This window comes from Sporosarcina sp. ACRSM (assembly GCF_022346545.1).
Lineage (GTDB): Bacteria > Bacillota > Bacilli > Bacillales_A > Planococcaceae > Sporosarcina.
This window is the reverse complement of the sequence record NZ_JAKRNU010000007.1, coordinates 1-57,671: the sequence shown is the minus strand read 5'-3', so window position 1 is coordinate 57,671 and position 57,671 is coordinate 1. Positions and strand designations below refer to the sequence as shown.

Genomic DNA, 57,671 nt, shown 5'->3' with positions numbered 1-57,671 from the left:
GCCAAAACCAGATAAAACAAAAATCGATAAATGGAATTTCACAGAATTCCCGAACCATGCGGTAGAGTCCACAACTTTCGCTTCATTGGATGAACTTCCGGAAGCAGCGCGTGCGCTAGTGGATGTCGACCAACAGAAAAATATTTACGTACAACATAATAATACACCGGCATATCTTTCACTATCCGAGGGCTTGAAAGAGCAAGGTGTCATTTTCACAGATATCTTCACCGCTTCACGTGAGCATAGTGAACTTGTGAAAAAATACTTCATGACAGATGGCGTCAAAGTCGATGAGCATAAATTGACAGCACTCCATGCAGCGCTTATGAACGGCGGCGTATTCGTATACGTTCCGAAAAACGTTGTAGTGGAAGAGCCGCTTCAAGTTCTTTTCTTACATGACGATGCACAGGCTTCTCTATTTAATCATGTGATTGTCGTTGCGGAGAAAAACAGCTCAGTGACTTATGTCGAAAACTATTTGTCTACAGTCGAAGAAGCGAAGGGACTTGTCAATATCGTTTCCGAAGTATTCACAGGCGATAATGCAAAAATCGTATACGGTGCAGTGGATGTGCTTGCGGAAGGTTTCACAACGTATGTGAACCGCCGTGGCATCACGGGTCGCGATAGCCGTATCGAGTGGGCACTCGGCCTGATGAACGACAGCGATACGATTTCTGAAAATATCACGCATCTTGTAGGGGATAATTCTTCTTGTGATATGAAAACAGTTGTCGTCGGACGTGGTAGCCAACGCCAGAACTTTACATCTGAAATTGTCCATTGGGGACTGGATACGGATGGCTTCATCTTGAAGCATGGCGTTATGAAAGAAGCCGCATCTTCCATTTTCAATGGAATTGGTCGAATTGCCAAAGGGGCGACAAGATCGAATGCTGTTCAAGAGTCACGTGTTCTCATGTTAAGTGAAAAGGCTCGCGGAGATGCGAACCCGATCCTACTCATCGACGAGGATGATGTAACTGCTGGACACGCAGCATCTGTGGGCCGTGTTGACCCATTGCAATTGTATTATTTGATGAGCCGAGGAATTTCCCAACAAGAAGCAGAACGTCTCGTCATCCATGGTTTCCTTGCGCCAGTCGTCAGCAAGCTGCCGATTGAAGGCGTAAAGAAACAATTGACGGAGGTTATTGAAAGGAAAGTGCGCTAATGCTCAATAAAGAGATCCGCAAACATTTCCCGATCCTGGACCAGGAAATAAACGGGCATCCGCTCGTTTATCTAGATAGTGCCGCGACATCCCAAAAACCGCGGCAAGTCATTGAAGCAATCAGCAATTATTACAATTTAGATAACTCGAACGTCCACCGTGGCGTACACACGTTGGGGAACCGCGCGACGGAAGGGTATGAAGGTGCACGTGAAAAAGTGCGTAATTTCATCAACGCAAAATCGACAGAAGAAGTCATTTTCATGCGTGGTACGACAACTGCACTGAACACTGTTGCGCAAAGTTATGGGCGTGCAAATGTAGGTGAAGGCGATGAAATCGTCATCACCTACATGGAACACCATTCGAACATTATTCCATGGCAACAACTTGCGAAAGAAAAAGGTGCCGTGTTAAAATACATCGATCTTGAAGAAGATGGTACATTGTCGCTCGATAAAGTTCGTGAAGTGATTACGGACCGAACGAAAATCGTCTCCATCATGTACGTATCAAATGTTCTCGGTACGATGAATCCGATTAAAGAAATAGCAGAAATTGCACACGCACATGGTGCTGTAATGGTTGTGGATGGTGCACAAGCTGCACCGCATTTGAAAATCGATGTACAACAGCTTAACTGTGATTTCTTCGCTTTCTCGGGACATAAGATGTGTGGGCCGACTGGTATCGGTGTACTTTACGGTAAAAAAGAGTTGCTCGATAAAATGGAACCTGTCGAGTTCGGTGGCGAAATGATCGATTTTGTCGGTTTATACGAATCTACATGGAAAGAGTTGCCTTGGAAGTTTGAAGGCGGGACACCTATCATTGCAGGAGCGATCGGCCTTGGGGTTGCAATCGATTTTCTTGAGGAAATCGGGCTTGAGCAGATTGAAAAGCATGAGCATGAGTTAGCCGGATACGCAATGGAACGAATGTCAGAAGTCGAGGGACTTACAATCTATGGTCCGCTCGATCCTGAAAAACGGGCAGGACTTGTCACTTTCAATTTAGACGAAGTTCACCCACATGACGTTGCAACGGTGCTCGATATGAATGGCATTGCCGTCAGAGCGGGCCACCATTGCGCGCAGCCGCTGATGAAATGGCTCGATGTTTCAGCTACGGCACGCGCCAGCTTCTATCTTTACAATACGACAGAGGACGTAGATCGCCTCGTGGATGGACTCCGTATGGCAAAGGAGTATTTCGCAGATGTCTATTAATAATTTAGATCAGTTATATCGTTCAGTCATCATGGATCATTATAAAAATCCGAGAAATAAAGGCGTCCTTGATGAAAGTGATATCACCGTCGATATGAACAATCCGACATGCGGTGATGTTATCCACTTGACGTTGAAAATGGAAGACGGGATTGTCCAAGAGGCGAAATTCGAAGGCGAAGGCTGTTCGATTTCCATGGCATCCGCATCCATGATGACGCAAATGGTCAAAGGCAAAACCGCGGAAGAAGCGGTGAAAGTCGCTCATATTTTTTCGGATATGATGTTAGGAAAAGAAGTGGATGAATCAGTCGACCTTGGAGATATTGAGGCACTTTCGGGTGTGGCAAAATTCCCTGCACGCATCAAGTGTGCGACACTTGCGTGGAAGGCGATGGAAAAAGGAGTCGGAAATGACTCCGACCAATAAAGGAACGGAGGAATCGTAATGGCTAAAAAGATGCCGGAGATCGGCGATTACAAATATGGTTTTGCAGATAAAGACGTATCTGTTTTCCGTTCGGAACGTGGATTGACGCGTGAAATCGTGGAAGAAATTTCGAAAATGAAAGAAGAGCCGGAGTGGATGTTGAACTACCGCTTGAAATCACTTGAAATCTTCTACAGCAAGCCAATGCCACAATGGGGCGGCGACTTGAATTCGTTGAATTTTGACGAAATCACTTATTATGTCAAACCTTCCGAAGGGACAGAACGTTCGTGGGATGAAGTACCGGAAGAAATCAAGCGTACGTTTGATAAACTTGGGATTCCTGAAGCGGAGCAGAAATACCTTGCAGGTGTTTCCGCACAATATGAATCGGAAGTTGTTTATCACAACATGAAAGAAGATCTTGAAGAACTAGGAATAGTCTTTAAGGACACGGATTCCGCATTGAAGGAAAATGAAGAACTCTTCAAAAAATATTGGGGTACGGTCATTCCGAATTCCGACAACAAGTTCTCTGCTTTGAACTCTGCTGTCTGGTCAGGTGGGTCATTCATCTATGTGCCACCAGGTGTGAAAGTGGATACGCCACTACAAGCCTATTTCCGTATCAACTCGGAAAACATGGGTCAGTTCGAGCGTACACTGATCATCGTTGATGAAGGGGCAAGCGTACACTATGTTGAAGGTTGTACAGCACCTGTCTATACAACAAACTCCCTGCACAGTGCGGTTGTAGAGATCATCATCAAAAAAGACGCATACTGCCGCTATACAACGATTCAGAACTGGGCGAACAACGTTTACAACCTTGTAACGAAGCGTGCAGTTTGTGAAGCAAACGCAACGATGGAATGGGTTGACGGTAACATCGGTTCGAAATTGACGATGAAATACCCGGCAATCATCCTAAAAGGCGAAGGCGCACGTGGAATGACGTTGTCGATTGCACTTGCAGGTAAAGGGCAACACCAAGATGCTGGTGCGAAAATGATGCACTTGGCTCCAAACACGTCATCGACAATCGTTTCCAAATCGATTTCCCAACACGGCGGAAAAGTGACGTACCGCGGAATCGTCCACTTCGGACGCAAAGCGGACGGCGCACGTGCCAACATCGAATGTGACACGCTCATCATGGATAAGCTATCCACATCCGATACAATTCCATACAACGAAATCCTGAACGACAACATTTCACTTGAGCACGAAGCGAAAGTTTCCAAAGTATCAGAAGAGCAGCTCTTCTATCTCATGAGCCGCGGTATCCCTGAACTGGAAGCAACAGAAATGATCGTTATGGGCTTCATCGAGCCATTCACAAAAGAATTGCCGATGGAATACGCCGTAGAGATGAACCGTCTCATCAAGTTCGAGATGGAAGGATCTATTGGTTAATAACGATAAAGAAAAAACCGGCCATTCGTGCCGGTTTTTTTCATGCAATTTATTAATAGCGCTTCCCTGCGCTCGAAGAGATTGGTCCCGCGCTCAAAAAGCAGCTCCCGCGCTCAAAGAGCAGCCCTCCGCGCTCAAAGAGCAGCCCTCCGCGCTCAAAGAGCAGCCCCCCGCGCTCGAAGAGATTGGTCCCGCGCTCAAAAAGCAGCTCCCGCGCTCAAAGAGCAGCCCTCCGCGCTCAAAGAGCAGCCCTCCGCGCTCAAAGAGCAGCCCTCCGCGCTCAAAGAGCAGCCCCCCGCGCTCAAAGAGCAGCTCCCCGCGCTCAAAGAGCAGCTCCCCGCGCTCAAAGAGCAGCTCCCCGCGCTCAAAGAGCAGCTCCCCGCGCTCAAAGAGCAGCTCCCCGCGCTCAAAGAGTCGCTCCCCGCGCTCAAAGAGTCGCTCCCCGCGCTCAAAGAGTCGCTCCCCGCGCTCAAAGAGTCGCTCCCCGCGCTCAAAGAGCAGCTCCCCGCGCTCAAAAAACTGCTCCCGCGCTCAAAGAGATTGGCCCGGCGCTCAAAGAGCAGCTCCCCGCGCTCAAAGAGCAGCTCCCCGCGCTCAAAGAGCAGCCCCGCGCGCTCAAAAAGCAGCCCCCCGCGCTCAAAGAGCAGCCCCCGCGCTCAAAGAGCTGCATCCCACGCCCAAAGGAACACCCCAAAAGCTCAAAAGCCTCCCAAAACGCTCAATCACCAAGCAAACACAATTGTTACAAAGGACTTTCTGAGATATGATACTATGATAGTATTGTTTCATGAGAAAGGAAGGGCTAAACATTGATTGAAATCGGATTGACGGGTTGGGGAGATCATCCTGATGTATACGCCCCTTCTTCTTCAGCGAAGGATAAGCTGGTCGATTATAGCGCGCATTTTCCAGTCGTCGAATTGGACTCGACATTTTACGCGATTCAGCCGGAGCGAAATATACGTAAATGGATTGCGGAAACGCCTGACAATTTCCGTTTTATTGTCAAAGCTTATCAAGGGATGACAGGGCATCATCGTGGGGAACTTCCATATGCATCAGTCGAAGAGATGTACGAACAGTTTAGATTGTCCATTCAGCCTCTGCAGGATGCGGGGAAATTAGCGATGATTCTTGTGCAATTTCCGCCGTGGTTTGATTGTACCAAGGAAAATGTTCAGGAAATCCTTTTCATACGTAACAGGTTAGAAGGATTCGATATTGCGATCGAATTTAGGCATCAATCGTGGTATTCATCCGATTACCAAGAAGGGACTTTGGGTTTTTTACGTAAATGGAATCTCATTCATTCCGTTTGCGATGAGCCGCAAGCGGGGGATGGAAGCATTCCGCTCGTTCCGGAGACGACACGGGCAGATAAAGTGCTGTTCCGACTTCATGGTCGCAATGTGCAAGGGTGGCGTAACTTGTCAGGAGATGATCAGGCATGGCGGAAGGTCCGGTATTTATATAATTACGTGGATAGTGAACTGCAGGAAATCCAAACGGCGGTTCAAAAGTTGAAGGCGGAGACGGAAGAAGTGTTTGTCGTCTTTAATAACAACTCGGGTGGCCACGCGGCACAAAACGCGAAGCGTTTTCAAAAAATGCTCAATATCAATTACGAGCGTTTGGCGCCGAAACAGCTCGACTTTTTCGAAGGGGAATGGTAATGGAATTTGTTATTTTAGCGGTCATTGGCCTTGCGGCGGGCATCGTCGGGGCACTAGTAGGATTAGGTGGCGGGATCATATTGGTACCCGCAACACTCTTCTTCGGTATTAATTTAGGGATGATCGGCGGAATTACACCGCAAAGTGTTGTCGGTCTATCCGTCGTCATGATGATTTTTACAGGGCTTTCTTCAACATTAGCGTATATGAAAACAAAAACGATCGACTATCGAAGTGGATTTATCTTCTTCGCGGGAAGTGTTCCTGGGACGATATTAGGAGCTTATGTCAATAAAGGATTGGATTTACCCTCATTTAATTTATACTTCGGCATATTATTAATCATACTATCCACACTTTTACTTGTTCGAAAATATTTGAAACCGGTCAGTTGGTTTGTGAATCATGGAAAACAACGAAGTTTCACGGATCGTACGGGGGAGAATTTCGTATATGGCTACCCGGTTTGGTTTGCATTGCTATTGACCTTTGTCGTCGGGTTTTCTTCTGGTCTGTTCGGAATCGGTGGAGGCTCCATCATCGTTCCTGCCATGATTTTACTTTTTCTATTTCCCCCGCATGTCGCAGTCGGGACATCGATGTTCATGGTACTTCTATCGGCTCTCGTCAATTCAGCAACACATATCACACTTGGAAACGTGCCTTGGCTTTATACGATTCCAGTCGTTCCGGCAGCCTACATCGGGGCGAAAGTCGGCGCGTATCTGAATCAGAAAATGAAATCGGAAACGCTTGTGTTTGCATTGCGTATCACGCTTCTATTGCTTGGAATCAGGTCCATTATTGACGGGATTTTGGGGTGACCTTATGGAACAGATGAATGAAATAATCCACATCTATCATACGAATGATGTCCACAGTCACTTTGAGAGCTGGCCACAAATCAGCCGGTTTCTTCGCGAGCGGAAACGGCATCATCTTAATCTTGGGGATGCTTGCTTCGTCTTCGATATCGGTGACTTTGTTGATCGCTCGCATCCATTCACGGAAGGGACAGCAGGAAAAGGCAACACCCATTTGTTGAATCAAGCGGGGTATGATGCGGTGACCATCGGCAATAATGAAGGGATTACGATGTCCAAAACGGCACTGAACATGCTCTATGAGGATGCCAACTTCGATATCGTGCTGGGCAATTTGTGGGATGACGGACAATACCCGGATTGGGCGATTCCCTCCGTCATATACACGACTGGGAAAGGCACCCGGATCGGACTCATCGGAGCTACGGCGGAGTACCAAGCTTTCTATTCAAAACTCGGTTGGCAAATCACGCCTCCCCGGGAAACATTAAAACAACTAGCTGAACAGATGAGGGACGAGGTAGATGTGATCGTCTGTCTATCGCATATGGGCATTCATGAAGACAAACGCCTTGCAGCGGAGTGTCCGATCATTGACGTCATTTTAGGCGCGCATACCCATCATGTACTCCCAGAAGGCGAGTTTATTGGACCTGTCTTATTAGCAGCAACGGGAAAATATGGGGAATACGTTGGGCATGTGACGCTAAAAATCAGCTTGGATGCAAAGGAGATCACCGATCGAAAAGCGCTTCTCTACCGGACCGATCAGTTGACGCATGGGGAAGAAGATGTGCGGGAAATGAATCGGTTGATCGATGCAGGGAATCAAGCGATGAGCGAAAAGGTATTTTTCAATCCGATCCCATTGCGTCAAAATCTTTTTGGAGAAAGTGAACTATCCTCTTTTTTTGCAAGAGCACTCATCGCGTACACGGAAGCGGATTGTGCCCTGTTCAATGCGGGGATTTTTCTAGGAAGCCTCGAAAAAGGATGGGTGTCAAGAGGCGATCTTCATGCGCTCTTGCCTCATCCGATTAATCCATGTGTCGTCACGTTAGACGGTCAGTTGCTGATGGAAGTCTATGAACAATCCTTAAACAAGGAATGGCCTGAAATTGAAATCAAAGGGCTTGGCTTTCGGGGGACTTTAATGGGCGCGATGATCCATGAAAGGCTTTACCAAAATCGCTATGGGCAGTTATTTGCTGGGAATCGGGAAGTGCTAGCAGGGAGGACCTATACGCTAGCAACGTTGGATATGTTCACATTCGGTTTTTTCTTTCCAGCGTTGAAAGAGGCTGAAAAAGATTATTACATGCCCGAGTTGATAAGAGATATTTTTGGATGGTATGGAAAAGAACAAAATATAGATTGATACCTTCAGTTCTAGCAATAAACCAACGTATGAACTCCTCCTATACTGCATAATGTGGGATAGGAGGAGTTGTTTTGAAATTTCATGGGCAAGTGACAAGGAAAACACGAAAAAGGAAAACGAAAAGAAAGCTATTCCCGCTCCTTATTCCCGTATTTTTAATCTCAATCGGACTTTTCCTTTATGCGGTCAACGCTGGACTCGCGCCTATCTACATACAATATGCAGAAGTGCAAACAGAGCAGATTGCAGCTCATGTAATTAACAAAGCACTTACTTCAAAAAAGTTCTCAATGCCAAGTAATGAAGAACTTTTTCAAACGATCCCCAATGATCCTAACGGCGCTATCGCCATCAATGGAGAAGCTACAAGTAGGGTATTGGCGGATGTACATGAGCTTGTTACTACCTATCTAAAAGAGGCGGAAGCAGGGAATCTGGACGTATTGCCTTTGGATGAGAATATTCAATACAATCAAGATGCAATGGAGAAACAAGGGGGAGTGGTATTTTACGTACCGGTTGGGCAAGCAGCGAACATTCCATTGCTTGGGAACTTAGGACCTAAAATTCCTATACGTCTTCACGTCATCGGCGCTGTCCATGCGGATATTGAAACGACCAATAGCGCATTTGGTATTAACAATGGAATACTTGAAGTAAATGTAGTCGTAACGGTAAATGTCCAAATCATCGTGCCGCTTGCCACACAAAAAAGCGTCGTGACGCAGAAAGTTCTTGTAGGATCGATCTTAGTTCCAGGCAAGGTTCCACCCGTCTACAGTAGTGGAGGAGATAATTCACCAAGTGTTGAGATACCTTTTCCAATTGAAATACCTGGAGATGGACAATAAGAAAATAAAGAGGGAAGTGATGAGATCTCGTCACTTCTCTCTTTATTTTTCCAATAATTTCATAAAGAAAAAAGGTTTTGACAATAGTAAGATAGGCGTATATACTAGGCAATAAGATTATATAATAATCTGAAAATGGTAAACTTTTAAACTCAAATGATAACTGGGGGGATCACATTTGAAATTGAAAAAGTGGCTAAGTGTTTTTGCTGTTTCAACACTTATCGTTGGATTGTTGGCAGCATGTGGAGCGGACAATGACACAAGCAGTGGAGAATCAGGTGAATCCAATGATAGCGAGACGATTAAAATCGGCGTGAACTTGGAATTATCCGGAGCGGTTGCCTCTTATGGAACGTCTGAAGCGGCGGGGATTGATCTTGCTGTCGAAGAGATCAATGCAGCAGGCGGGATTGAAGGCAAGCAAATTGAAATCGTTAAAATCGATAACAAATCAGATAATGCGGAAGCGACAAGTGCGGCAATCCGCCTAGCAGAGCAGGACAAGGTGGTAGCCATCATCGGGGCGGCAACGAGTGGTGCGACCGTGGCACAAGCGCAAATTGCAAACGACAAACAAGTACCGCTTATCAGCCCTTCTGGGACAAGCCCTTCTGTAACAGTTAGAGAAGATGGTGGAGTGAATGAGTACGTATTCCGTACATCCTTTATTGATCCTTTCCAAGGAACGGTGGCAGCGAACTTTGCAGCCAATGAACTAAAAGTGAAAAATGTAGCAATCTACTCCGATAATGCAAGCGATTACTCAAAAGGTCTTGCAGCTTCCTTCAAGAAAGATTTCGAAGCGGCCGGTGGTAAAATTGTATCAAATGAGTCATATGTAGCGAAAGACTCAGATTTCCGATCTACACTGACTCGCATCAAGTCAGAAAATCCGGAATTCATTTTCATCCCGGGATACTATGAAGAAGTCGGTTTGATCGTCAAACAAGCTCGTGAGATGGGTATCGATGTCCCATTGATGGGAGCAGATGGCTGGGATTCACCAATTCTTTTGGATTTGGCAGGAGCGGATGCGTTGAATAATACATTCACGACCAACCATTATTCTTCTGAAGATCCAGATGGGAAAATCCAAGAATTCAGTAAGAAATTTGAGGAGAAGTACGGAAAAGCGCCAGACGCTTTCAACGCACTCGGTTATGACACTGTTTACTTACTAGCAGATGCCATTCAGCGTGCAGGTGGACCAGATTCCACAAAAATCAAAGATGCATTGGCTGAAACAAAAGACCTTGAGTTGATTACAGGCCTTTACTCAGTGGACGAAAATCATCACCCGATCAAATCCGCTACGATTTTGGAATATAAAGACGGGGAAACCGTATTTAAAACGAAAGTCAATCCATGATTTCACTTGTTTGACAGGCTTGGTACGAGAGAACGAAGTAAGTTCAATGTAAAAAATGAACGCAACTTCAAAGAAGTGTAATGAAGTGGGAGGAACGGGAGGGGGATGATCCTCCTCCCGTTCTTTTTCTTTTTTTAGAAGGGAGTGGAAAGGATGGAATGGCTACAACAGCTGATAAACGGTATATCGCTCGGAAGCATCTATGCATTGATCGCACTCGGTTATACGATGGTTTACGGAATTATAAAGCTTATTAACTTTGCCCATGGTGAAATTTTCATGATTGGTGCTTTTATCGGTTATTTTACAATTGCCGGTTGGGGACTTGGTTTCTTTCCCGCACTACTTATCTCGATGGTCTCTTGTGCGATTATCGGCGTGATCATCGAGCGCGTAGCGTATAAAAGATTGCGGAATGCGACGAGAATCGCCGCCTTGATTACAGCAATCGGAGTTTCCTTATTAATTCAGAATGGTGTCATCTATATGCGAGGGGCACAACCAGTGGCATATCCTTCCGATTTTGCCAACAAAACGTTCAACTTGTTCGGTGCTCAAATTAGCAGTCAATCGATTCTGATTCTAACAGTTTCCGTGACATTGATGATCATCCTTCAATTTATTGTACATAAAACGAAAATCGGAAAAGCGATGCGCGCTGTATCCTACGACGCCGATGCAGCGAGGCTGATGGGCATCAATGTGGACAATACCATTTCTGCCACATTTGCGATCGGCTCTGCTTTGGCTGGCGCGGCAGGTGTCATCTTCGGTATTTACTATACAAAGATCGACCCGCTCATGGGGGTCATTCCCGGTTTGAAAGCATTCGTAGCGGCCGTCCTTGGTGGAATCGGCATTATCCCCGGAGCGATGGTCGGAGGGCTTGTACTTGGGGTTGTCGAAACGATTGTCAGTGCGCTCGGCTTTTCACTGTGGAGAGATGCAGCGGCATTCGTCATTTTGATCTTGATCCTCATTTTAAAACCGTCTGGCATCTTTGGTAAAAATACACGAGAGAAAGTGTAGGTGACATCAGTTTATGAAAAAATCAAAACAATTTTGGGTATTCATTGGTGTAGCCATCGTGGTGTATGCGGTTGTTCAAATGCTGATCAATGGAGGCAATTTAAATAGTTTCTATACGAACACGTTAATATTTATGTCCATTAATATTATGTTGGCTGTCAGTCTCCATCTAGTGATCGGCATTACAGGCCAGTTTTCACTCGGGCATGCCGGATTTTTAGCAGTTGGAGCGTATATTTCGGCCATTGTCACGATGAAGTTCCATCTGCCGTTTATCGTAGCCATTTTGGCGGCGGGCATCGTTGCGACAATCGCAGGGCTGATCATCGGCATTCCGAGCTTGCGGCTTAGAGGGGATTATTTGGCGATTGCTACACTTGGTTTTGCGGAAATCATCCGGATTGTCTTTTTGAATATCGAATATGTCGGTGGGGCGGCGGGGATGCAAGTCACTCACTTAACGACTTGGACGTATACGTTCGTCTGCCTGATGATCACAGTTCTTGTTATCGTCAATTTTACCAATTCCAGACATGGGCGTGCTTGCATATCGGTGCGGGAGAACGAAATCGCTTCAGATGCGATGGGGATTAACACCACCTATTATAAAGTGTTGGCATTCGCAATCGGGGCTTTTTTTGCGGGCATTGCGGGAGCATTGTATGCGCATAATTTCTATATTATCCAACCAGCGAACTTCGGGTTTTTAAAATCCATTGATATTTTGATTTACGTGGTTCTTGGAGGGCTTGGGAGTTTGTCAGGCGCGGTTGTCGCGACGATCTTGCTGACCGTCGTCTCCACATTCCTACAAGGGTATCCTGAAACGCGTATGATTATCTACAGTTTAGTCCTTATCATCGTCATGCTTTATCGTCCGAAAGGGTTGATGGGTACGATGGAAATTACGGATTACTTCAAGTTGTGGAGATTTTCGAAAGGAGGCAGCCACCATGGGCAGTGAGCCGTTATTACAAGTGAAAGACGTCGGCATCCAATTCGGTGGCTTAAAAGCCGTTTCGAATTTCAATATGGAAATTCATCAAGGGGAATTGGTCGGGCTGATCGGTCCGAACGGAGCGGGAAAGACGACGAGTTTCAACTTATTGACAGGCGTCTATACACCGACAGAAGGCGATATTGTTTTAAATGGTCGGCGCATTAACGGATTGGCTCCTTTCCAAGTGACAAGGCTCGGCATCAGCCGGACTTTCCAGAATATCCGGCTATTTAACGAACTTTCCGTTTTGGATAATGTCAAAGTTGCGTATCATTCATTGGCGAAGCATTCGGTGTTAAGTTCCATGTTCCGTTTCCCCTCTCATTTTTCCGGTGAGAAAGAAATGGAAAAGAAAGCGATGGAGTTTCTGGAAATTTTCAACCTTGCCCAATATAAAGATGAAGATGCCAAAAATTTGGCTTATGGAAAACAGCGAAGGCTGGAAATTGCGAGAGCTTTGGCTGCGGGTCCTCAGTTATTATTGCTCGATGAACCTGCCGCAGGGATGAACCCGCAGGAGACGAAGGATCTTATGGAGCTCATTGCTTTTGTCCGTGAAAAGTTCAACTTGACCATTTTATTGATTGAACATGATATGAATTTGGTCATGGGGATTTGTGAGCGCATTTACGTGTTGGATCATGGTGTGCTTCTTGCTGAGGGAACTCCTGAAGAAATCCGGAATAATCCAAAAGTTATCGAGGCTTATTTAGGGGAGGAAGTGCAAGATGAGCATGCTAAAGGTTGAAGACTTGAACGTTTACTATGGAAGCATCCATGCCCTGAAAGGCGTTTCTTTGCAGGTGGACCAGGGAGAAATCGTGACGCTCATCGGGGCGAACGGGGCTGGTAAAAGCACGTTGTTGAAAACATTATCGGGATTATTGAAACCGAAAAGCGGAGCGATCGCCTATTTGGATCAATCAATCGTTGGCAAGCCTGCACAAGCGATTGTCAAATCGGGTATCTCACATGTGCCGGAAGGAAGACGTGTATTTGCAGAAATGAGTGTGGAGGAGAACATTGAGCTAGGGGCTTTTCTCAGAACCGATAAGGCTGGCATTCAACAGGATTTAGAGAAAGTCTATAACATCTTCCCCCGATTGCATGAACGACGAAAACAATCCGCCGGTACATTATCGGGCGGGGAGCAACAGATGTTGGCGATGGGGCGGGCAATCATGGCGAAGCCTAAACTGCTGTTACTGGATGAGCCGTCGATGGGGCTGGCCCCGCTTATGGTGCAGACGATTTTTGAAGTTGTCAAAGATATCAATAAAGAAGGTACGACCATCCTACTTGTCGAGCAGAACGCCAATATGGCCTTATCCGTCGCCAACAGAGCTTATGTCATCGAAACCGGAAAAGTCATTCTTTCAGGTACACCTGACGAACTGCAAGCGAGTGAGGAAATTAAAAAAGCTTATCTCGGTGGCCATTAACGGTCTCAGAAAATGTCCTCGTTTTGAAATAAGGTAAAAAGAAAGGGAAGTGCTTAAGCAATCGCACTTTCCTTTTTGCTTCAAGAAAATGTGAGTATCGATCCGTTATATGTTTCACTGAGGTTGTTTGAAGTCAGAATATATGATACATTGACATCATAGAAAGTATTTAAGTTCGTATGGATTGGAGTCGATGATCTTGTCATGCAGACCAGAACAAGGAAATAGAACGGAGCATGTAAGAAAGCCGGATTGGTTAAAAATTAAGTTGAATACGAATGACAACTATACAGATTTGAAAAAATTGATGCGCGAGAACAATTTACATACGGTTTGTGAAGAAGCGCGTTGCCCGAACATTCACGAATGTTGGGGAGAACGTCGTACGGCTACATTCATGATTTTGGGCTCAGTGTGTACCCGGGCATGTCGTTTTTGTGCGGTTAAAACGGGATTGCCGACTGAGCTGGATATAGCAGAACCGGAACGTGTGGCAGATTCCGTGGCCCTGATGAATTTGAAACATGCGGTCGTGACGATGGTTGCACGTGACGATCAAAAAGACGGTGGCTCGGGGATCTTTGCTGAGACGATCCGTGCGATCCGAAGAAAAAGTCCGTTTACAACTGTGGAAGTCCTTCCATCCGATATGGCTGGCGAGTACGATAACTTAAAGCGTCTGATGGATGCCAAACCGGATATCTTGAACCACAATATCGAAACGGTTCGGCGCTTGACTCCGAGAGTGCGTGCGCGTGCGACATACGAGCGTTCATTGGAACTTTTACGCCGTGCTAAAGAAATGCAGCCCGACATTCCGACAAAATCATCCTTGATGCTCGGTCTTGGAGAGACACATGAAGAAATCTTGGAGACGATGGACGATCTCCGTGCGAATAATGTAGACATCATGACGATCGGCCAATATTTGCAACCGACGAAAAAGCATTTGAAAGTGCAGAAATACTATTCGCCGCAAGAATTCGGAGAACTAAGAAAAATTGCGATGTCAAAAGGCTTTTCACATTGTGAAGCTGGACCGCTTGTCCGTTCAAGCTATCACGCTGACGAACAAGTGAATTCGGCTGCGAAAGAAAGACAGCGTCAAGGTGAGGAACAGCTTGAAGCAACTTTGCAAGGTTAATAAAGCTTATTCCAATGGCGGTGATCACTGAATGATAACGATTGACAATTGGCAGTTTGAGCTCGTAACAAACTACCGTGATGGCTATAACGAAGAAGCATTGCTGGCGAGGTATAGCGATGTGCTCTTGAAATACGATTATATATTGGGCGATTGGGGATACGGTCAGCTTCGGCTGAAAGGTTTTTTCGACGACCGTAACCAGAAGTCGACCTATGAAACAAAAATCAGTACTTTGCAAGATTATCTATACGAATATTGTAATTTTGGCTGTGCCTATTTTGTATTGAAAAAAACAGGACGGGTGAAGCAGGAATCCTCAACTGCCTCCATGTCCAATGAATGAGTTGATCGTGTATGGATGAATATGAGTCCATACACGTTTTTTTATGATTGATAAGAAATAGGCAGTCATGCGTAGTTTTCTTTCGATATCAGTATATTGAGGTAATGATTCTTCAATCTGAAAGTTATGGTATTATGGGAATAGATCAATCATCAACTGGAGGGAAATTCCGTGTATTTTGTTGACCGAAACCAAATTAATGAAACACTCGACTATATGGAAGAATTATTAGCAACTTATAAAGATGGAAGCCGTTGGGCGGAAGAAGAGGTCCGTTCATTAGCACTGGAAAGAATTGTCCATGTCATCATCGAATCGATCCTCGATGTCGGGAATGCGATGATTGACGGATTCATCATGCGGGATCCGGGGAGTTATGAGGATATTATTGACATCATGGAAGATGAGCGCGTTATTTCGGCTGAGATGGCAGGGCCGTTAAAAAGAGTGATCGAGTTAAGAAAAATGATCGTGCGCGATTTCACGAAAGTCGATGCACAAGAGATCAATGGAATCATTTCCGAGGAAATAGATTTTCTTGAAGGATTCCCGGATAAGGTGCGTCACTATTTGGAAAATGAGCTTGGACCGGTCTCTGCATTTTTACCGGAGGAACAGCGATGATCCATCAGTACAAAGCGATTTGTCTGGACTTGGATGGAACGGTTTACCGTGGAACCGAGCCGATTGCCGAAGCGGTCGAGTTCATTGCCAATGCACAGCAATTGGGGGTGGACCCGTACTTTATTACTAATAATGCATCCATGACGCGTGTGCAAATACAGGAAAAGCTGAAGGGATTCGGTATCCAAGCGAATGTGGAGCATATTATGACGTCGGCCATTGCAGCCGCAAAATATTGCAAGAAAATGGCTGAAGGTGCTACTGTCATGATGATTGGTGAAATTGGATTGGAAGAAGCACTGAAGGCGGAAGGTATCCGTCTAACAAAGCATGACCCCGATGTCGTTATGATGGGCATTGATAGAGGGGTGACCTATTCAAAATTAGCGGATGCATGCTTGGCAATTCGTGCAGGTGCCCATTTCATTGCTACAAATGGAGACAAAGCCATTCCAACAGAAAGAGGATTGCTTCCGGGAAATGGGTCATTTGTGACATTGATGGAAACTGCGTCAGGAAAAAAACCAGTCTTTATCGGGAAACCGGAGCCTTATATGCTGGAGTTCATCCAACAGATGGGGAATTACCGGAAAGAAGAAATGATCATGGTTGGCGATAATTACGATACGGACATACAGGCTGGTATCCGTTTCGGCATCGATACATTGCATGTGGCAGGCGGAGTTACTTCTAAAGAGGACTTGCTTTTGAAAAAAGAGCAACCGACTTACCACGTTCCGACATTGTTGGATTGGAAATAACCATCAACTTAAGAAGAGATGTGAAATAGAAAAAACTACCCACAACGATTTGCGGGTAGTTTTTATCTTCATTCAGCAGAAGACTTCCACCTCTATAGGTGGCTAGATGAATGCAGTTTTGTTTCTTGTTCAGCGGGTGTTCAAAAGCCCGCTGAACGAAGATAAAGCCTCCGGCGGATGTCACAGATTTTGAAAGGAATTAAGGAAGGCAACCTAAGTTAGCCGCGTCCTGCGGCAACGGTTGCATGACCAACGTCCTTTTGGCCTCAAGCTCGATTCAAAATCTGGACGCAATTACGCCGAGGCGTAATTGATGCTCAAAAGAGCGGATTATCTTCAATGAATTGGTAAATACGGCTTGTCAGCTCTTCTGGTGTGTCGGCTTCGACAATTTCACCGTTGACGATCGCATAAAGACTTTCGGCACATTTCGTACAATAGCTCAGACAACCATACTCCAAGACATCTAAATTCGGATCTTTTTCCAATGCTTCAAAAGTTTCTTGTGAACCGTTTGCAATATTACTCATGCAAAACTCGACAATCGGATTCACGACACTCACCTCACCTAATAGAAATCCTACTCTTTTTTACCCTTTAGGTCAATTGCTGCGTCTTATTGTGAAACTTGTCACAAACTGATATAATCGAACTTGAGAAAAGAGCGGACTATTAGGATGACGAAGGAGCAAAGCGATGAGAAAACTTGTATTATTAGGTGCCGGATACGGAAATATGCGTATTTTGTTGCGTCTATTGACGAAAGAACTGCCGGAAGATGTCGAAATAACACTGGTAGATCGGACTCCATTCCATAGTTTGAAGACAGAATTTTATGCACTTGCTGCAGGTACAGTATCGGACGCGGAAGTGCGTGTACCACTGCCGGAGCATGAGCGATTGAAAGTGGTCGGTGGTGAGATCATCGACATCAGACCGGACGAAAAATGTGTTTATTTGGATGATGGAAAGCAAATTGCCTACGATGAGCTCGTAATCGGTCTAGGATGCCAAGATAATTACCACGATGTGCCTGGAGCTGCGGAGAATACGTATAGTATCCAGACGATCGGAAGATCGAGGGTCACTTATGAAAAATTGCTAGGACTAGGCGGAGGAGCGACTGTCGGAATCGTCGGAGCGGGTCTAAGCGGAATCGAGCTCGCGAGTGAATTGCGGGAAAGTAGACCGGATTTGACCATTAAACTGTTCGATCGCAGTCCGCGGGTGTTACGGGACTTTCCAGAAAGACTTAGTAACTATGTCCAAAGCTGGTTTGATAAGCATAACGTGGAAGTGGTATCCAACTCCAATATTACGAAAGTTGAACCGAACGTCTTGCATAATCATGAAGAGACGATCTCGGTCGATGCAGTCGTTTGGACTGCTGGAATCCGTCCTGTTACGCCAGTGCAAAACTTGAATACGGAAAAAGACCGCTCGGGACGAGTAAAATTGAATATGTATCATCAATTACCGGACTATAAAGACGTCTATGTGGTCGGGGATTGTGCTTCTTTGCCTTATGCGCCAAGTGCACAAGTTGCGGAAGAACAGGCGGAGCAAATTGTCCGCGTGTTACGCAATGTCTGGAATAATGAGCCATTACCGGAAAGTATGCCGGAAATCAAACTAAAAGGGTTCCTCGGTTCCCTCGGTAAAAAGCAAGGATTCGCTTATTTGGCGGATCGCACAGTAACAGGTCGGATCGCGCGTTTGTTGAAGTCCGGGGTGCTCTGGATGTACAAATGGCACAACGGGTAACTTGCTACAGCCGATGCTTCTATCTAGATATTGAAGCGTAAGATAGAAAACTATCCGGCCTTTTGCAGTGGGAGAATCGATGATTGCCAAAAAAACCTTGGGCGCCATTTCCAGTCCAAGGTTTTCTCAATTATAGGCAACTGTTATCAATGCCGCTGTTTGTCGTTACTTATGCTTGTGCAACATAACCATGCTTTTCAAGCGCGTTAAAAACGGGCTTCAATTGGATATAGCCTTCACCGATCATTTCATCTTCGATCATGACGAGCGGGTAGAAAAACTCATCATTTTGCACTTGTTCAGCGATGCCTTGCTGTCGTGCATCCGTGATGGAAGAATAGATATCGATATACTCGATATCATAAGGCTGGTTCGGATATTTCCGATCGATTGCAGCTTGTAGCCATTCATAAGTATCTTTTGACGAAGGTGCATTGACACAACTTGCACAAACGACTTCGGCCCCGAAGATTTCAATCTTTACCTTGTTTGTCGCCATAAAAAACGCCTCCAGAATCATTGTTGGATTTTTTATTGAATCCAGTTTATAATAAGTATAAGGAAAGGAGAGGTAAAAAACAATGACAGATGCAACGATGACAGAATCAGTACAAGAAGTTTTAGATAAATTACGCCCATTCCTCTTGCGTGACGGAGGAGACTGTGAACTTGTCGATATTGAAGATGGTATTGTGAAACTTCGTCTTCTAGGCGCTTGCGGCACATGCCCAAGTTCTACGATCACACTTAAAGCAGGGATTGAACGTGCATTGCTTGAAGAAGTTCCTGGCGTAGTTGAAGTAGAACAAGTATTTTAACTTGATTCAGCGAAAATTCACTACTTCCATAAGTGGTGGGATGAATGCCAGAATGCATTTCAATTAGTGGTAGTCTAAACTCCCTGCTGATTCAAGTTAAGCCTCCGGCGGATGTCAGGGATTTTGAAAGGGATCAATTGCGTTTATCTAAGTGCCTTAATTTCTGCAAAAAACGCAGAAATACGGCAAATCGAACCCTTTGCTGTTCGATTCGCAATTCAAAATCCCGACGCAATTACGCCGAGGCGTAATTGATTGATGATGTACGAGCAAAGCGGACCATTTTTGGTCCGCTTATTTTATATTCTCTCTTATTTCCTGCCACCGTTCTTTAGCCATCTGAACGATTTTCGGTTCATGCGATGTCCGTTGTTGTTCGAGGACCCGGGAGAAATTTCGGATCGCTTCTTCGCGATCTCCGATTTTCCAAGAAAGTTCACCGATCAAATACAATACTCTCGATTCGGACATTTGCGTCCCGGCATAGTCACCGGTCGAATAGGAATCGATATAGGCATTACGTGCAATCGACAAAAAACGCGTTTCTTCATGATCTGCATGCAAGTCACGATAGAGCCAGGCAATCCGCAACGTAATGCCGGCAATGGAAAGCGGCTTTTCTTTTTTATACAAAGCGCTTAAATAGGCCAGTTTATACGTTTCAATCGCTTCCTCTATTGTCCGGGTCGAGCTGAATGAACGATGATTCCAATGCGCTGTGATCTTGCTTGCAATCGTCTCTTTCGTTCCCGGAGCGAAATAAGGGGAGAACTCATCCGTGAATGAAAAACCGCAATGAGGACAGACAGACACGTTATAGAATAATGGATTGATGTCCAAATTTGAGTAAACAGGTTTGAAGTCGCTTTCGTGAGAGGTGACCCGAACGAACCGCGAACGGATTTTTGTAGAAGCGAATTTCTCTTGGCAATTCAGACAGTTGAATTGTTTAGCATAAAATGGACTGATATCCACTCATCTCATCCTTTCGTACTAATATTTTTATTATAACTTAAATCGAAAGATATAGAATGGTTTTTAACTTATTTAAGCCAAAGTACCTCTGAGGTTGTCACGAAATTTACATAACCACAGAAGTATAATTAATTGCGTTCCTCATTAAATTACTGCTATGATGAGAAGACAAAATAAAGGAAGGTGAGCACGATTGGCTGAAGTTGTTGAAGTTACAGAGGCAGCGGCATTTCATGTCAAGAAAATGATGCAACACAATGAGGAAGAAGGTTCCTTCTTACGAATTGGAGTCAATGGTGGTGGGTGTAGCGGCCTGACATATGGAATGGGATTTGATGCTGAAAAGTCGGCAGAGGATCTTTTATTGGAACAGCATGGCTTACAAATACTCGTATCCAGCGAAGATGCTCCAATCCTCGAAGGCACAATAGTTGACTATAAAGAGTCCCTCATGGGGGGCGGATTTACCATAAATAATCCGAATGCCATTGCAGCTTGTGGTTGTGGAACTTCTTTTAGAACGGCAACAAAAAAAGGAACTCCGGCGGAATGCTGATTGCCGGGTCCACCCTCCCATATTAAAAATTGGGAGGTTTTTTCTTTGCCAAAAGGCGATGCTATTCAGTATTTTCAAAGATTTTCTATTTCAAATATAGTGTTGAAATGACCTATCAAAAGGGCTACTATAAGAGATAGAGGTTTGTCGAGAAGATGACAAAAGCCGGGACTGTGTAAATTTTCGGACTTACCGATTTCACGTTGCCGGTCACATAAAAAAATTAAAGGTGGTTTCGATCTTCGTGAAAAGACCGACAATTTTAGTTTTAGGCGCAGGATACGGCGGATTGTCAACAGTCGTCAATTTGCAAAAATCGCTAGGAACTGACGATGCTGATATCGTACTTATAAACAAAAATGATTATCACTATGAAGCGACATGGCTCCATGAAGCGGCTGCAGGAACATTGACTCCTGAACAAGTCCGATACGATATTAAACGGGTCATCAATGAGCAAAAAGTGAAATTCATCAAAGCGGAAGTTAAAGGGATTGACGTAAAAGAGAAAGTCGTAACATCCGATGCGGGAACGCATACATATGATTATCTAGTCATTTCCCTAGGTTTCGAAGGAGAGACTTTCGGAATCCCGGGATTGGACAAATATGCATTCTCCATCGCCAATGTAAAAGCGGCGCGTCAAATCCGTGATCATATCGATTACCAATTCGCAACATGGTCTCTTGAAGATGAGAAAGATGATAGTCGTCTAACGATCATCGTGGGAGGCGCTGGCTTCACTGGAATTGAATACCTTGGAGAACTTGGTAACCGAGTCCCTGAACTATGCAAGGAGTATGATGTGCCGGCTGAAAAGGTACGCGTCATTTGCGTAGAAGCGGCTCCGATGGTTCTACCTGGATTTGACCCGGAACTGGTGAAATATGCAGTGGGTCAATTGGAAGCGAAAGGCATCGAGTTTTCAATCGGTACGCCGGTCGTTGAAGCGACACCAGAAGGCGTTAAAATTAAAAAAGGCGAAGATGAGTTTGAATTCATCAAAGCCGGTACAGTTGTATGGGCAGCAGGTGTCCGTGGAAACCGTCTGATTGAAGAGACAGGTATTGAAAACATGCGGGCTCGCGTCAAAGTCGAAACAGATCTTCGCGCACCAGGTTATTCGGATGTCTTCATCATTGGTGACTGTGCATTGATGATCAATGAAGAAACGAATCGTCCATATCCGCCGACTGCACAAATTGCTATGCAACAAGGCGATATGTGTGCGAACAATATTGTCGCACTATTGAAAGGTCAACCGACAGCGCAGTTTGTACCGGATTTAAAAGGTAGCGTTTGTTCACTTGGTCATGACGATGCAATCGGTGTCGTTTACGGTAAAAAATTGACAGGTACAAAAGCTTCCTTCATGAAAAAAGTAGTCGATAACCGATCACTCTTTTTAATTGGCGGACTTGGTCTGACGATGAAAAAAGGTAAATTCAACTTCTTTTGATAAATAACAAAAGCACCTGCCGATTTAACGGTAGGTGCTTTTTACATTATGGAGGCAACGTTCAACAGACTTATTCGGCTGTACAAGCTTTTCATTATTTTTCAAGGGGTAATGGCGCAGACTTCGAAGAATGAAGATGAAATCCGACAAATTATTGAACGAGGGTTATTCATATTGAAAGCGTTCGTCCATTCCTGTAAAATGATGAATGGAAAATGGAGGTATTCATATTGACAATTTCATTGACGCACGCCGTCTTATCCATATTGATTTTCATTGTCATGTTTTTTGGTATCGGTTTCTTATTGAATATGCTTCTTCGAATGAGTTGGTTAATGGCCATTATTTATCCAATTGTCGTCGTGTTGATCATTGATGAAGTAAAAGTGTATGAATACTTCACAACACCGAAGTATGCATTCCAATTACTTGGTGAAAAAATTATGGCACTCCATTCGATCGATATTATCATTTTAGCAAGTGGGCTCGTAGGAGCAATCATTTCAGGCATTGTTATTAAATTATTGAGAAAACAAGGTTATCAAATGTTCTAATTTAGAAAAGCGATGCCTGGAGACTAGACAAAAAACGGTATGTTCAAGCGATTTTACTTGAACATACCGTTTTTCATTTCAAACAATAAATGTATAGATGACAACGGAGATGAGAATACCGGTGAGGGCACCGGCGAAAACTTCACTCGGCTTATGACCTAGTAATGTTTTCAACTCTTGTATTTTTTGTTGACCATCCTTTTGTTGCCAGCCTTTCGCTTCTTGAACGAATGTTTGGAAATCGACCCGCATTTGATTGATGACGAGGGCTTGTTGTCCTGCCTGATAGCGGATCCCAGTGGCGTCAAACATGACGATGACCCCGAAAATGGCGGAGACGGCAAAGAGTGGTGAACCAAGCCCTTCTTCATAAGCGATCGCAGTCGTTAACGATGTGACGGCGGCTGAATGGGAGCTTGGCATGCCTCCTGTTGACGTCATTAGTTTCCAGTCCAGTTTACCATTCAGGAAATAATGGATAGGTATTTTAACGAGTTGAGCAAAAACGATACCGAATAATGCCGCAAGGAGCGGGGTGTTGTGTAAGATGGCCAATTGGTTCCCCTCCAATTTCAAAACGAAAATACTACTGCCAGTATACCACACCCATACGAGGGACAAAACCGATTGTATAGTTTCCAAACGAATTCATACTAATGGTCGAATAGGTGGATTATAATGAAAGTATGGATGATAAAGGGAGGCTGTTAAATGAAAGCAATTATAATGGAACCAGATTTTAGTAAAGTGTCGGCAGATGTTCTTGTCATCGGTGTTCCGGAACATCCGGAAAATATAACAGGATGGGAAGATTTCGTCCAATCTTTCAGCCCACGTTTACCGGAGTGGCTGAAGTCTGGAGATATTCAGACAGATTTCGAAAAAATTGTCAAAATACCGGCCCTTGAAGACCGGACATATAAGCGTGTGCTTTTTATCGGTCTTGGCGCGCAAAAAGCGTTGACAGAAGATCGTTTACGTCAAGCATTTGCCGGCATCGGTAAAGAATTGTTGAAAGGGAAAGCCCAGTCTGTTGCCATTTGGACCGCCCCCTTTACGAATGACAAACTTACATGCGAAGATGTGGTATTTTTAGCAACGGAAGGGATGGGACTCGGTACTTACCGGTTTGAAGGATACCGTACGGATTCCAACGAACGTGATGTGACGCTCGAAACCGTAACTTTTCTTTCCGAGGCGGATGCGGCTGAATTGAAAGCCGCTTTTGAAGTGGGCAATGTGCATGCCGGTGCGGTCAATGAAGCCCGCACGCTTGTCAATATGCCGCCCAATGTATTGACGGCGACGAAAATGGCGGATTATGCGCGGGAAATGGCCCAGAAATATGATTTTGAAATCGACGTGCTTGGCAGAAAAGAGATGGAAGAACTCGGGATGGGCGCCATTTTAGCGGTCAATAAAGGATCGGTGGAAGAACCGCAATTGATCGTCTTGAAATATGCGGCTACCGAACAATGGGAAGATGTCATAGGCCTTGTCGGGAAAGGAATTACATACGATACGGGCGGATATTCATTGAAACCGAAGGACGGCATGGTCGGGATGAAAGGCGATATGGGAGGCGCTGCCGCTGTACTTGGTGCCATGAACATCATCGGGGAGTTGCGCCCTGCGAAAAACGTCATCGCTGTCGTTGCATCGACGGATAATATGATTTCCGGGGAGGCATTTAAACCGGATGATGTCATCACTTCCTTAAGCGGTAAGACGATCGAAGTGTTGAACACGGATGCGGAAGGGCGGCTGGTACTCGCAGACGCAGTGACCTATGCATTGCAAGCAGGGGCAAACTCAATCATCGATGTCGCAACACTGACAGGCGGTGTCATTATTGCACTTGGGCATGATAAGACAGGGGCATTGTCGAATGATGAAGGCTTCTTTGAAGAATTCATGCAGGCTTCTTTGGAGACGGGCGAGTTTGTTTGGAGGCTTCCGTTGACGGATAGCGATAAGAAACGGATTCGTAAAAGTGAGGTGGCGGACTTGAATAATTCACCAGGACGTGACGGTCATATGATTTTTGGCGGTGGTTTTGTCGGTGAATTTGTCGGTGACACCCCTTGGATCCACTTGGATATCGCCGGCACATCGGATGCGTCTGCAGCTCATGAACTCGGTCCAAAAGGTGGGACGGGTGTCATGGTTCGAACTTTGGCAACGTTCATTGAACGGCTGGCCGACCCAGATAATTCAGCCGAGTAGGCATTGGTCTCTATTCCCAAGTTTCCACTTGAATAGGATAAGTGGGAAAGGGGGATGGAAAATGCCTAGAGGATATGGTGGCCATGGTGGCTATGGTCGCGGCGGCCGCGGCGGTGGTTTTGATCGTGGCGGTTTCGGTCGCGGATTTGATTTTGGAGGATTTGGCGCTCCTTTTATCGGCGGATTTGCGGGTGGTTTATTAGGCAGTGCGTTATTTCCAGGGTACGGAGGATTTGGCGGATATGGTGGTGGTTTCGGCGGATACCCACCGTACGGATTTGGATATCCAGCTTACCCTCCATACGGTTCTCCATATGGCTGGTGGTATTGACCGGCCAAATAGCCCTGCTTGTGCAGTGAAGAATTGCGTAAAGGTATAATTGATAAAATAAAAACACGTAAGGCAACTTGAACATCTAGTTGCCTTACGTGTTTTTTTATTCCGGTTTGGATTGTTTCGCTTTTTTCACAACTTCTGCAAGATCATCTCCGACGGTCAATTTGGTCGGTTTGACACCGGATAGATAGGCGGCCCGTCCCATTAAATGGCCACCGATCGGTGACGTGATGAACAGAAAGGCAATGGCGAGAAGAAGCTGGATGCTGATGTGATCTTTATTCCACCAGAAATGCAAAAATACACCTACTAAAATGCTGAGCACGCCTAATGTCGCGCTTTTAGAGGCGGCATGCGCCCGCGTATAGACGTCGGGCAGGCGCAACACACCAATGACTGCCACGACGGTGAACAGCAACCCGACTAGGATGGTTACGACAATGAGGAAGTTAGCGATTACGGTCATGTTCGATAATTTCCCCTTTCTCGATGAATTTGGCAAATGAAACCGTGCCGATGAAAGACATGATGGCAATGAGCAAAATGACTTCCATGAAAAAACCGGTATCGAATAAAATCGATAACAAGGCGATGGATGAAATAAGCATAACACCGATTGCATCCAGTGCAATAAGCCGATCCGGATTGGATGGTCCGCGGAATACACGGTACAGTAGACAGGCCATCGAGAGAATAACAACGATGAGACAAATCCAGAAAAATGTCGTCATGGGCGGCTGACCTCCTTAATGGCTTTTTCGAATGTATGCTTGATGGAATCGACGGCCTCATCGACATCATCCACGTCAATGGCGTGGATATAGAGTGTCCGTTGGTCGTCCGAAACGTGCAAAACGATCGTCCCTGGTGTCAAGGTAATAAGACTGGAGAGCAAGGTAATTTCCCAATCATGTTCAAGATCTGTCGGCAACGCGAAAATCATCGGTTGGATGGTCATCTTTGGTTGCAAAACGACCCGTAATACTGAAATATTCGATAGCGTCAGTTCTTTGAAGAACAGAAGTGTCAATTTAAAGGCTGCCCATAGACGTGCGATATACAGTCTTTCCTTGAAAAAGCGTCTCGTCATCATGATGAGGATCAATCCGATCAAATAACCGATGATGAAAGTGGAGGCACTTGCCGAGCCGCTCACAAACATCCAAACAACTGCGATGAAAACGTTCAGTATGAGTTGAAAAGCCATCGACATCTACTCCTTTAACACCGCATCAATATAGATGGATGGTTGTAGTAATCCGTTCGTTGCGTCCGTCATATAAGGGAATAGCCATTCCGTGCCGACGCCGTAAAGCACGGATAGAATGACGAGGACGACAGCGGGCATCATCATGTTCCGATACGGACGACGATCTGTTTGCGGGATAGCAACTGGCTTGCCCCAAAACGCATAGATAAAGATCCGGATGACCGATAACAGAACGATCAGACTGGATGCGAGTAGAATGATCGCTCCCCAGCTGTTCCCCGCTTCGAAAGCCCCTTTGACGATGAGCAGCTTTCCGACAAATCCACTGAGTGGCGGAATGCCCGCCAGCCCGAACGCCGCGATGAGATAAAACCACCCGAGTGGCGCATGGGTTTGTATCAATCCGCCCATTTTGCGTAAATTGGACGTCCCTGTGACGTAAATGATAATGCCGATCAGCAAGAACAAAGCCCCTTTGATAAGCATGTCGTGGATCAAATAGAAAATCGCACCGGCAAGCCCGGATTCGTTCATCTGTGCAGCGCCGTATAAAATGACACCGACTGCGATGACAATGTTGTAAATGATAATCTGCTTCAAATCGAAATAAGCGAGCGCCCCGATGCATCCGGCAATAATCGTTAAAATGGACAAGACAGAAAGGATTTCATGTGTAAATCCAATGTCATGCACGAAGAACAATGTATACGTCCGCATGATGGCGTAGACGCCGACTTTCGTCAACAGCGCACCGAATAGTGTCAATACGGGAATCGGCGGTGCGGCATAAGATCCTGGCAACCAGAAGTACAGGGGAAAGATAGCCCCTTTAACGCCGAAGACGATCAGTAGCAGAATCGCAATGACTGTAATGATCCCCGGTTGTCCCACCTGCGCGATCTTCACTGAAATATCCGCCATATTCAACGTTCCAATGACGGAGTAGAGAAAGGCAACCGTAATGACAAACAACGCAGACGAAATGACATTGACAAGCACGTATTTAATCGACTCGCGAAGCTGTTTTTTCTCCCCGCCTAGAACAATTAGGACATACGATGCAATAAGTAACACTTCGAAGAAGACGAATAGATTGAAAATGTCCCCTGTCGTAAAAGCGCCATTGACACCTGTCACCATGAAAAGGATCGCCGGGTAATAAAAGAAACGTTCCCGTCCTTCTCCGATGGACGAAAAGCTGTATATGACGATAAATAAAGTTAGTAAAATCGTCGTCGTCACGAGCAACGCAGCCAACATATCGGATACCATGGAAATCCCGAATGGTGCAGGCCAACTGCCTAAGGTGACTGCTTGAATGCCATCCGCTTTCACTTTGAACACAAGGAACAATGCGGCAACCAAGCTGGCAAGGAGCCCAATCAACGTCAGTGAGCGCTGCACACGGATATTCTCCTTGAAAAAGAGCAGGAGAATCGCGAACAGAAATGGCAAAATGATGGGCAGTAAAGGTAGATTAATCATGCTCGTCATTTCCCTTCAAAAGATTCATATTATCTGTTTTGTGGACCGCATAGGCCCGGTAAGCGAGCACCAGAATGACGGCGGTCACTCCAAAACTGATAACGATCGCCGTCAAAATAAGGGCTTGTGGCAAAGGATCCGCATAATCCGTCACCCCATCCGCTAGTACTGGCGGGGAAGTACCGCCGAGGCCGCCCATCGTCAAAATGAGTAAATGAGCACCATGGCTGAGCAAGCCTGTCCCTAAAATCACTTTCAGCAAGCTGCGGGAGAGGATCAAATAGACGGCGGCCATGAAAAGGATACCGATAACAATTGCCATAACGAATTCCATTAGGCGTCCCCTCCAATCGATTGAATGATCGTGATTGCGGCACCGACAACAACTAAATAGACACCCGCATCGAAAAGCATCGCGGTGTGCAAGGATGTGACACCGAATAACGGTAGAGTGAAATCGTCGAATGCATGCGTGAAGAACGGCACATTAAAAACGAGTGAAGCGGAGGCCGTTCCGAGTGCCAACAACAACCCGATTCCCGTCACAATGGTAAAGTTGAACGGCAATGCTTGTTTAACTGTCTTCAAATCGAAAGCCAGCAATAACAGGACGAGCGCCCCCGTTGTCAGCAAACCGCCGACAAAGCCGCCCCCGGGTGTGTAATGCCCCGCGAAAAAAATATGGATGGAAAAAAGAAAGATGATGAAAAACACGACTTTGGTCGTCGTCTGTAAAATGACATCATTTGTTTTCATCTGCCCGCTCCTTTCTCGCCAATCGCAGACGGATCATCCCAAGGACACCGATGCCTGCAATCGCTAAGACGGCGATTTCAAACAACGTATCAAATCCACGGTAATCTACGAGAATGACGTTTACGATATTTCCACCGCCGGCTTCGGTTGCTACGGTTTCTTTGTAATAGTGTGAGATCGAAGGCAACAATTTCTGTGAATGCGCAGACAAGGCGACCAGCGTAACGGTTACACCGATACCCGCGGCAATGATGAGATTCGCGATTTTGTTCCGTTTCGTTTGTCCATGATTACGAAGAGCCGGCAAATGCTTGAAGGCCAACAGGAACAGTGCGACAGAAACCGTTTCGATGACAAGCTGTGTCAATGCTAAATCCGGCGCCTTGAAGATAACAAAGAATAAGGCGACCGAATAGCCGACAGCACCGAGTGCGATAATAGCCGCCAATCGAGTTTTCGCCAAGACAACCATGCAAACGGCAATGATCAGAATAACCGCCGTCATCAATCCATAGGCATTCAACGCTGAAAAGCTGTCCATATCGACAACGAACGCTTCCTTGATAAACAAAGTGGCCGTCGTCAAGGCGATGATAAACGCAAACATATACAACAAATACGTCCGAATCAGCCCGGTCATATAAAAACGGGATAATTGGTTCATCCCTCTTTCACCAAATAACATTGTCGCATCATATAAGGCATTCAACGACAAAGATTGTGGTTGAATATCGTAAAGCTTTTGCCATTTGGCAAGCGTCAAGTATAGAATCGCTCCAACTCCGACAATGGCAATGGTCATCCATAATTCGGTGGAGGCAAACCCATGCCAAGCTGCAACATGAACAGCGACATCAGAAGGATGGTTGTACAATGCCGGTTGAATGGCCATCACCGCCGGCTTGACAAACCATTTCCCGATCACATTCGGAATGAAGAAAATGCCGACGACCAGTGCTGCTAGAATGACAGGGGAAATGAGCATCCCGAATGGTGCCTCATGCGGCGTATTTGGAAGAGGCTCTTTTTTCCGTTTTCCTGCGAATGTTTTGAAAACGAAATAGAAACTATAGATAAATGTGAAGACACTTGCAATCCAAGCAACGATTGGGAACAGCATGCCCCAAGTTGCAAAGTTGAACAGTTCAAAATGTTGAATGGCCAACATCGATTGCAGGAACATTTCCTTGCTCAGGAAACCGTTGAAAGGCGGCAATCCTGCCATCGACATCGAACCGATGAATGCGACCGTAAAACTGACAGGCATGATGCTCATCAAGCCCCCGAGCTTCCGAATATCCCGGGTGCCCGTTTCATGATCGACAATTCCGGCAATCATGAATAGGCTGCCTTTGAAAGTCGCGTGGTTAATTAAGTGGAAAATCGCTGCAAACGTTGCGAATTTAAATAATGCATCGTCGCTATGAAAAGCGATCGCACCTGCACCCAGTAACGACATAATCAGCCCGAGCTGACTGACCGTAGAGAAAGCAAGGATCGCTTTCAAATCGATCTGTTTGACGGCAAAGAATGATCCCCAGAACAACGTCAGAAGTCCGATGCCCGTCACTAACCAAACCCATACTTCCGAAACAGCAAAAATCGGTGTAAAACGAGCGACAAGGTATAGGCCTGCCTTCACCATTGTGGCGGAGTGCAGATAGGCACTGACAGGTGTAGGCGCTTCCATCGCATCCGGCAGCCAGATGTAAAACGGGAACTGAGCCGACTTCGTAAATGCGCCAAGTAAAATGAGAATGAGCGCAAGGGTAAAATACTCATGTCCGATAAAAGAAGCGGAATTGGCAATCAGTTCTCGAATGGAAAACGAATCGCCCATGATGCCGAGCAACACAAATCCCCCAAGCATCATCAGTCCGCCGAAAACGGTGATCATCATCGATTTCAACGCACCGAAGCGCGAACGGTCCCGCGTATTCCAATACCCGATAAGTAGGAATGAAGAAATGGACGTCAATTCCCAGAACAGATACAGCGAAATCACATTATCCGATTGTACAACACCGAGCATCGCACTCATGAAAAGAAGCAAATAGACATAGAAATGATGCAACTTCTCCCGGCTCTTATCGAGATAAAAGATCGAGTAGAGCACCACTAGTGCTCCGATTCCGGTAATGAGTAATGTGAACAGCAGGCTCAGTCCATCCAAATAAGACACAAACGAAATGCCAAGTGATGGAATCCATTGCAATTCGGATACGGCATGTCCACCATCCATAATCGATCGGGCGAACCCCGCATAATAGATGAATAGAACAACCGGTACGAACAACACAAACCAGCCGGTATGGACGCCATTCAGCTTCTTAAAAAGCAAAGGAATAATGAGTGCGACCAACATCGGTAAAAAAATCAAATACACGAATTCCAAAAAATCCCTCCTTTTTCTGAACGCAAAAAGAGTCTGTCACCAAAGGGCATAGATATCCCTTGGTGACAGACTCCTCCAAGAACGTGCATTCAACTTATTGAAGCCAATATACCATAGCCTCAGAAATTTGTAAACATGAAATAATAGTTGCTAGGCACTTACACAATAGATGCACCTCGAAATGTGTACAGGCTTGGCAACCGCGTTTCTGCTATGATAGAAATATAGAATCAACTGTTTTTGGGGTGTCTTATGAAAAATCCATATTTATTCGGCTACTTGCCGTTCGTCACCATTTGTCTATTCAGTTTGACATTCGGTGTCTATACAGTAGGACTATCCGTCGATTTCTTTAAGGAAATCGGTTTATATGCAGGCATGCGGGAGTTTTTATCAGACTTGCAACTGCGCATTTTCCTGCTAGTCATGTATGCTCTTCTTTTTTTTATGATCTTTTCTGCGCTGAAACTGATTGCGGAGACGATCCACGAAACGGCCATGTTGTTGTTTTCCAAAGACGAGGAAGGCAAGTCGTTTAGTGAAGCGCGGGGCGGGAACGTCATTTACTTTTTCGGCTCCCTCGCTTCAGCCGGTGGAATCCATTCAATATACATTCTAGCGGCGGTGTTCCTTCTGACCACTTTCGTCTATTTTGTTTATATTGTCTATAAGATGAGCCGATTCATGACGATGACCAATACGATTGGTCTAATCATATTTGAAATCATCATTTGGTCTGTGCTCATTTCCAGCCTTATCTATATTGTACTGAAACTGTATAACGGCGTAATAGCGAGTTTGCCTTTCTAGTCCCGTAAAAGGGCGGAGAAAACTCGCAAATGCAGTTTCTGATCGCTGAGCCATTTGACGGATTGGGGTTGATCATAGCCGATCCAGACAGCGGTCGTATAGTTGTCATTGAGGCCGCCTACCCATAAATCCTTATAATGGTCTGTCGTTCCTGTTTTGGCACCCGTATAAGGAAACGCATACGAAATGCCTTTTCCAGTACCGTTGAGTACGACATCGGATAATAAATGGCGTATCTTCGTCACGGTAGCCGGGGACCAGACCTCTACTTGTTCGTCCGACCACTTGTAAAGGACATTCCCTTCTTTATCTTTGACAGCACGAATGGCATGTACAGGTGTGAAGGTGCCATCTATGAAACTCGTATAGGCACCCGCCATCTCCAATGGCGTCATTCCTTTTGAAAAACCTCCCAGTGCTGCCGCGTAAGTCCAATCTTTTGTTGATACCGACTGAAATGCAAAAGGGTCAAGAAAACCGAATGCCTTTTCAATTCCGACCGTCCGCAATAGCCGGACAGCAGCCGTATTATGACTATGCCGAAAAGCCTCTTTAACGGAAACGTTGCCATACACATAGCCGCCGATATTGGTCGGGCAATATGAGCCAATACAGATATTGCCACTGTTAATTAACGTATTTTCCGTATAGGATCCACTTTCGAAAAGGGGAGCATAGACAAGCAACGGCTTGATGGCGGAGCCGGGTTGCCGTACCGCTTGAAAGGCACGGTGGAAATCAGCTTTTTTATAATGACTTCCCCCGAATAGACTGACGATTTCCCGCGTTTCATTGTCGATGACAGCGGCGCCCGCTTGCACGTTTGCCGGCTTCAAGAGGGAAGATAAGGTCCGCTCGTCCTGGCGTTGCTTGTGCGGATCTAGGGCTGTTTCAATCACCATCCCCTTTGTCACCAATTCATCTCTCCGTTGTTTCACCTGTGCTAAAAGAGCCGCTCTTTCAGCATCGCTGTCCACATTGGCAATTTTGTCCTTCAACCCTTCCGATTCAGCGATCAGATCGGAAAGTTCGGCAAGAACATACGTCTGATAAGCGGGGAATTGATTTGCTTTCTTTTTGACCTGTAATTCGATTGGCAGCGCAGCAAAGGCAGCGGCCTCCTCCGCGGTTAGGAAGCCGTTTTTGGCAAGTGTGGAGAGCAACCGCTCCTGTCTTTGTTTTGTCCGTTCGAAATGCTCCAAAGGGTCATATAATGAAGGGTTATTCGGAATTGCAGCGATGAAAGCCATTTCCGCTTCATTCAACTCGTGCAAAGGTTTGCTAAAATAATAAGTTGAGGCAGCGCCGATTCCGTATACCTGGTTGCCAAAATACATTTCATTCAAATACATTTCTAGAATTGCTTCTTTCGTTGCCTGCTTTTCCAATTCCGCAGCGTAAAAAAGCTCGGTCACTTTCCGTTCATAGGTCTTATCAGTTGACAAGAAACGCATGCGGACCAATTGCTGGGTAATGGTGGAAGCCCCTTGTCTCACATCATCGTTGGCAGCATTGACAGCAAATGCACGGACAATCGCTGCCACATCATAGCCCCGATGTTCAAAAAAGCCCTGATCTTCACTTTCTAAAAAAAGTTGCCGGACAAACAGGGGGATGTCCGACAAGGGAAGCGGTTCGCGCCACTCTACATACTCTTCCGCAAAAATATGGCCATGTCGATCTTTCATCACAATCGGCACGTCAACTGGAGGAGAGGACAATTCGATGGCGTCACTGATATGGTGTTTGAAAGAATCGGCATGTTGCCATTCATCTGCAATCGCTTTTTGGACGAACCATAAAATGGGAACTGCTATCAGTATCATCATAAAGCCGAAGACCTGTTTCAAAACTGCCCCTCCATTTAGGAATATTTAACTTTTTTGTGCCTGTTCTTCACTTGCCAGAAAGTCTTCAAAATCGATCCCAGGCCTGCGGTTTGCATAAAATAGAAATGCAAAGCCAAGGAGGAATAGAAGCCCGGTTACAATGAAAACGGAGGAGATGCCGATAAATGCACTTAGAATCCCGCCGAACATCGGACCGATAATATTTCCCAGGAAACGAAAGCTTGTATTGTATCCCATCACTTCACCTTGGATATGAACCGGGGCCTCCCGTCTGATCAATGCGGTCGTCAGCGGGATCATCCCGCCTATCGCGATTCCGAAAAGGATGCGTAAAATAATCAGATGCCATAACTCGGTGACAAACGCTTGAGGAATAATGAAAACAAATGACAGAACGAGCAATAGCGATAACACTTTTTCATAGCCGATATCATCTCCAAGTTTCCCCCACTGACGGGCGAATAGGAGATTGCCTAAACCGGTGGCACTGAATGTCAGGCCGGCAAGAAACGCAACATCTTTTGCTTCTGTTAATTGTGCGACGTATAGCGATAATAACGGTTGGATGCTAAAATTGCCGATTTGGATTAAAGAAGTAACAATCATCACGTTCAGCATGAGGCGGTGATGCAGCAATCCACTCAAAATGGATTTGCGTGAATAGGGGATCGCTTTTGTGCTTTTCACTCGGATTTGCTCCCGAATGCCGAATAGCACAAGAAGCGCAGCGATAATGACGGAAATGGATGTGATGACGAAAGTGTATTGAAATCCGAAGGCATCCGCCAACAATCCGCCAAGCAATGGACCGAATAATGTACCCGTCACGCTACCCATCTGTAACGTCCCAAGCATTTTTCCCGCTTCCTCTTTTGCAGTCTGTGAAGAAATGAAGGCAAGGGAAGTCGGTATGAAACCGGAAACGACGCCGTTCAGAAGGCGCAAGATGAAAAATGTTTCGACTGAGTTGACAAAGCCCATCAAGAAGACAGACGTCGCAATCCCGAAACCATTCACAAGCAAGATCGGTTTAAACCCATATTTGTCGGCGACTCGTCCCCAAACGGGAGACATGATAAAGGCTGTGACAAATGTCGCACCGAAAATAAGGCCGGCCCACTTTTGCACATAGGCATCCGAATAATCGCCAAATGTCTCAATATAGAGCGAAAGAAAGGGCATGATCATCGTCATAGTCCCTGCTACGAGTACGTTAGAAATCCAGATAATGATAAAATTCCGTTTTTGCACGTTCAAATAATAACCTTCTTTCCATAGCGTGCTCTTAACTAGTATAAAACATTTCGATATTCGAAGGAAGAAACGTGCTTAAACATCGAAATCGACGAATTGATATGATAAAATAGGTCAGGGTGAATGAAAGTTGAAAAAAGTGTCTATTTCTCTATTCTCGCTCTTTGCTCTTATCCTATTAACCGCCTGTGGAACAGGCAATAAGATCTTGGAACTGGAGAAAAAAGAACAAACGGCAGGACCTGCTCCTGTTGAAGAAAATAGTGTGAACGATCAAAAGGAGGCAACAATTATGTATCCACAATTGTCAAATGAAGTAGCAGAAAACGAAGCGCTCGTTGTGATGAACACAAACCAAGGCTCAATGAAAATTAAACTTTTCCCAGAGCAAGCGCCTAAAACAGTCGAAAACTTTTTAACACATGCGGAAAACGGCTATTATGACGGTATCATCTTCCACCGTGTCATTAAAGATTTCATGATCCAAGGGGGCGACCCGACTGGCACTGGAATGGGCGGGACTAGCATCTACGGCGATACATTCGAAGACGAATTCACGATGGACCTCTTTAATTTACGCGGGGCGCTTTCCATGGCAAATGCTGGTCCTGGTACGAATGGTAGCCAATTTTTCATCGTTCAAGCATCGCAAGCACCAGGTTCAGCTGAACAAATGAAACAAGGCGGCTGGCCGGAAGAGATTGCTGAAGCTTATGAGAAAATGGGCGGAACGCCACATCTTGACCAAAAGCATACGGTTTTCGGACAAGTTATCGAAGGCATGGACATTGTCGATAAAATTGCATCCGTGAAAACAGGCCGACAAGATAAGCCGGTTGAAGACGTCGTAATCGAATCAATCGAAATTCTTCAAAAGTAAGCGTCATGTGAAAATAACGCAGCGAGGAAGTGTATGTAATTGAACGCACTTTTAATGCCGTTCCTTTACTTTCCGGAAGATAAGTCAGAATATATACCGGCGGCCATTTCGTTTGTATTTTTCATGATTCTTTTAATCCTCACCTTTACATGGATTAGGCGCAATTCGAAAAAACAAGAAGCCGAGACGAAAGAACTGGAAGAACGCATCTTGCGTGAACGCCGTGAAGCACAAGAAAAACAGCATCCTCAAAATTGAGGATGCTGTTTTTGGTGTAGAGACTAAAGTCTTGGTTTGCAATCAAACACTGATTTAGTGCAATCAAACAGCTTCTGAGTGCAAGCAAAATTCAATGGAGAGCAACCAAACATCATAGGAGTGCAAGCAAATCTATCGATCATCCGTTCATCGCCGTGATGAAGCGTTTTACACCTTCTTCGATCGTGGCACGAGGCGCCGCCACATTCATGCGGAGGAATCCGCGACCGGCTTCACCATATTTCGTCCCCGGTTCGAGAGCAAGTTTCCCTTTGTGCAACAGCTTGTCCATCATTTCTTTTTCTGTCAAACCTGTGTCCCGATAATCCATCCACAGCAAGTATGTTCCATGCGGTTTGGCAATCTTCAAACCGGGTACTGCTGTTGTCAGTTCACGGATTACATAATCCATATTACCTGAAACCGTCGTGAGTAGTTCTTCTAACCAAGGACCGCCTTCATTGTAAGCGGCTGTCAATGCCGCACCTGCGAATGCATTTAAATCCATTTGACCGTGGAACATCGCATTCATGCTCAACTTCTCCCTGACATTTTCGTCAGTGGCAATCATGAGTGCCACTTGGACTCCTGCAAGGTTGAACGTTTTTGTCGGTGCTACACAAGTGATGATCCGATCCACTTCTTCTCCCGCCAAAGTTGCGAGTGGCAGATGAGTGTGACCCGGGAAGACGAGGTCAGCATGGATTTCATCCGATAAAATAAGTACATCATATTTTGCGCAAAGTCTCAGCATTTCTTTTAATTCATGCTCTTTCCAGACAATGCCGCCGGGATTATGCGGATTACAGAGAATGAATAATTTGACATTTTGTTGCAGGCATTTTTCGAACGCCTCAAAGTCGATTGAATAGACCCCGTCCTGTTCATTCATCACGCATTCGATGACCTGGCGCCCTTGTAGTTTAGGGATATGGAAAAACGGCGGATACACAGGGGAAGTGACAAGAATGCCATCGCCCTCTGAAGTGAAGGTTTCCACGACGGATGCAATGGCAGGAACAACTCCCTGATGAAACAGCATCCATTCATTTTTCGTATCCCAACCATGACGCTCCGAAAGCCACGTGCGGACTGCGTCTTTGCATCCTTCACAAATGTAGGAATAGCCGAAGACAGGATGATCCAGCCGTTCTTTGATGGCATCGATGACGGCCTCCGGAGCCGCAAAATCCATATCGGCCACCCACATCGGCAAGATATCGGATGCATCTTCAATGCCGTAAACGACCTCCATCCGATCCCATTTGACAGACCTTGTCTGACGTCTATCTATCATCTGTTCGAATATACTCACGAATATCTCCTCTTTCCTTTTTTCTTTACTATGTTATCATAAACATGACAAAACAAAAAAATAAGGTGACTCATCGTGCGAACAATCGAAATGAATAAAAAAGCGATTGCCCTTCTCGAACAATGGGATCCATTCGACGCAGGTGCAAAAGCATATGAACTGGAAATTGTCGATGTCGTTTCAGAATTGCATCGTCTCGACCATCCGACAGATTTGGCCAAGCGTATTCGGGAGATTTACGAGCATTCTTATGAATTATGGATTCCGATCGAAAACTGTGTACAAATTTCTTACAAACTTTTAGCGATAAAATACGAGGCGAAATGTATCGTTTGACCTCTGAGCCGTGCCTGATTTCGGGATGCGGCTTTTTTAATTTTTATCAAAACGCCAAGAAAAAGTTGGATTTAATAACAAAAATCACTTGAAATCAAACTATTGCATCCGATAGTAATAAAGGTATGCAGGACTTCCTGCTAAGAAAATAATGGAGAGAAGGATTGAAAGAGATGTTTCAGTTTAAAAGTATTAAAACCAAGTTACTGAGTGCATTTTCAATTGTTATTGTACTCGTCATCTTGCTTGGTATTTATAACATTTCAGTCGTTGTGAAAAGTAATCAGAACGCGGAAATGATCATAGAGAAAGAGCTGCCGTTATTGATAGCTAATGAGCAGATGGCATTGACGATGGCGAATCGTATATCGACCGCCCGCGGTTATGTACTATACGGCGGCGACTATAAAGAGCGGTTCAATGCCTATACGGAACAAGGGAAGGAATATGAAGCAATTATTAGAGGCATACGCGACTCCGAAGAATTCGACCGCCTGATTAAGAAGACAATCGCTTGGCGGACGATGGTCGATACGGAAGTTTTTCAGGAATATGATAAAGGAAACGAAGAATTGGCCCGTCGGAATTTACAGGCATCCACCGAAATGGTCCGGGAAGTCATGTCTGGTTATGAAAAAATGGCTAAAGATAGTGAAGCGACGATTAACGAAGTTGAACAATCGATTATCGAGAGTGGAGAAGCGACATTACGAACTGTTGCGATTGTCACCGTTTTAGTCATTTTACTAAGTACAGCGGCAGCGCTAGTGACTGCTAATTCGCTCTCTAAACCGGTCCGAATGGTAACTGATCGGATGAACAGAATAGCAAGTGGGGATTTAAGCGGCGAGCCGCTCGAAAGTCGATCAAAAGACGAAGTGGGTCAACTTGTGAATGCCATTAATGAGATGAGTGGCAATACTCGTCAATTGGTCAATGATATCAATGTGGTTTCCGGTTCAGTAACAGGCCAAAGTGAAGAGTTAACCCAATCCGCAACTGAAGTGAAAGCGGCGACGAATCAAATTGCGACGACGATGTATGAAATGGCGGAAGGGGCAGAAATGCAGGCCAATCATGCAGGTGATTTGGCGCAGTCGATGGAAGCATTCTCCCATAAGGTAGAGGGAGCGAATGAAAAAGGAGAACAGATCCAACAGTCATCTGAAGAGGTACTCACAATGACAGCAGAAGGAAGCCGCCTGATGCAATCATCTAGTGAACAAATGGAAAAGATCGATCAAATCATACAAGAATCCGTTCGAAAAATTCGAGGCTTGGATGAGCAATCCCAAGAAATCTCCAAATTGGTGGAAGTCACTAAAGGTATTGCAGATCAAACAAATCTCCTCGCTTTAAACGCAGCAATCGAAGCGGCAAGAGCGGGAGAACACGGAAAAGGGTTTGCGGTTGTAGCGGAAGAAGTAAAAAAACTGGCCGAACAAGTGGCCGTGTCTGTCACGGATATTACAAGCATCGTTGGAGGCATTCAGCGGGAATCTAGCTCCGTGGCGGAATCATTGCAAGTGGGCTATGAAGAAGTGGTAAAAGGAACCGAGCAAATTCAAATTACGAACAAAACATTTGGACAGATCAATCATGCGGTCACTGATGTGGCACAGCATATCCAGTCTATCTCCGAGAATTTAGCTGATATCACAGCAGGCAGTCAAGAGATGGGCAGCGCTGTCGAAGAAATTGCAGCCATCACCGAGGAAGCAGCAGCAGGCGTCGAGCAAACATCCGCCTCCTCTCAACAAACAAGCAGTTCAATGGAAGAAGTGGCAGGAAGCGCCGAACAACTCGCCAAATTGGCTGAGGAGCTCAACGGCTTAGTACAACAATTCAAACTATAAAAAGGAAAAGACCCATGGATATGGAAATCCATGGGTCTTTCTGTTCTTCATATCTATGTTTCATGTTTGAAAAGGATTTTTCGTGCTCAAAGAGTAACCCCTCGCGCTTAAACCAACATCTCCAACGCTCAAAATCTCAAAAACAGCAACCCATCCCTATCACCCACGCAATTCAAAAATCCATGTAACAAAAATGAAGATGATGGCAATCGGCACGACAAATCTTACAAGAAATCGCCAGAGTGCATTCATAGCCGGATGCATCCGCAATTCTTCGTCCGTCTGTTTTTTAGTCAGTACAAAACCTACAAAAATGGAGGTGAGCAGTGCGCCAAGTGGCATCATGATCCGGCTTGTGATCGTATCCGCGAAGTCGAAGATTGTCCCACCAAAAAGGTTGACGTCGGAAAGAATGCCAAACGATAAGGCACTTGGGATACCGACGATAAAAATCAGAAGACCAAACACCCATGCAGCCATTTTTCGACGGTTGCGTTTTTCACGGATACCGGTCGATACGACAATTTCAAGCATCGCAATCGATGAAGTGAGTGTTGCGAACAGCATTAAGACAAAGAAAATAATCATAAACACATTGCCGAATGGAATCTGATTAAAAATAGCCGGTAAAATGACGAAAATCAATCCAGGACCTTCCGCAGGCGATTGTCCGAGCGCAAATACGGCTGGGAAAATGACAAGTCCTGCTAAAACAGAAATGACAATATTTAAAATCGAAACATTGACAGCGGATTGCCCTAACCGTTCCTCTTTCGGCAAATAAGAAGCATACGTCATCATCGCCGTCACTCCAACGCTTAAAGAGAAGAAAGCTTGCCCTAGTGCAAGTAATACCGTCGAACCTGTCAAATAAGACCAATCGGGTACGAATAGGAAGCGAACCCCGTCCATCGCCCCTTCCAATGTCAGGGAACGGATTGCCAGGACAATGAAGAAGATGAACAGAAGCGGCATCATCCAACGACTCGCCCGTTCAATCCCGCTTTGCACTCCGCTTTGAACGATCCATACCGTCAAGAGCAGGAACACGGCTTGACCCAGTAAGACTTCCACGGGACTGGCAATGATGGAATTGAAAAGGTCAACGTGATTGACGGTGTCCAGTTTGAAAATAAGGGAACGTGCCAAATAAGATAAAATCCATCCCCCAACGACACTGTAAAAGGACAGGATGATGAATGAAGCGGTCAAGCCCATCCAACCGATAAACTGCCAGTTGCGCCCTTTTGCCAACCGTTTAAGGGAAGTAACGGCGTCGGCCTGTCCCATCCGACCGATAACAAATTCCGCGAGCAAAATCGGTAACCCGATTGCTATCGTACAAATAATGAAGAGGAGAAGGAAAACACTCCCGCCATTCGTCCCCGTCATATAAGGGAATTTCCAAATTGCACCGAGGCCGATCGCACTGCCCGCAGCAGCGAGAACGAACCCGATTTTTGAAGACCATTGATCCCGTTGTTTCATAACCAACCACACTTTCATTTTATAAGACCTCATTTATTTTACACGAAATAAAATCGAAAGCCATCATTATATGTAACAAATTTCGACAAAATATCTAACCGTTTTCCCTATATTTGTTCTGGTATAGTGGTACTAAGGAAGTTGTTGCGTTAAAGGGGTTGAAGTTTCATGGAGAAAAACGAATTGGTACAACAAACGATCCCAGAGAATGTTTCCACATTTGAGGGATGGATAGATAGAAATGCTAACCGCATTGAGCGATTGGCCATCCAATACGGTTGTACAAGGGAACAGGCGCGAAACGTAACGGAGGAAGTATTTCGCTCTTGTTATTTGGATTTGCTTGATCAGCGGGAAGAGGAATGGAATCCGATCACACTCTTTCACAAGGTAGTGGAAAAGCTGGACGGGATGGCAATGGAAGAGTCTTTGGATACTTCCTTTTTACCGTTTGAAGAAGACCGCCATTTACATGAAAAAATCATCCATCTGCCAAGGGATCTAAAGTTCTCTTTGATTCTAGCAATGTTTCATGAGATGGATGATAGCGATATCGCCGCCCTTTTGGAAATTTCCGTAGAAGCCGTCAAAGACGCGATTGATCAAGCGTTTCTGCAGCTCGCCAAGGAAAGTGACCGTCCGCAAATGACAAAACAGCTTGAGTTCCTCAAGTTGTCTTATGGAAGACTGCGTCCCACATTCAGAAAAGAACGGATTTTTGTAGCTGAAGAGCTAGAAAACGAAAAAATTATAAAAAAGAAAACCCCTAAAAAAAGGATGCTCCTTTGGCCAGTGGGTCTTCTCATTTTGCTTGCTCTCATTGTGTCCTCTGTCCTCACGAGTGAGGATTATCAAAAAAAGGCAGCTGAAAAATATTTGGAGCGTTTCAAGACGTTATTTGAGGACGAGATGTCAACCCGTTATGCGAAGCTGGGCTTACCTCAATCAACGGAAGAAGATGCGCAAAATACCTATTTGGACTTTTATGGTAGGGAGGCGCAAATGGAATTCCAAAATTTAACGCGTAGACTCGAAAAGGAACTACAAGATACGGGGACAATCAATCGGAAGAACGCCAAAGAACAGTACGCAGCAATCAGCGAGACCTTAGCGTTTCCATCTGAAATGCTTGAAAAGCTCATCAAAAAACCGCTGACAAATGATCGGGAGCAAAGTGAACGATTCATAAAAGAGTATATGGAGCGCTATTACGAATTTCAAAATGCCTACCAAATGTTGTTGTCTGAATATCCTACAGTAATTGAACAAGCAATGGCAAACGGCGAGATGGACCCCGAACAGTCGATCCTTCCGGAAAAAATTCAAAAAGCCGTGAAAGGAATGAGGACGCAAAATATCTACCCGACTGTCGTACCGCAGTGGCATACCATTGTTCCTATATTTCAAAAGAATGAAATCAGTGCGCAGATGCGTGCCTCACTTCATAAGGATCTAGGAGGTTACGTAACGCTGTTAGAATCGACCCCGTTTGTCGATTACCCGGATTTGGCCTACTCCTACAATGAATCTATTGAATACTTACTAGACATGGAAAAATCATTACTTGCCAGTTGGGAGGGTGAAAACTTCTATTACATGTTGGAGCATTCCTATCAGGAATTGCTCTATACGCTCATAGGAGGCTACGAACCCGATCTTATTTACGGCCAAGATGGAACCGTGAAAGAGGAAGTACGTGCGGCTTGGCGGACAATCGCTTCCAATGGAGGAACATCACCTTCCGCAATCATTTTACAAAAAATCATTGGTGAAATGGAAGCGAATGATTGGGCGGAATCTGAAAGCCAAAGACGTGTAACTGAGTACCATATCAGTCATGCGGTACTACTGGCAAAGGAAGGCCGACTGCAAAACTTTAAATTAAGCGGAATCATTTCAACCGGACATGATTCCGATATAGTCTCGTTACCTGATTCGCAATTTGAGCGACTAGTAGAAGATACGTACGAACGGTTCTCTGTCGAATATGATCGGAAAGTATTGCGAGACGTTCATCCGATAGTCATTTTTTTGATGTTCATCATGGCGAATAATCATGAAGACATCGAGACGATGGAGCAACTTTTCGGGACTCTTTATGGGTCACTGACGTTTGAGGAATACATAAACGGGTGGGAACAGGTGCACATTGACCTTTCTCAAGTCGATCATGTGCAGTTCAGCAAGTCCGATGATAACACAGGCACTATTTGGGTAGAAACAGACCGTTCCACTTCTGCGGGAGCGATGATGATCAAGAATCTAGATCATATTTGGCTTGTCCAACATTTTCATTATGAGGCTCCTATTTTTGAATAAAGAGGACTCACATCAGAGGGGGGCGCAACTTGTCCCTCCGTCTAAGGATGAATGAAAAATCTGGGCTTTGAAGGGGAAGGGGGAGATTGCGTGGGGAGATATGAACGAATGCGGGATGAAGATCCGACCGCCTTTGAAAAGTGGATGGATCACTATTGTGCAAAGATCGAATTATTTGCGATTCAATATGGCTGTACACAACAACAAGCCGCAGAAGTGACAGAGGAAACATTTCGTCAAATGGTTGCGGAATTGGAAAACGTGACGGATGAAGACGGACTGAAGGAACGCTTCTATCGAGCTGTGCTAGAAAATCTACCATCCTTACAGCGGACGGATCCAGAAGAAGCGATCTCACCGTTCGAAGAGGATCGGGAAATGCATGCGCTCATTCTTCATTTGGACAGGGAAGCAAAAATGAGCTTCATATTGTCCCGGTTCCATCAGATGAATGAGGTAGAAATCGCTAAGATTGTAGGGATTCCAAAGGAGGCCGTAAAGGAGCAAATCACGCAAGCAATAGACCAACTTGCGTCCGGGATTGGGCGTCCCCTATTGGATAAACGACTGGCGTTTCTTGAAAAATCGTATGAGAGAATACGACTTTCATTCCGGAAAGATCAAGTCTTTACACCACCGAAACAAGAGAGGCAGAAGCCGGTCCGAAAGAAAAATAGGAGTTCCAAAAAGATCCTCCTATCCTGGGGCATCGGACTAATCGCTTTAGCTGCAATCATACTCATCCCAATTGTTACAGGGGATGAGTATCAAAAAGCTTCAGGAGAAAAATATATCGAACAGCTAAAAGAATCTTTTGAAGAAGAAATTGCAAGCCGCTATGAGCAATTGGGCTTGAAAGAAAGTACTGAAGAAGACCATCAAAACTATTATTACTTTACCGCATATGGAAAACAAGCGAGGGAGGATTTTGAAAGAAGGATTGAACATGAAGCATTCAGCCTTGCAGAAACCGGTCGGCTGAATAAGAAAAAGCTTAAAAAGCAATACGATGAAATCATCAGGCAACTGGCATTGCCATCCGAGATGGTGGAACAACTCATTAAACAGCCATTAACCTCCGACAAAGAGAAAAGTGCGAAATTTATCAGTGAGTATATGAAACAGATGTATGATATCCGAGAATCTTATATAACATTTACATTTCAACACCAATTGCTTATTGAAGAGGCTAAGGTGGAAGGAACTGTTCAAATTGAAAAGTTTCTTGGCAATAAAGAATCGTACCCGGAAGAATTACAACAGGCACTCAATCGTATGGAAGAGCAAAATCTATACTTAACGTCTATGCCACAATGGGACAATGTAGTTCCCGCTTTTTCAAGAAATGAGTTAAGCGCGCAAATGAAAGCATCCATCCACCCGGATTTGGCAGGTTATATTACGCAATTGGAATCTTCAACCCCTGTACCAGACTTGAATAGGACATATGCGGAAAAGGTGGATGATTTAGTGGAAATCGAATATACGTTGTTGGCAAGTGATGAAATTGAATTGCCATATATGTCGCTAAGGGATTACTATTCAACTTTATTTTATGGAATGATTACCGACTCAGAAACGAACCGGATCATTGGCCCCGATGGAAAAATAACAGAAGAGGTACAGACAGCTTGGAAGAGAATCGCATCGGGTGGAGAAGAGTCTCCATCTGCATATGTAATGAGAAATATAATTCGTGAAATGGAAGCGAGTGGATGGACACATTCCGAAACCCAAAGCCGTTTCACTGCCTATCATTTGAGTTATGCAATGGGACTCGCCAAGGCGGGCAAGCTTCATACATTTGAGATGAAAGGGATTTTACAACCTGATAAAGGTTTTGATATTGTCGCTTTCCCTGATCCATCTTTTGATCAGTTAGTGGAGGACACGTACAGGCTCTATACGGCGAACAATGATTCCACCTTGTTACAAGACGTGCATCCTTTCGTTATTTTCGGTATGTATTATTTGGCAAATGACCAAAAGGACCCCGTAACAATGTGGCATCTGTATACGCCGAGGGACAACCCGCAGCCGCTTGAAACGTATCTTGCGGATTGGGAACAAGAGAATTTTCATCTAGATGAAGTGGATGGACTTCTATGGGATTCTTCAGATGGTTCAATTGCATGGATACGGGGAAACATGGCTCATTTTTACATTGATTTGGAAGCGGATGATAAGATCGGCTGGAAAATCACCTCGATTTATAGGGATTGGGAAGAAATCGAAAAATAGCCGCCGGTTTTTATTGTAAAAGCGTATAGAGATTGAGGCCTGATGAATCTTATTAATTTTCGGATAATTCCAGTCAACTTTTTGCCCGGCACTCTCAAACATGGTATAATTTTGGATGGCCTTAACGGCAGATACGATACAAAATAGATTGGGAGCTGTTTCAAATGGCAAAAAAATATGAAGCGGGTGAAGAGCTTTCCGGAAAAGTTACAGGTATCCAGCCATATGGTGCGTTTGTCGCACTGGATGAAGAAACACAAGGGCTCGTTCACATTTCGGAAATTACGTATGGATTTGTAAAAGATATTCATGACTTTCTTTCGGTTGGGCAAGAAGTGAATGTCAAAGTGCTGGAAGTCGATGAAGGTGCAGGGAAAATCAGTTTATCCATCCGTGCGCTCCAAGAGTCACCGCCGCCGGCAAAAAGAAATGACCAACCGCGTAAATCACTACAAGCGCGTGTCAAAGAAAGAGACGCAGAAGGCTTCAACTCCCTGAAAGACAAGTTGAAAGACTGGATTGAAAGATCAGGGCAATAAAGAAATGCGGAAGCGGCCGTTCAGATGCGACAGGCATAAGTCGATCCAGCGACGTGGCGCTCTTTGCCACAGAGCAGGATTGCTTATGACCCGAGCATCTGGCCGCTGGAGTCTGGACAATACAAAAAACGAGGAGAAGGCATTAAGGAGCCTTTTCCTCGTTTTTTATTTTTCGCAATCGATATTGCAGATTTTGTCTACTCATACCAAGCGCTTTTGCTGTCTTCGTCACATTTTCCTCATTATGCTTCATGGCCTTTTGAATATAATAGGCTTCCGCTTCTCGCAAAAATTGGTCGAGCGGCAACAAGTCCTTCCCGGGTTGGACGATGAAATCCGAAGCTTGCTTCGGTTCTTCCGTCGTTTTCTCACTTTTCATTTTGAAGTGGAGCGGGAGCATATCATAAGTGATGACTGTTTCCGTTGTAGCGAGTGACGTCACCTCATCCAGCAATAATCCGAGCTCGCGTATATTGCCAGGCCAATCATATTCGTGGAATAGCTGTTCCACTTCACTTGAAATCCCTTCCAGAGCAGAGCCAAATCGCTCCGCACGTCTCGTCAAATAGGCGGAGATGTACGGCATAATGTCCTCCGTCCGTTTGCGCAAAGGCGGAATGCGGATTGCGAATGAAGAGAAAAAGTAATAGAGCTCTTTTAATAATGAACCTGAAGCGATCAATTCGACGGGATCCTCTCCGATACTGGCCAAGAATAAGCGATTTTCATGCGACGCTGCATCCAAGATAGCCAGCAATTTCTGCTGGAGAGGGATGGACAACAAGTCGATCCGTTCACAAAACAAGGAGAGTGGTTCTTCACCATTCAGATTATCCCGCAATTTTTCAATCAGATCTGGGTTGGAACTATGGCAATATAGCGTATAGAACCGGTCGTTGGAAGGCGTTAACTCATGATGGATACTTTCTGCAATCAGGTCTTTTCCAGTACCCGTTTCACCAATTAAGAGGACCGGTAATTTTGCACGTGCCGCTTTTCTTGCGGTGGAGATGACCGCTTTCATCGATTCGGATTCTGCAATAATTTGACTGAACGTGACAGGATCACTATTTTTCCGAAAGGGTTGAAAAACAAATTTTTCAAGCGCGGTTACATCGCTTGCCAACTCAATTGCACCGATCAGTGTATCCCCATCCCAAATGGGGTATGTGTCATTAATGGTTGTAATTTCCGTTCCATTCCGGTTCCAATAGGTCTGTTTCACATTCAATTGTTCTTTGCCACTATGTAGCACTTTTAACAGCGTACTCTCTTCTTGTTCAAAATTGAACAATTCCAAAATGGAACGATCCCCGACATCTTCTAGCGCGAGACCCTCGATTTCTTTCATCTTGTCATTGTAAATAACAGTTTGTCCGTCCTGATTGATGGCATGGATACCGACTCCGACATGATTGACGGCAAACTTGAAGAAAGGGAGGAAAGACTTTTCATTTTTCAACATCATCATCACCTTCTGTAACATTTTTGCGAAAATTTTAAAATAATACTTGAAAAGAGCAATAATATCTTGCATTATTATAAGTGTAGATGAGGACTTAATGCAAATATTTTTTGCGCAAGAAAAAAGGAGGATTACCATGATTCCGTATAAACATGAACCATTCACAGATTTTACACAAGAAGAGAACAAACAGGCTTTCTTGGAAGCTTTGAAAACAGTGGAAGGGTATCTTGGGCAAGACTATCCACTTATTATTGGCGGAGAACGTATTATGACGGAAGAGAAATTGGTTTCCACAAACCCTGCGAATAAAGAAGAAGTGATCGGAGCCGTTTCGAAAGCAAGCAGAGACCTTGCGACGAAAGCGATGGAAATTGCTGACGAAACATTTGAAACGTGGAGAAAGGTGAAACCTGAATTCCGTGCGGATGTTCTTTTCAAAGCAGCAGCTATCATTCGACGCCGCAAGCACGAATTTTCAGCGCTTCTGACTAAAGAAGCGGGGAAACCATGGAACGAAGCGGATGCGGATACAGCTGAAGCAATCGATTTCTTGGAATATTATGGCCGCCAAATGCTGAAGTTAAAAGATGGCATTCCTGTGGAAAGCCGTCCAGGTGAATTCAACCGTTTTGACTATATTCCACTTGGAGTCGGAGTCGTGATTTCACCTTGGAACTTTGCCTTTGCCATTATGGCAGGAACAACTGTAGCAGCACTCGTAACAGGAAACACAGTGCTATTGAAGCCGGCATCCACAACGCCGGTAGTCGCTTATAAATTCATCGAAGTGCTTGAAGAAGCAGGAATGCCTGCAGGGGTTGTCAACTACATCCCTGGTTCCGGTTCCGAAATCGGTGATTATCTAGTCGATCATCCAAGAACCCGTTTCATCTCCTTCACGGGCTCACGTGAAGTCGGAACGCGTATTTATGAGCGGGCGGCAGTCGTCAATGAAGGGCAAATCTGGTTGAAACGCGTCATCGCTGAAATGGGCGGAAAAGATACGATCGTTGTGGATAGTGAAGCGGATCTTGAGCTTGCAGCACAATCCATCGTCAAATCGGCATTCGGTTTCAGCGGGCAAAAATGTTCGGCTTGTTCCCGTGCAGTCATCCATGAAGACGTATACGATCAAGTCGTAGCGCGTGTCGAACAGTTGACAAAAGAATTGACATACGGCGACCCAACAGATCCAAAGAACTTTGCAGGACCGGTAATCGACCAAGCGTCATTTGATAAAATCATGGGGTATATCGAAATCGGTAAAGAAGAAGGGCGCCTCATCGCGGGAGGAACAGGCGATAGTTCAAAAGGATACTTCGTGGCACCGACAGTCATCGCTGATCTTGGTCCGAATGCACGTGTTATGCAAGAAGAAATCTTCGGACCAGTTGTCGGCTTGACGAAAGCCAAAGACTTCACTGAAGCGATTGAAATTGCGAACAACACAGATTATGGCCTTACAGGTGCAGTGATCTCAAACAATCGTTTTCATATCGAGCAGGCACGCGAAGATTTCCACGTCGGCAACCTGTACTTCAACCGTGGTTGCACAGGAGCCATCGTCGGTTATCAACCATTCGGCGGCTTTAATATGTCTGGGACAGACTCCAAAGCGGGCGGACCAGACTACTTGCAACTGCATATGCAAGGCAAGACAACATCAGAAATGTTATAAGAAAAGCGGCGGATGCACGCTTAGGTTTGATCCAATAAAATAAATAAGACCCATCCAGAGGGTGGGTCTGACCACTACATAACAAAGGGGATGGAATAGATGTCAGTATCAGAAAAAGTGATTGTTCAAACAGAAAAATTCGGGGCAAATAACTATCATCCACTACCAATCGTCATCTCTGAAGCAGAAGGTGTTTGGGTAAAGGATCCTGAGGGAAATCAATATATGGATATGCTCTCAGCATATTCCGCGGTCAACCAAGGACACCGCCATCCGAAAATCATCCAAGCATTAAAAGACCAGGCGGATCGAGTGACTCTTACCTCAAGGGCTTTCCATAACGACCAACTCGGCCCGTGGTATGAGAAAGTCTGCGAAATCTCCGGTAAAGAAATGGCGCTGCCGATGAACACAGGTGCAGAAGCGGTAGAAACAGCTGTCAAAGCGGCGCGCCGTTGGGCTTATGATGTAAAAGGCGTAGCAGAAGGGCAAGCAGAAATCATCGCTTGTGAAGGAAACTTCCATGGCCGTACAATGACGGCTGTCTCTTTATCATCCGAAGCGGAATATAAACGAGGATTTGGACCGATGCTTCCGGGCATCAACCTCATTCCATACGGCGATCTCCAAGCGTTGGAAGCGGCGATCACGCCGAATACGGCAGCATTCCTCATTGAACCGATCCAAGGAGAAGCGGGGATCATTATTCCGCCGGCAGGTTTCATGAAAGCGGCATATGACCTTTGTCAGAAGCATAATGTGCTGTTCATTGCAGACGAGATCCAGGCAGGACTTTGCCGTACGGGGAAAATGTTTGCTTGTGAATGGGAAGGGTTTGAACCAGATATGTATATTCTTGGAAAAGCGCTAGGGGGCGGCGTATTCCCGATTTCATGCGTAGTGGCAAATAAAGAAATTTTAGGCGTTTTCAATCCAGGTTCACATGGTTCGACATTTGGTGGAAATCCAATGGCTTGTGCCGTATCAATTGCATCGCTCGAAGTGCTTGAAGAAGAAGAACTTGCAAAAAAATCACTTGAACTCGGAAATTATTTCACAGAAGCATTAAAGAAAATCGAACATCCGTCGATTAAAGAAGTGAGAGGGCGCGGTTTGTTCATTGGAATCGAGCTGACGGAAGCAGCACGTCCATATTGTGAAAAATTGAAAGAGCTCGGATTGCTCTGTAAAGAAACACATGAAACAGTCATCCGTTTTGCTCCACCTCTCATCATTACGCAAGAAGATTTGGACTGGGCAATCCAAAAAATCGAAAAAGTTTTCGCGAATTGATATATATTCCCCAAAACAGTGACGATTATGTTACAATATGTCCGAAGTAAATATTATGAATCAAAGAGGCGAACCATTAAATGACTGAAAACCTGAATCTATTTACGTCTACACAAGATGTCATTAAAGAAGCACTTGACAAATTAGGCTATGATGAAGGAATGTACGAACTTTTAAAAGAACCTCTCCGTATGGTCGAAGTACGGATTCCTATCCGCATGGACGATGGAAAAGTGAAAGTATTTACGGGTTACCGTGGACAGCATAATGATGCGGTCGGACCTACAAAAGGTGGAGTCCGTTTCCATCCAGAGGTAACAGCAGAAGAAGTAAAGGCCCTTTCAATGTGGATGACACTGAAAGCGGGAATTGTTGATCTGCCATATGGCGGTGGTAAAGGTGCGATCATCTGTGATCCACGTGAAATGTCTATGGGTGAGCTTGAGCGCCTAAGCCGTGGCTATGTCCGAGCGCTTAGCCAAGTAATGGGACCTGCAAAAGATATCCCAGCTCCAGACGTTTTCACGAATGCGCAAATTATGGCATGGATGATGGATGAATACAGCCGCATCGATGAATTCAACTCCCCAGGTTTCATCACAGGGAAACCGATCGTGCTTGGTGGATCCCAAGGACGTGACCGTGCGACAGCGGAAGGTGTAACCATCATTATTGAAGAAGCCGCAAAACGCCGTGGAATCGATATGAAAGGTGCACGTATCGTTATTCAAGGATTTGGAAACGCTGGAAGCTTCCTATCGAAATTCTTGCATGATGCAGGCGCGAAAGTAATTGGTATTTCCGATGCTTACGGAGCCCTTCATGATCCGAACGGTTTGGACATCGATTACCTATTGGACCGTCGTGATAGTTTTGGAACTGTGACGACATTGTTTGATAATACGATTACAAACCAGGAATTGCTAGAGCTCGATTGTGATATTCTAGTACCGGCAGCGATTGCAAACCAAATCACTGAGAAAAATGCGCATAATATTAACGCGAAAATCGTTGTGGAAGCGGCAAACGGACCGACAACTGCTGAAGGAACTCGAATCCTTACAGAGCGCGGTATCTTGCTCGTACCAGACGTTCTTGCAAGCGCGGGCGGTGTAACGGTTTCTTACTTCGAGTGGGTTCAAAACAATATGGGCTATTACTGGTCCGAAGAAGAAGTTCGTGAAAAAATGACGGCTAAAATGGTTGAAGCATTTGAAAATGTATATACAACAGCATCTACACGAAATATCGATATGCGTCTTGCGGCGTATATGATCGGGGTACGTAAAACTGCAGAAGCGTCCCGTTTCCGTGGATGGGCATAAGTTGAAAATAGAAGGCATTTCCCGATTCGACTCGGGAAATGCCTTTTATGCTTCTTCCGCTGTCGTCACTTTTACATCGTCTCGATCCCGCCAATGATCGAATAACAGTCCAAGATTAAACAGACCTGAAATCCCAATGATGAGATAAATAAATCGGGCAAGTGGTTCCGCTGCACCACCAGCCAATTGTGCTACAACGTCGAAACGGAAGATTCCTGCGACTCCCCAATTGAGTGCGCCGATAATCGTTAATGCGAGGGCTAATTTATGCAGATTTCCCAATTGTGAACACCTCCTTTGCTTACTATGCCCAAGCAGACTTGTTTCATACGGGCTATCTTATTTTTGCAATCTCACCTCTTTTTTTGGATAATTAACTAAATGGAAAGGAGCGGATTTATCTTGAACGACTTTATCTTTCAGAATCCGGTTAAATTGATTTTCGGTAAAGGACAATTACAAAGCTTACCGCAAGAAATAACGAAATACGGAAAAAAAGTGCTAGTCGTCTACGGAGGCGGAAGTATTAAACGCAACGGCCTTTATGATGAAGTGATGGAGCTATTGCATTCAAACAATATGGAAGTACATGAACTTTCCGGCGTTGAACCGAATCCGCGGGTTTCCACCGCACGTAAAGGGGTTGCAATCTGTCAAAAGCATGACATCGAATTTGTCCTTGCTGTCGGAGGGGGATCGGTTATCGATTGTGCAAAATTGATTGTAACAGCAGCAAAATATGATGGTGATGCTTGGGATCTGGTCATAAGAAAAGCGACTCCACAAGATGCTCTCCCATTGGGCACCGTACTGACTTTAGCTGCTACCGGTTCAGAAATGAATGCAGGGTCCGTCATTACTAATGAAGAAACACAAGAAAAATACGGTTGGGGATGCTCTTTTAACTTTCCGAAGTTCTCCATCTTAGATCCGACGTATACACTTTCTGTCCCGAAAGACCAAACCATTTACGGGATTGTCGATATGATGTCCCATATCTTTGAACAATATTTCAATAATGCGCAAAATACACCTGTTCAAGATGAAATGTGTGAAGGTGTATTACGTGCGATTATGGAAAGCGGACCTAACCTTGTAGAAGACTTGGAAAACTATGAGTTGAGGGAGACGATTCTGTTTGCGGGAACGATCGCATTGAATAATTTCCTTCAAATGGGCTATCAGGGCGATTGGGCGACACATGATATTGAACATGCATTGTCCGCGGTCTACGATATTCCCCATGCGGGCGGCCTAGCTATTTTATTCCCACATTGGATGCGCCATAACGTCAAAGTGAATCCTGAACGGTTCGCAAGACTTGCGGTCAAAGTCTTTGGTGTGCATCCGGAAGGAAAAACACCGGAAACGATAGCATATGAAGGAATTGACGCTTTAAGAGCTTTCTGGACAGCGCTTGGGGCACCGGAAACGTTAGCGGACTATAAAATTGACGGTTCAAAACTGGAATTGATGGCTGAAAAAGCAACTGCAAATGGAGCGCTTGGTCAATTTGTAAAACTCGACAAAGCAGACGTCCTGTCCATCCTGAAAGCCTCCTTGTAATCAATCACGCCTCGGCGTGATTGCGTCCAGATTTTGAATTGCGCTTGCGCAATTGACTCCTTTCAAAATCTGTGACATCCGCCGGAGGCTTTATCTTCGTTCAGCGGGTGTTTGAACACCTGCTGAACAGTAAACCAAAACGCATTCATCCCGCCACCGATGGAGGTGGGAGTCTTCTGCTGAATGAAGATAAAAATGACGAAACGTCACGAATGGATAACTCCTAACGTGACGTTTTTTGTTGAATTGTGCAACGCTTATTCAGGCAGTTTTGCTGTGACTTGCTGATCAGTCCGAGGAGGGTTGGCTTTTCGCCATGTTTTGATGCCATCATCTTCATCAAATGAAATCACAACATCCCGCACGCCTTTTTGATTGAGTACCAAGTCCATAAGACGATCGCGGATATCATCCACATAAGCTACCGTTAGTGACGCGTCCACTTCTGCGACAATTTCAACGTGCAGAAATTCTCCTTCCTTAATAACTTCCACTTTTTGGATATCTTTTACGTCAGGGTCTTCCGCGATGAGAAGAGCAATATGTTGCAGCATTTCTTCATCGGTCTCACCGATAGCACCACGGGCATTTTCAAGAAATACTTTCCCGACAACATAAAACATCATAAGCCCAATTAACACTGATGCTATCCCTTCTGCAATGAGCAAATCGAAAAAATGCGCTAATAAGACTGCGATAAACGCGAGAAGCCCACCAGTTGTCGCGACGAAATCTTCCATAAAGACCAGTTTAGTCGGCGGCTTTGCCTTATTCAGATGAGCAAAGCTACTAGTGAGTGGTGCTAAGCCCCCTTTTTGAATCCCTGCTTCGTGTAAAACTTCTTTCCCAGCTTTATAAAGAACGGAAAATTCAAGAATGATACTAATCCCAAGAACGGATAAGTTAATCAGAAATCCGCTTGACTCCACCGGGTTTAAAATATGATGGAGTCCGCCTTTGACGGCTTCGTAAGACATGATGCCGACGACGATGACAGCGCCGAGACAAACTAAATTGACAACCCGGCCAAAGCCATTCGGAAATTTCGGTGTTGGTGCTTTTTTGGACAAAGCCGAGCCGATAAACACAAAAAATTGATTGGCGGCGTCTCCGAATGAGTGCATCATTTCGGCAAACATGGCGACGTTACCAGTAAAGAAAAAAGCAATCGCCTTCAAAACAGCGATTACAGTATTCACGATAGCCGCGAGAAGGGAAGGCTTATTCCCTTCTTTTAAAAGTTTGAGCATGTCTTTCATCTGAATCCTCCATCATGGGAATATTTCGATTTCAACTGATTCGATGTAGGGGAGTGTGGATAACTCTACATATAATTGGGATGTCTTCTTTTTAGGAAGCGCGGAAAGCCGGAAATCCAATTCATGTTTTGACGGCTTATCATCCATTCCTAGTTGCCGAATACGTAAATTTTCAATGACCATTCCTTCAGATTTTAAATGATCAATGAGAGCCTCGATTTTTGATTTGTCCGATAAAATGAACAGGAAGGCTGCGTCTTTGGTCCGGAGTCTTTTCGGACCGAACTTTCCAAGCGCGGGTGCGATGACTTCGATGACGAACATGACACTGAGCACGGCAAAAGCAGCTTCAATATAGAAACCTGCACCGACAGCGATCCCGATACTAGCCGCACCCCAAATCATGGCCGCTGTCGTTAGGCCAGTGATATTATCGTTATCCCTCCTTAAGATGGCTCCGGCTCCAAGGAAACCAATGCCGCTCACGATTTGTGCAGCAAGACGTAAAGGGTCCATTGTGACATTGATATCATCACGTGCCGGTACAAGATAAGCTGCCTCGATCGAGATAATTGTCAGTAAACAACTAAAAGTGGCAATAACTGCACTCGTTTTTAACCCGATCGGTTTCTTCTTCATTTCCCTCTCTACACCGATCACTAAACTTAATATTAAAGCGAGCATGATTTTAATAAGGACTTCGGGATACATCGCTTCATTTAAAATCCATACCATCATTATTCCCCCTTTGTCTGTCATCATGTTCTTTTTAACTTGATTCAGCAAATCTTTTTGTACTGAAAGCGAAGCGTCAGCTACAGAAGTCACCCGTTTCCATAAGTGGCGGGATGAATGCCAGAATCATTACAATTAGAGGGAGTCCAAACTCCCTGCTGATTAGAGGAACTCAGGCTAAGGTCGCCGCGTCCTGAATGAAAATGCCTTAATTTCTGCAAAAAACGCAGAAATAGGGCAAATCAAACCCTTCGCTGTTTGATTGGCAACGCCTGAGTGACCAATGTTCTGTTGGTCCAAGCCTCCCGCGGATGTCACAGATTTTGAAAGGAGTTAATTGAGCTTTGCTTAATTCAAAATCTGGACGCAATTACGCCGAGGCGTAATTGATTCAACCATGTTATACTATTTACTATTCCTATAACCTAAAAAGGAAATTGTAACCTTATTTGTCTTCATACAGCAGAGGACTCCCACCTCTATAGATAGTGAGATGAATGTGGTTTTGTTTCCCTGTTCAGTGCGTGTTCAAACGCTCGCTGAACGAACAAAGGATGTCACGGGTTTTGAAAGGAATGACTTGAGCTTTGCTCAATTCAAAATCCGGGTGCAATTTATTGAAAGTGAAGTGTCTGAAATGGAAAAGCCCGCAATTCATCCCTATATACCAATTATCATTGGTGTCATATCCGTAGCCCTGTCTGCAATTTTTGTGAAACTTGCCACGGCCGATCCAGGAGTCATCGCATTTTATCGGATGTTGTTTTCGGTTCTGCTTATGCTACCGATATTCCTCATTAAATACAGAGGAGAAATTTTTACCCTTGGCAAAAAAGATTGGATATTTTCTACGATCGCTGGGATATTCTTAGCGTTTCATTTCATTCTATGGTTTGAATCCCTAAACTACACTTCAGTCGCAAGTTCCACTGTGCTCGTTACACTACAGCCGATTTTCGCTTTCGTGGGTACTTATTTCTTCTTTAAAGAAAAAATTTCATTTAAAACGTTATTATCAGGTGTCATTGCCATAGCGGGAAGCGTCATTATAAGCTGGGGAGATTTTCAGTTGAGTGGCAGCGCCTTTTATGGAGATATGTTAGCTTTGGCAGGATGCGCACTGATCACAATCTATCTTTTATTCGGTCAAGACGTCCGAAAAAGAATCTCTCTTATTACTTATACGTTTGTCGTGTATTCAATAAGCACAGTGACATTGTTTTTTTATGTCCTTATTAAAGGGGAGTCGTTCGGTCCTTATTCCGGGTCTGACTGGTTTTGGTTTTTGATGCTTGCATTGATTCCGAATCTGCTTGGCCATACGTTGTTTAACTGGGCTCTTAAGTGGGTGAGCACGAATGTCATTTCAATTGCCATCTTGTTTGAGCCTGTTGGAGCTGCTGTCATGGCGTATTATGTGTTTAATGAAACATTGATCGCACCACAAATTATCGGCGGAATCATTGTCATAGCAGGGATTGTCTTGTTTGTAGTAGATGAAAGAAAAATAAAAGAGAAGTTTTTTTCGAAAAAGGCTTGATTTCTTAAATCGTTATGTTGTATATTAGTACATGTCCTCCGGGAGCGAGAAACAACGTTGAAAAAGAAGTTTCAAAAAGTTGTTGACTCGTTCTGGAAGAGATGTTAATATAGAAAGCGTCGCATTTCCGATAAGCGGAAACGACGAAAAACTTTTTAGAAAAGTTGTTGACAAGCGACGATGAGATTTGATAAGATGTAAAGGTCGCTGTCGAAAAGTGGCGAGATATGAACCTTGAAAACTGAACAGCAAAACGTTAACAAATATAGTTTGTTGAACCAACTCTGTTGGGGACACAAACATAAACGAATCTTCGGATTCAAAGTCAGCAAGAAATGAGCTATTCATTTTCTTCTTTTATGGAGAGTTTGATCCTGGCTCAGGACGAACGCTGGCGGCGTGCCTAATACATGCAAGTCGAGCG

At 44.9% G+C, this 57,671-nt stretch carries 56 protein-coding genes and 1 rRNA gene (1 of these 57 running past the window's edge); 38 read left to right on the top strand and 19 right to left on the bottom strand.

Annotated features, from left to right (window positions below; genetic code table 11):
- From sufD to MHZ95_RS12195, 17 genes are all read left to right on the top strand, one after another.
- A protein-coding gene (gene sufD, locus MHZ95_RS12275) for a Fe-S cluster assembly protein SufD (protein ID WP_239390912.1) crosses the window boundary here: on the top strand, window positions 1-1,180 show its 3' portion. It extends 128 nt beyond the left edge of the window; only the last 1,180 of its 1,308 coding nucleotides appear in the window; its start codon lies off the left edge, out of view; it ends in the stop codon at window positions 1,178-1,180.
- The gene (locus MHZ95_RS12270; RefSeq protein ID WP_239390911.1) at window positions 1,180-2,409 is read left to right on the top strand and encodes a cysteine desulfurase; all 1,230 of its coding nucleotides are present in this window, start codon (window positions 1,180-1,182) and stop codon (window positions 2,407-2,409) included. Before sufD ends, MHZ95_RS12270 begins: the two co-directional genes overlap by 1 nt.
- Window positions 2,399-2,839: a Fe-S cluster assembly sulfur transfer protein SufU gene (sufU, locus tag MHZ95_RS12265; RefSeq protein WP_239390910.1), complete on the top strand. Its 441-nt coding sequence runs from the start codon at window positions 2,399-2,401 to the stop codon at window positions 2,837-2,839. Before MHZ95_RS12270 ends, sufU begins: the two co-directional genes overlap by 11 nt.
- A gap of 18 nt (window positions 2,840-2,857) precedes the next feature.
- Window positions 2,858-4,255, top strand: coding sequence for a Fe-S cluster assembly protein SufB (sufB, locus tag MHZ95_RS12260; RefSeq protein WP_239390909.1), 1,398 nt, complete (start codon window positions 2,858-2,860; stop codon window positions 4,253-4,255).
- A gap of 809 nt (window positions 4,256-5,064) precedes the next feature.
- On the top strand, window positions 5,065-5,928 hold the full coding sequence (locus MHZ95_RS12255) for a DUF72 domain-containing protein (protein WP_239390908.1): 864 nt from the start codon (window positions 5,065-5,067) through the stop codon (window positions 5,926-5,928).
- Window positions 5,928-6,752 carry a sulfite exporter TauE/SafE family protein gene (locus tag MHZ95_RS12250; protein ID WP_239390907.1) on the top strand — a complete coding sequence of 275 codons (825 nt, stop codon included), beginning with the start codon at window positions 5,928-5,930 and terminating at the stop codon, window positions 6,750-6,752. Before MHZ95_RS12255 ends, MHZ95_RS12250 begins: the two co-directional genes overlap by 1 nt.
- Window positions 6,753-6,756: 4 nt before the next feature.
- On the top strand, window positions 6,757-8,130 hold the full coding sequence (locus MHZ95_RS12245) for a bifunctional metallophosphatase/5'-nucleotidase (protein ID WP_239390906.1): 1,374 nt from the start codon (window positions 6,757-6,759) through the stop codon (window positions 8,128-8,130).
- 74 nt (window positions 8,131-8,204) lie between these two features.
- On the top strand, window positions 8,205-8,984 hold the full coding sequence (yunB, locus tag MHZ95_RS12240; RefSeq protein WP_239390905.1) for a sporulation protein YunB: 780 nt from the start codon (window positions 8,205-8,207) through the stop codon (window positions 8,982-8,984).
- Window positions 8,985-9,168: 184 nt separating this feature from the next.
- Window positions 9,169-10,356, top strand: a complete 1,188-nt coding sequence (locus MHZ95_RS12235; RefSeq protein WP_239391189.1) for an ABC transporter substrate-binding protein — start codon at window positions 9,169-9,171, stop codon at window positions 10,354-10,356.
- 153 nt (window positions 10,357-10,509) lie between these two features.
- Window positions 10,510-11,385 carry a branched-chain amino acid ABC transporter permease gene (locus MHZ95_RS12230; protein WP_239390904.1) on the top strand — a complete coding sequence of 292 codons (876 nt, stop codon included), beginning with the start codon at window positions 10,510-10,512 and terminating at the stop codon, window positions 11,383-11,385.
- A 13-nt stretch (window positions 11,386-11,398) separates the two neighbouring features.
- Window positions 11,399-12,349 carry a branched-chain amino acid ABC transporter permease gene (locus tag MHZ95_RS12225; RefSeq protein WP_239390903.1) on the top strand — a complete coding sequence of 317 codons (951 nt, stop codon included), beginning with the start codon at window positions 11,399-11,401 and terminating at the stop codon, window positions 12,347-12,349.
- On the top strand, window positions 12,339-13,133 hold the full coding sequence (locus MHZ95_RS12220) for an ABC transporter ATP-binding protein (protein WP_239390902.1): 795 nt from the start codon (window positions 12,339-12,341) through the stop codon (window positions 13,131-13,133). Before MHZ95_RS12225 ends, MHZ95_RS12220 begins: the two co-directional genes overlap by 11 nt.
- Window positions 13,120-13,827, top strand: coding sequence for an ABC transporter ATP-binding protein (locus MHZ95_RS12215; RefSeq protein WP_239391187.1), 708 nt, complete (start codon window positions 13,120-13,122; stop codon window positions 13,825-13,827). The genes MHZ95_RS12220 and MHZ95_RS12215 overlap by 14 nt, the downstream gene beginning before the upstream one ends.
- Window positions 13,828-14,020: 193 nt before the next feature.
- Entirely contained in the window at window positions 14,021-14,971 is a 951-nt protein-coding gene (gene lipA / locus MHZ95_RS12210) for a lipoyl synthase (RefSeq protein WP_239390901.1), read from the top strand.
- Between the two features lie 31 nt (window positions 14,972-15,002).
- Window positions 15,003-15,317, top strand: coding sequence for a YutD family protein (locus MHZ95_RS12205; RefSeq protein WP_239390900.1), 315 nt, complete (start codon window positions 15,003-15,005; stop codon window positions 15,315-15,317).
- Between the two features lie 171 nt (window positions 15,318-15,488).
- Window positions 15,489-15,941 (top strand): DUF86 domain-containing protein, encoded by a 453-nt coding sequence (locus tag MHZ95_RS12200; protein WP_239390899.1) that lies wholly within the window; start codon window positions 15,489-15,491, stop codon window positions 15,939-15,941.
- A complete protein-coding gene (locus tag MHZ95_RS12195) occupies window positions 15,941-16,702 on the top strand; it encodes a TIGR01457 family HAD-type hydrolase (protein ID WP_239391186.1) in 762 nt (253 codons plus the stop codon). The genes MHZ95_RS12200 and MHZ95_RS12195 overlap by 1 nt, the downstream gene beginning before the upstream one ends.
- A 317-nt stretch (window positions 16,703-17,019) precedes the next feature.
- On the opposite strand, the gene MHZ95_RS12190 is transcribed toward MHZ95_RS12195, so the two are convergent.
- Window positions 17,020-17,256, bottom strand: coding sequence for a YuzB family protein (locus MHZ95_RS12190; RefSeq protein WP_239390898.1), 237 nt, complete (start codon window positions 17,254-17,256; stop codon window positions 17,020-17,022).
- A gap of 142 nt (window positions 17,257-17,398) precedes the next feature.
- Between MHZ95_RS12190 and MHZ95_RS12185 the strand changes: the two genes are divergently transcribed.
- The gene (locus tag MHZ95_RS12185) at window positions 17,399-18,466 is read left to right on the top strand and encodes an NAD(P)/FAD-dependent oxidoreductase (protein WP_239390897.1); all 1,068 of its coding nucleotides are present in this window, start codon (window positions 17,399-17,401) and stop codon (window positions 18,464-18,466) included.
- Window positions 18,467-18,635: 169 nt separating this feature from the next.
- Here MHZ95_RS12185 and MHZ95_RS12180 read toward each other — a convergent pair whose 3' ends face one another.
- Window positions 18,636-18,965 (bottom strand): YuzD family protein, encoded by a 330-nt coding sequence (locus MHZ95_RS12180; RefSeq protein ID WP_239390896.1) that lies wholly within the window; start codon window positions 18,963-18,965, stop codon window positions 18,636-18,638.
- A gap of 82 nt (window positions 18,966-19,047) precedes the next feature.
- On the opposite strand from MHZ95_RS12180, the gene MHZ95_RS12175 reads away from it, so the two are divergent.
- The gene (locus MHZ95_RS12175; RefSeq protein WP_239390895.1) at window positions 19,048-19,284 is read left to right on the top strand and encodes a NifU family protein; all 237 of its coding nucleotides are present in this window, start codon (window positions 19,048-19,050) and stop codon (window positions 19,282-19,284) included.
- 294 nt (window positions 19,285-19,578) lie between these two features.
- Here the strand turns inward: MHZ95_RS12175 and MHZ95_RS12170 are convergent, their stop codons facing one another.
- On the bottom strand, window positions 19,579-20,259 hold the full coding sequence (locus tag MHZ95_RS12170) for a DUF2225 domain-containing protein (RefSeq protein ID WP_239390894.1): 681 nt from the start codon (window positions 20,257-20,259) through the stop codon (window positions 19,579-19,581).
- Window positions 20,260-20,452: 193 nt separating this feature from the next.
- On the opposite strand from MHZ95_RS12170, the gene MHZ95_RS12165 reads away from it, so the two are divergent.
- The 3 genes from MHZ95_RS12165 (at window position 20,453) to MHZ95_RS12155 (ending at window position 22,828) form a co-directional block, all read left to right on the top strand.
- Entirely contained in the window at window positions 20,453-20,815 is a 363-nt protein-coding gene (locus tag MHZ95_RS12165) for a HesB/IscA family protein (protein WP_239390893.1), read from the top strand.
- A gap of 244 nt (window positions 20,816-21,059) precedes the next feature.
- Window positions 21,060-22,274 (top strand): NAD(P)/FAD-dependent oxidoreductase, encoded by a 1,215-nt coding sequence (locus MHZ95_RS12160; protein ID WP_239390892.1) that lies wholly within the window; start codon window positions 21,060-21,062, stop codon window positions 22,272-22,274.
- 215 nt (window positions 22,275-22,489) lie between these two features.
- Window positions 22,490-22,828 carry a YuiB family protein gene (locus MHZ95_RS12155; RefSeq protein ID WP_239390891.1) on the top strand — a complete coding sequence of 113 codons (339 nt, stop codon included), beginning with the start codon at window positions 22,490-22,492 and terminating at the stop codon, window positions 22,826-22,828.
- 78 nt (window positions 22,829-22,906) lie between these two features.
- Here MHZ95_RS12155 and MHZ95_RS12150 read toward each other — a convergent pair whose 3' ends face one another.
- Complete coding sequence (locus MHZ95_RS12150; RefSeq protein WP_239390890.1) at window positions 22,907-23,383, bottom strand: divergent PAP2 family protein; 477 nt, start codon at window positions 23,381-23,383, stop codon at window positions 22,907-22,909.
- 156 nt (window positions 23,384-23,539) lie between these two features.
- Here MHZ95_RS12150 and MHZ95_RS12145 point away from each other — a divergent pair, with 156 nt between their 5' ends.
- A complete protein-coding gene (locus tag MHZ95_RS12145) occupies window positions 23,540-25,054 on the top strand; it encodes a leucyl aminopeptidase (protein WP_239390889.1) in 1,515 nt (504 codons plus the stop codon).
- Between the two features lie 61 nt (window positions 25,055-25,115).
- The gene (locus tag MHZ95_RS12140) at window positions 25,116-25,385 is read left to right on the top strand and encodes a hypothetical protein (RefSeq protein WP_239390888.1); all 270 of its coding nucleotides are present in this window, start codon (window positions 25,116-25,118) and stop codon (window positions 25,383-25,385) included.
- A 106-nt stretch (window positions 25,386-25,491) separates the two neighbouring features.
- Here the strand turns inward: MHZ95_RS12140 and mnhG are convergent, their stop codons facing one another.
- The 7 genes from mnhG to MHZ95_RS12105 are packed head-to-tail and all read right to left on the bottom strand — an operon-like array spanning window position 25,492 to window position 31,237.
- Entirely contained in the window at window positions 25,492-25,857 is a 366-nt protein-coding gene (gene mnhG / locus MHZ95_RS12135; RefSeq protein ID WP_239390887.1) for a monovalent cation/H(+) antiporter subunit G, read from the bottom strand.
- Entirely contained in the window at window positions 25,841-26,122 is a 282-nt protein-coding gene (locus MHZ95_RS12130; RefSeq protein ID WP_239390886.1) for a Na(+)/H(+) antiporter subunit F1, read from the bottom strand. Before MHZ95_RS12130 ends, mnhG begins: the two co-directional genes overlap by 17 nt.
- Window positions 26,119-26,598, bottom strand: coding sequence for a Na+/H+ antiporter subunit E (locus MHZ95_RS12125; protein WP_239390885.1), 480 nt, complete (start codon window positions 26,596-26,598; stop codon window positions 26,119-26,121). Before MHZ95_RS12125 ends, MHZ95_RS12130 begins: the two co-directional genes overlap by 4 nt.
- A 6-nt stretch (window positions 26,599-26,604) precedes the next feature.
- A complete protein-coding gene (locus tag MHZ95_RS12120) occupies window positions 26,605-28,086 on the bottom strand; it encodes a Na+/H+ antiporter subunit D (RefSeq protein ID WP_239390884.1) in 1,482 nt (493 codons plus the stop codon).
- Window positions 28,079-28,420: a Na(+)/H(+) antiporter subunit C gene (locus MHZ95_RS12115; protein ID WP_239390883.1), complete on the bottom strand. Its 342-nt coding sequence runs from the start codon at window positions 28,418-28,420 to the stop codon at window positions 28,079-28,081. Before MHZ95_RS12115 ends, MHZ95_RS12120 begins: the two co-directional genes overlap by 8 nt.
- Entirely contained in the window at window positions 28,420-28,842 is a 423-nt protein-coding gene (locus MHZ95_RS12110) for a Na(+)/H(+) antiporter subunit B (RefSeq protein WP_239390882.1), read from the bottom strand. Before MHZ95_RS12110 ends, MHZ95_RS12115 begins: the two co-directional genes overlap by 1 nt.
- Window positions 28,829-31,237 (bottom strand): Na+/H+ antiporter subunit A, encoded by a 2,409-nt coding sequence (locus tag MHZ95_RS12105; RefSeq protein ID WP_239390881.1) that lies wholly within the window; start codon window positions 31,235-31,237, stop codon window positions 28,829-28,831. Before MHZ95_RS12105 ends, MHZ95_RS12110 begins: the two co-directional genes overlap by 14 nt.
- A gap of 252 nt (window positions 31,238-31,489) precedes the next feature.
- Here MHZ95_RS12105 and MHZ95_RS12100 point away from each other — a divergent pair, with 252 nt between their 5' ends.
- Window positions 31,490-32,047, top strand: coding sequence for a DUF5366 family protein (locus tag MHZ95_RS12100; protein ID WP_239390880.1), 558 nt, complete (start codon window positions 31,490-31,492; stop codon window positions 32,045-32,047).
- Here the strand turns inward: MHZ95_RS12100 and MHZ95_RS12095 are convergent.
- Window positions 32,044-33,897 (bottom strand): transglycosylase domain-containing protein, encoded by a 1,854-nt coding sequence (locus MHZ95_RS12095; RefSeq protein WP_239390879.1) that lies wholly within the window; start codon window positions 33,895-33,897, stop codon window positions 32,044-32,046. The two genes, MHZ95_RS12100 and MHZ95_RS12095, sit on opposite strands and share 4 nt — an antisense overlap.
- A 24-nt stretch (window positions 33,898-33,921) precedes the next feature.
- Window positions 33,922-35,154, bottom strand: coding sequence for an MFS transporter (locus tag MHZ95_RS12090; protein ID WP_239390878.1), 1,233 nt, complete (start codon window positions 35,152-35,154; stop codon window positions 33,922-33,924).
- Between the two features lie 127 nt (window positions 35,155-35,281).
- On the opposite strand from MHZ95_RS12090, the gene MHZ95_RS12085 reads away from it, so the two are divergent.
- Complete coding sequence (locus MHZ95_RS12085; RefSeq protein ID WP_239390877.1) at window positions 35,282-36,031, top strand: peptidylprolyl isomerase; 750 nt, start codon at window positions 35,282-35,284, stop codon at window positions 36,029-36,031.
- 39 nt (window positions 36,032-36,070) lie between these two features.
- The gene (locus tag MHZ95_RS12080) at window positions 36,071-36,289 is read left to right on the top strand and encodes a hypothetical protein (protein WP_239390876.1); all 219 of its coding nucleotides are present in this window, start codon (window positions 36,071-36,073) and stop codon (window positions 36,287-36,289) included.
- Window positions 36,290-36,428: 139 nt separating this feature from the next.
- On the opposite strand, the gene MHZ95_RS12075 is transcribed toward MHZ95_RS12080, so the two are convergent.
- Entirely contained in the window at window positions 36,429-37,604 is a 1,176-nt protein-coding gene (locus MHZ95_RS12075; protein WP_239390875.1) for a MalY/PatB family protein, read from the bottom strand.
- 75 nt (window positions 37,605-37,679) lie between these two features.
- Between MHZ95_RS12075 and MHZ95_RS12070 the strand changes: the two genes are divergently transcribed.
- Complete coding sequence (locus MHZ95_RS12070) at window positions 37,680-37,940, top strand: DUF1871 family protein (RefSeq protein ID WP_239390874.1); 261 nt, start codon at window positions 37,680-37,682, stop codon at window positions 37,938-37,940.
- Between the two features lie 173 nt (window positions 37,941-38,113).
- A complete protein-coding gene (locus MHZ95_RS12065; protein WP_239390873.1) occupies window positions 38,114-39,796 on the top strand; it encodes a methyl-accepting chemotaxis protein in 1,683 nt (560 codons plus the stop codon).
- A gap of 159 nt (window positions 39,797-39,955) precedes the next feature.
- Here the strand turns inward: MHZ95_RS12065 and MHZ95_RS12060 are convergent, their stop codons facing one another.
- Window positions 39,956-41,284 carry a sodium-dependent transporter gene (locus MHZ95_RS12060; RefSeq protein WP_239391184.1) on the bottom strand — a complete coding sequence of 443 codons (1,329 nt, stop codon included), beginning with the start codon at window positions 41,282-41,284 and terminating at the stop codon, window positions 39,956-39,958.
- A 168-nt stretch (window positions 41,285-41,452) separates the two neighbouring features.
- Between MHZ95_RS12060 and MHZ95_RS12055 the strand changes: the two genes are divergently transcribed.
- From MHZ95_RS12055 to yugI, 3 genes are all read left to right on the top strand, one after another.
- Window positions 41,453-43,603 carry a sigma-70 RNA polymerase sigma factor region 4 domain-containing protein gene (locus tag MHZ95_RS12055; protein ID WP_239390872.1) on the top strand — a complete coding sequence of 717 codons (2,151 nt, stop codon included), beginning with the start codon at window positions 41,453-41,455 and terminating at the stop codon, window positions 43,601-43,603.
- A gap of 90 nt (window positions 43,604-43,693) precedes the next feature.
- Window positions 43,694-45,844, top strand: coding sequence for an RNA polymerase sigma factor (locus MHZ95_RS12050; RefSeq protein ID WP_239390871.1), 2,151 nt, complete (start codon window positions 43,694-43,696; stop codon window positions 45,842-45,844).
- A 164-nt stretch (window positions 45,845-46,008) separates the two neighbouring features.
- A complete protein-coding gene (gene yugI, locus MHZ95_RS12045; protein WP_239390870.1) occupies window positions 46,009-46,383 on the top strand; it encodes a S1 domain-containing post-transcriptional regulator GSP13 in 375 nt (124 codons plus the stop codon).
- A gap of 142 nt (window positions 46,384-46,525) precedes the next feature.
- Here the strand turns inward: yugI and MHZ95_RS12040 are convergent, their stop codons facing one another.
- On the bottom strand, window positions 46,526-47,848 hold the full coding sequence (locus MHZ95_RS12040; protein ID WP_239390869.1) for an AAA-type ATPase lid domain-containing protein: 1,323 nt from the start codon (window positions 47,846-47,848) through the stop codon (window positions 46,526-46,528).
- 136 nt (window positions 47,849-47,984) lie between these two features.
- Between MHZ95_RS12040 and pruA the strand changes: the two genes are divergently transcribed.
- From pruA to MHZ95_RS12025, 3 genes are all read left to right on the top strand, one after another.
- On the top strand, window positions 47,985-49,529 hold the full coding sequence (pruA, locus tag MHZ95_RS12035) for an L-glutamate gamma-semialdehyde dehydrogenase (RefSeq protein WP_239390868.1): 1,545 nt from the start codon (window positions 47,985-47,987) through the stop codon (window positions 49,527-49,529).
- 99 nt (window positions 49,530-49,628) lie between these two features.
- Complete coding sequence (locus MHZ95_RS12030; protein ID WP_239390867.1) at window positions 49,629-50,822, top strand: ornithine--oxo-acid transaminase; 1,194 nt, start codon at window positions 49,629-49,631, stop codon at window positions 50,820-50,822.
- 80 nt (window positions 50,823-50,902) lie between these two features.
- Window positions 50,903-52,147, top strand: coding sequence for a Glu/Leu/Phe/Val family dehydrogenase (locus tag MHZ95_RS12025; RefSeq protein ID WP_239390866.1), 1,245 nt, complete (start codon window positions 50,903-50,905; stop codon window positions 52,145-52,147).
- Window positions 52,148-52,192: 45 nt separating this feature from the next.
- Here MHZ95_RS12025 and MHZ95_RS12020 read toward each other — a convergent pair whose 3' ends face one another.
- The gene (locus MHZ95_RS12020; protein ID WP_239390865.1) at window positions 52,193-52,429 is read right to left on the bottom strand and encodes a DUF378 domain-containing protein; all 237 of its coding nucleotides are present in this window, start codon (window positions 52,427-52,429) and stop codon (window positions 52,193-52,195) included.
- Window positions 52,430-52,549: 120 nt separating this feature from the next.
- Here MHZ95_RS12020 and MHZ95_RS12015 point away from each other — a divergent pair, with 120 nt between their 5' ends.
- A complete protein-coding gene (locus tag MHZ95_RS12015; protein WP_239390864.1) occupies window positions 52,550-53,713 on the top strand; it encodes an iron-containing alcohol dehydrogenase in 1,164 nt (387 codons plus the stop codon).
- 257 nt (window positions 53,714-53,970) lie between these two features.
- On the opposite strand, the gene MHZ95_RS12010 is transcribed toward MHZ95_RS12015, so the two are convergent.
- Window positions 53,971-54,972 (bottom strand): cation diffusion facilitator family transporter, encoded by a 1,002-nt coding sequence (locus tag MHZ95_RS12010; RefSeq protein ID WP_239390863.1) that lies wholly within the window; start codon window positions 54,970-54,972, stop codon window positions 53,971-53,973.
- Between the two features lie 12 nt (window positions 54,973-54,984).
- Entirely contained in the window at window positions 54,985-55,707 is a 723-nt protein-coding gene (locus MHZ95_RS12005) for an MgtC/SapB family protein (protein WP_239390862.1), read from the bottom strand.
- 637 nt (window positions 55,708-56,344) lie between these two features.
- On the opposite strand from MHZ95_RS12005, the gene MHZ95_RS12000 reads away from it, so the two are divergent.
- Together MHZ95_RS12000 and MHZ95_RS11995 are read left to right on the top strand one after the other, a co-directional pair.
- Window positions 56,345-57,247: a DMT family transporter gene (locus MHZ95_RS12000; protein ID WP_239391182.1), complete on the top strand. Its 903-nt coding sequence runs from the start codon at window positions 56,345-56,347 to the stop codon at window positions 57,245-57,247.
- 356 nt (window positions 57,248-57,603) lie between these two features.
- A 16S ribosomal RNA gene (locus tag MHZ95_RS11995) occupies window positions 57,604-57,671 on the top strand; the annotation flags it as partial.

Bases quoted from the DNA above. Each gene is read 5' to 3' on its own strand.
- MHZ95_RS12055 (WP_239390872.1), top strand. From the start codon at position 41,453: ATGGAGAAAAACGAATTGGTACAACAAACGATCCCAGAGAATGTTTCC.
- MHZ95_RS12270 (WP_239390911.1), top strand. From the start codon at position 1,180: ATGCTCAATAAAGAGATCCGCAAACATTTCCCGATCCTGGACCAGGAA.
- MHZ95_RS12040 (WP_239390869.1), bottom strand. From the start codon at position 47,848: ATGTTGAAAAATGAAAAGTCTTTCCTCCCTTTCTTCAAGTTTGCCGTC.
- mnhG (WP_239390887.1), bottom strand. From the start codon at position 25,857: ATGACCGTAATCGCTAACTTCCTCATTGTCGTAACCATCCTAGTCGGG.
- MHZ95_RS12100 (WP_239390880.1), top strand. From the start codon at position 31,490: ATGAAAAATCCATATTTATTCGGCTACTTGCCGTTCGTCACCATTTGT.
- MHZ95_RS12185 (WP_239390897.1), top strand. From the start codon at position 17,399: ATGAGAAAACTTGTATTATTAGGTGCCGGATACGGAAATATGCGTATT.
- MHZ95_RS12250 (WP_239390907.1), top strand. From the start codon at position 5,928: ATGGAATTTGTTATTTTAGCGGTCATTGGCCTTGCGGCGGGCATCGTC.
- yugI (WP_239390870.1), top strand. From the start codon at position 46,009: ATGGCAAAAAAATATGAAGCGGGTGAAGAGCTTTCCGGAAAAGTTACA.
- MHZ95_RS12230 (WP_239390904.1), top strand. From the start codon at position 10,510: ATGGAATGGCTACAACAGCTGATAAACGGTATATCGCTCGGAAGCATC.
- MHZ95_RS12030 (WP_239390867.1), top strand. From the start codon at position 49,629: ATGTCAGTATCAGAAAAAGTGATTGTTCAAACAGAAAAATTCGGGGCA.
- MHZ95_RS12215 (WP_239391187.1), top strand. From the start codon at position 13,120: ATGCTAAAGGTTGAAGACTTGAACGTTTACTATGGAAGCATCCATGCC.
- MHZ95_RS12145 (WP_239390889.1), top strand. From the start codon at position 23,540: ATGAAAGCAATTATAATGGAACCAGATTTTAGTAAAGTGTCGGCAGAT.
- MHZ95_RS12005 (WP_239390862.1), bottom strand. From the start codon at position 55,707: ATGGTATGGATTTTAAATGAAGCGATGTATCCCGAAGTCCTTATTAAA.
- MHZ95_RS12175 (WP_239390895.1), top strand. From the start codon at position 19,048: ATGACAGATGCAACGATGACAGAATCAGTACAAGAAGTTTTAGATAAA.
- MHZ95_RS12060 (WP_239391184.1), bottom strand. From the start codon at position 41,284: ATGAAACAACGGGATCAATGGTCTTCAAAAATCGGGTTCGTTCTCGCT.
- pruA (WP_239390868.1), top strand. From the start codon at position 47,985: ATGATTCCGTATAAACATGAACCATTCACAGATTTTACACAAGAAGAG.
- MHZ95_RS12225 (WP_239390903.1), top strand. From the start codon at position 11,399: ATGAAAAAATCAAAACAATTTTGGGTATTCATTGGTGTAGCCATCGTG.
- MHZ95_RS12205 (WP_239390900.1), top strand. From the start codon at position 15,003: ATGATAACGATTGACAATTGGCAGTTTGAGCTCGTAACAAACTACCGT.
- MHZ95_RS12180 (WP_239390896.1), bottom strand. From the start codon at position 18,965: ATGGCGACAAACAAGGTAAAGATTGAAATCTTCGGGGCCGAAGTCGTT.
- MHZ95_RS12220 (WP_239390902.1), top strand. From the start codon at position 12,339: ATGGGCAGTGAGCCGTTATTACAAGTGAAAGACGTCGGCATCCAATTC.
- MHZ95_RS12120 (WP_239390884.1), bottom strand. From the start codon at position 28,086: ATGATTAATCTACCTTTACTGCCCATCATTTTGCCATTTCTGTTCGCG.
- MHZ95_RS12110 (WP_239390882.1), bottom strand. From the start codon at position 28,842: ATGAAAACAAATGATGTCATTTTACAGACGACGACCAAAGTCGTGTTT.
- MHZ95_RS12245 (WP_239390906.1), top strand. From the start codon at position 6,757: ATGGAACAGATGAATGAAATAATCCACATCTATCATACGAATGATGTC.
- MHZ95_RS12130 (WP_239390886.1), bottom strand. From the start codon at position 26,122: ATGACGACATTTTTCTGGATTTGTCTCATCGTTGTTATTCTCTCGATG.
- MHZ95_RS12065 (WP_239390873.1), top strand. From the start codon at position 38,114: ATGTTTCAGTTTAAAAGTATTAAAACCAAGTTACTGAGTGCATTTTCA.
- sufB (WP_239390909.1), top strand. From the start codon at position 2,858: ATGGCTAAAAAGATGCCGGAGATCGGCGATTACAAATATGGTTTTGCA.
- MHZ95_RS12000 (WP_239391182.1), top strand. From the start codon at position 56,345: ATGGAAAAGCCCGCAATTCATCCCTATATACCAATTATCATTGGTGTC.
- MHZ95_RS12155 (WP_239390891.1), top strand. From the start codon at position 22,490: ATGGAGGTATTCATATTGACAATTTCATTGACGCACGCCGTCTTATCC.
- MHZ95_RS12140 (WP_239390888.1), top strand. From the start codon at position 25,116: ATGCCTAGAGGATATGGTGGCCATGGTGGCTATGGTCGCGGCGGCCGC.
- MHZ95_RS12115 (WP_239390883.1), bottom strand. From the start codon at position 28,420: ATGGAATTCGTTATGGCAATTGTTATCGGTATCCTTTTCATGGCCGCC.
- MHZ95_RS12125 (WP_239390885.1), bottom strand. From the start codon at position 26,598: ATGGCTTTTCAACTCATACTGAACGTTTTCATCGCAGTTGTTTGGATG.
- lipA (WP_239390901.1), top strand. From the start codon at position 14,021: ATGATCTTGTCATGCAGACCAGAACAAGGAAATAGAACGGAGCATGTA.
- MHZ95_RS12010 (WP_239390863.1), bottom strand. From the start codon at position 54,972: ATGAAAGACATGCTCAAACTTTTAAAAGAAGGGAATAAGCCTTCCCTT.
- MHZ95_RS12025 (WP_239390866.1), top strand. From the start codon at position 50,903: ATGACTGAAAACCTGAATCTATTTACGTCTACACAAGATGTCATTAAA.
- sufU (WP_239390910.1), top strand. From the start codon at position 2,399: ATGTCTATTAATAATTTAGATCAGTTATATCGTTCAGTCATCATGGAT.